We start from the raw sequence: 56,756 nt of genomic DNA, 5'->3' as shown, positions 1-56,756 counted from the left end.
GCCGTTCACCCGGATGCGTCGGGCGCCCTGGTACTCGGCTGCCAGGATGTCCAGTAATCCGCGCTGGCCCGCCTTGGCCACGCCGAAGGCGCCCCAGTAGGCGCGTTGGCAGTCCTGAGTGGAAAAGACAATGGCCGGGTCTGCTGCCTTTTCCAGCAGTGGGAGCGTGGCCTGGGTCAGCAGGAAGGTGGCGTGCAGGTTCACCGTGATGACGCGGGCCCACATTTCCAGATCATACAGCTTCACTGGGGTGAGGGCGCCCACCCAGCCGGCGTTGTGCACCAGGCCGTCGAGTCGCCCGAACTCGTTCCCCAGGTTCTCGGCCAGGTCCTGGTAGTCCTTGGCGGTGGCGCCCTCCAGGTTCATGGGGTAAATGCCCGGCTGCGGGCCGCCCTCGGCCTCGATTTCGTCATACACCTTTTCCAGGGTCTTGATCACCTTGTCCAGCAGCACCACGGTGGCACCATGTTTGGCCAGTGCCAGGGACAGGGCACGACCGATACCCCCGGTGGCGCCGGTGACCAGGATCACCCGGTCCTTGAACAGGTCGGGTGCGGGGGTGTAGTGCAGGAGTTGTTGCGGGATCATTGCGCTTCCGTTGTGGCTGGGGTCTGTTGAAGGATGGCCTGGGCGCATTGTAAACCACTGATCACGGCCCCCTCGAGTGTTGCGGGCAGGCCGGTATCGGTATAGTCACCGGCCAGCCACAGGCCCGGTTGTGGCGTGGCGTTGCCCGGCCGCAGTCGGTCGCAGTCCACGCTGGCGCGAAACGTGGCCTGCTTTTCACGGATCACCCAGCTTTTCTCTGGGAAAGGCCAGTCCGGGAACAGCATGTGCAGTTCTGCCCGCACCTGGGCCGCCAGTTCCTGGTTGTCCATTCGCATGTGCGGCCCCGAAGCCGAGATGACCACGGCCATCAGCCCGGGCTGGCCCGTGATGCGGCGGTCGAAGGTCCATTGGCCAGTGGTGCCCAGCATGCCGAAAAACGGCGTCTGCAGGCGCACCGATTCGGGATACTGCAGGTAAACCGTGCAGATGGGTTCGGTGCCCAGGCCCTCGAGACCCTGGGTCATGTCCGTCAGGTCAGACAGGGGCTTGAGCAGGCGGACGGCGGCAGGGTGCGCTGTGGCCAGGATCACCTGCCGGGCGTCCAGCGTCTGGCCATCACGCAGGGTCAGAGTGAAACCCGTGTTCGTTGCGGCGATGCCACGCACATGCGCGCCCGTGCGGACTGTTCCACCATGTTCCTCGATCCACTGGCGGGCCGGCTCCGGCAGGCAATCCCCCAGGCTCACTCTCGGGATCAGCAGGTCCGCATGACTGCGGTGACCCGAGAACGCGCCGCGCAGCACCGCGCAGAACAGCCGGGCCGAGGCCTCCGTGGGCGGGGTGTTAAGGGTGGCCAGGCAGAGGGGTTCCCAAAGGCCGCGTACCAGGACCTCCGGTTGTCCGTGTTCGTGCAGCAGGCGGCTGACCGAGATGTCCTCGGCTTGCTGCCAGCGCATCAGTCGGGCCAGGCCGGGGAGGGCGCGCAGCCGGTCACGCCCCTGCATGCCACGGGCGCTGAGCAGGCCGGCCAGAAGGTGCAGGGGTGCGGGCAGATAGAAACTGGCCAGGCCGATTCCCGGGGAGCCGGCCTCGCGCATGTTCAGGTCCAGAGGCAGGCGCACAAATGCACGGGACTCTTCCATACCCAGCGTCTTCATCAGCCGGAGGGTGTGCTCGTAGGCTCCCAGCAGCAAATGCTGGCCATTGTCCAGGGGTATGCCGTCCACATCCACGCGACGCGCGCGTCCACCCAGGTGTCGGGCGGCCTCCAGTACCGTGACCTGGTGCCCCGCCTCGGCAAGGCGCACGGCAGCGGAGAGCCCGGCCCAGCCGCCACCGACGATGCAGATGTCGTGCTGCGTCATCCTTTCATGGCCTTGCGGTGAAGACGTTTTTCGCGCCGCGCGGTCCGCCAGGCAATCCAGAGCTTGCGCACGGGCGTGAGCCGGACACGCTGTTCCAGTACCCGGTAACCATCGGCGGCGATCTCGTCCAGCAGGGTGCGGTAGATGGCGGCCATGATGATGCCGCTGCGCTGGGCATGACGGTCGGTCTCGGGCAGGTGCTCGAAGGCGCGCCGGTAATAGTCACGTGCCCGGTCGGCCTGGAAGGCAAACAGGCTGCGCAGCCGCTCCGAGGTCTGGGGGCGTTGCAGGTCCGCGGGCTGAACCCCAAAGCGCTCCAGTTCGTCCAGCGGGATGTAGATGCGGCCGCGGCGGGCATCCTCCAGTACATCACGCAGGATGTTGGTCAGCTGGAAGGCCATGCCCAGATCGTGGGCATAGCGGGCGGTCTTGCGGTCCTCGTAGCCGAAGATCTCGGCAGACATGAGCCCCACCACCGAGGCGACGCGGTAGCAATAAAGTGACAGTTCGGTGAAGGTGGGGTAGGCGTCGAATTCCAGGTCCATCTGCATGCCGTCAATGATCTCCCGGAAGTGCTCCTCCGGGAGGTTGAAGCGTTCAATGCATGGTTGCAGGGCCTGGCACACCGGATGGGTCGGCTGGCCGCCGAAAGTTTCCGATATCTGGCCTCGCCACCAGTCCAGCTTGGCCCGGGCCACGGCCGGATCCGTACATTCGTCCACCACGTCATCCACCTCGCGGCAGAAGGCGTAGAGGGCGGTGATGGCCCGGCGGCGTTCCGGCGGCAGGAACATAAAGCTGTAATAGAAGCTGGATCCGCTAGCGGCGGCCTTTTCCTGGCAATACTGATCGGGAGTCATGGATCTGGTTCGCTTGGGCGGTGAATGCGTAAACTACCATACCTGTCATACGGGCAGGCGCCCGGGCAGCAGTCCGTCCCGGAGGATGACCAGGTAATCCCGGCTGCCCAGGCGTGGACGGGAGAACAGGTCCTCCTGCTGGCGCTTGAGATGCCAGACCACGCGGGCGCCGGCCACGATGATCAAGCGGATCTCCAGCCCCACGCGACCGGGCAGCATCGCCCCCAGGGGCGCGCCGCTGCGCAGTAGTTGATCTGCGCGCTGAAACTGTTTGCTCATGAGCTGTCGGAAGGGGGCGTCCGTGATCCGATCGCGGAAATGGGCTTCGGTGACACCGAAGGCCTGCATTTCCTCCGTCGGGATGTAGATGCGCCCCATTTCGTGATAATCCTGGGCCAGGTCCTGGTAGAAGTTGATGAGTTGCAAGCTGGTGCAGACCGCGTCGGACAAGGCCAGGCGCCTGGGGTCTGCCTGGTCGCTCAGGTGCAGGAGCAGTCGCCCCACCGGGTTGGCAGAGCACCGGCAGTACTGGATCACATCGCCGAAGGTGGCGTAACGGCGGGTGGTCACATCCTGACGAAATGCGGTAAGCAGGTCATGGAACAGCCCCACGGGGAGGTTGAAGCTCCGGATGGCATGGGCCAGGGCGATGAAGGTGGGGTCCTCATCCGGCTCACCCGCGGCGGCGGCATCAAGCTGTTTTGCCAGGTGATCCAATGCCCGCAGGCGGTCTTCGGCAGGGCGCTCACCTTCGTCCGCCAGATCGTCTCCGCGGCGAGCAAAACTGTAGATCGCGGCGACCGGCCTGCGCAGATGGGCTGGAAGCAGGCGCGAGGCCACCGGGAAGTTTTCGTAATGGCCATGGGCCTGACGCAGGCATTCGCGGTAGGCCTGTTCCACATTCTGGCTGACGGCGTGCATGCTCCCACCGGGCATGGTTCAAAGGGTCTGGAGTTTACCATGGCCAATGGCGCGAAGAGATCAATGGGTTTCCTGGACGAAGAGATGAAGCACTGCTGATGTGGTATCACCCGGTATATCTTGACTTGCGGGCCGCGTCGGTCGAGGACATTACGGCCTTGCGGCGCTTGCCGCGCAGCATTGAGGAAGTGGCTTGGGCCTTCCCCGATGCTCCCAGGCCCCTGCATGATGCGGGTTTGAAGGACTGCATCACCCGTTGTACGGAAACCGTCGTCGGGGTCTACCGGGGACGGGTGATTGCCTTTGGTGGTCTGGGCAGGATTCAGCCGGGGGGATACGCTTTCTTGCGCCACCTGATCGTGCACCCCGACTATCGCGGGCGCGGCGTGGGCACCAGGGTGCTGCGTCATCTGACCCAAAGGGCCTTCGAGCATCATCGCTCCCGGGAGATGCATCTTCGGATTTCCTCCCGCAACATACCGGCCACCCTGTTCTTCTACGAGTTGGGCTTTTTGCCTTATGGGATTTTGTCCGGTGAAGCCGACCCTTACGGAGGTGGCTTGATGCGGCTGCGGCTGCGGTGGGGCGACCTGGAGGAGGAATAGGAGAGGGAAGCCCCTGACCCCCGTCAAGTTGGCTGGGATTTGCCAGCGGCGCGGCGGGGGTTGCCTTTGTTTTTTTGCGTCGTTTGGGGGAACATAGCCGGCTTTACGCTGCGGCGCAGGGGCATGCTCGGTACGCACCGCCGGGAGGGTCTGTTAAGATCGCCTCCGCATCGCACCTCAAAACCGGCAGAGGCATGGATTTTTCCGTGCACGGCCGCTACCTAAGGCAGAACAAACAGACTATGGCTTTGACGTTTCCGTTTTCGGCGATTGTCGCGCAGGACGAGATGAAGCTCGCCATCCTTATCTCCGCCATTGATCCGAGTATCGGCGGGGTGCTGGTGTTCGGGGATCGGGGTACCGGCAAATCCACCACGGTACGCGCCCTGGCAGCCCTGTTGCCGCCCATGGAAGCGGTGGTCAACTGTCCCTATGGTTGCGCCCCCGGCAAGCAGGCAGGCCTGTGCAAGGTCTGCGATGGGCCCGAGGCCAAGGATCCACCCAAGACCCGCCAGGTGCCGGTGCCGGTGGTGGACATGCCGCTGGGTGTGACCGAAGACCGTGTTGTGGGTGCCCTGGATCTTGAGCGAGCCCTCACGCAGGGGGAGAAGGCCTTCGAGCCGGGCCTGCTGGCCCGTGCCCACCGGGGCTTTCTGTACATTGATGAGGTCAACCTGCTGGAAGATCATCTGGTGGACCTGCTGCTGGATGTGGCCGCCTCCGGTGAGAACGTGGTGGAGCGTGAGGGCCTGAGTGTGCGCCATCCCGCCAAGTTCGTGCTCATCGGTAGTGGTAACCCGGAAGAGGGCGAACTGCGTCCGCAGTTGCTGGATCGCTTCGGGCTCTCCGTGGAGATCGGCACCCCCGAGGATCTGCCTACCCGAATCGAGGTGGTGCGGCGTCGTGATGCCTTTGAAAAGGATCCGGAGGGCTTCACCAAGCGCTTCGAGAAGGAAGATGCAGAGCTGCGTAAAAGAATCACGGCCGGCCGTGACCTCCTGCCGGAGGTGGTGGTGCCCGATGCCGCCCTGGAGCGGGCTGCCCAGCTTTGCCTGGCCCTGGGTACCGACGGCCTGCGCGGCGAACTCACCCTGATTCGTGCCGCTCGCGGCCTGGCGGCCTTCGAGGGTGACAAGGAAGTGACCGATGAGCATCTCAAGCGCGTGGCACCGCCGGCCCTGCGCCATCGCCTGCGCCGTAACCCGCTGGACGACGCCGGTTCCTCCGTGCGTGTGGGGCGTGCCATTGAGGAGCTGTTCGGCGCATGACCGAAACCATGGCCCCCGAACTCACGCCGTGGGCATTGGCCAGCATCGCCGGCGGCCTGTTTGCCGTGGATCCCTCGGGTTGCGGCGGCGTGGCGGTGCGTGCCCATGCCGGCCCGGTGCGTGACCGCTGGCTGGAACAACTGCGACAGTTGTTGCCCGACAAGGCACCCATGCGGCGCCTGCCCCTGCATATCGCCGATGGTCGCCTGCTGGGCGGGCTGGATCTGGCCGCCACACTCAAGGCGGGAAAACCCATTGCTGAACGAGGTCTGCTCGCTGAATGTGATGGCGGAGTGGCCGTCATGGCCATGGCGGAGCGGCTGACCTCGTCCACGGCCGGCCGGGTGGCGGCAGTGATGGATGCCCACGAGGTGGTCCTGGAACGGGATGGGCTGGGAATGCGCGTGCCCACCCGGTTCGGGGTGGTGGCCCTGGATGAGGGCATGTCCGAGGAAGAGCAGGTGCCCGATGTCCTGATGGACCGGCTGGCCTTCCATATGGACCTGATCCCCATTGCCGTGCGCGACATGGACGAGCCCCTGTGGACCAGCGAAGATGTTGGCCGGGCCCGGGAATTCCTGCCCAATGTGGAGGTGAGCGACAATATTCTGGAGGCCTTGTGTGGCACCGCCCGGGCTCTGGGTATCGCCTCCCTGCGGGTGCCGTTCCTGGCCCTGCGCGCAGCCCGCGCGGCTGCGGCACTGGATGGTCGGGATCAGGTATCGGAAGAGGATGCAGCCCTGGCCGCGCGCCTGGTGCTGGCCCCTCGTGCCACCATGTTGCCCCCTTCCGAGGACGACATGCCCGAGGAGCAGGAGCCGCCACCGCCGGAGGAGCCACCGGAGGAGGAGCAGAACCAGGAGGATCAGGAAGATCAGGACCCGGCAGAACTGGACAAGCCACTGGAAGATCGGGTGCTGGAGGCCGCCAAGGCCTCATTGCCGGCGGGCTTGCTGGCACAGTTGCAAGCCGGGCTGGGCGCCCGCTCCCGCTCTTCTGCCGCCGGCAAGGCCGGTGCACTGCAGCAGGGTAACCGCCGTGGTCGTCCCATCGGCACCCGCCGCGGGGAATTGCGGGCCGGCGCCCGATTGAATGTGATTGAAACCCTGCGTGCCGCTGCCCCCTGGCAGCCGCTGCGGCGGGCACAGGCCCTGGCCGATGGCAGTTCTACCAAGAGCCTGCGGGTGCATGTACGCCGGGATGATTTCCGCATCACCCGTTTCAAGCAGCGCACCGAGACCACCACCATCTTTGCGGTGGACGCTTCGGGTTCTGCCGCGCTGCACCGACTCGCCGAGGCCAAGGGTGCCGTGGAATTGCTGCTGGCGGACTGCTATATCCGTCGTGACCGGGTGGGCCTGATTGCCTTCAGGGGCACGGAGGCTGATCTGCTCCTGCCGCCCACGCGTTCACTGGTGCGTGCCAAGCGCAGCCTGGCGGGCCTGCCTGGCGGCGGAGGCACGCCACTGGCGTCTGCCATCGATGCGGTGCGGGAACTGGCCGAGTCGGTCAAGCGGCGAGGTGAAACCCCCGTGGCTGTGTTCCTGACCGACGGTCGGGCCAATATCGCCCGCGACGGCAGTCAGGGGCGCACCAAGGCGACGGAGGATGCCCTGGGGGCGGCCAAGGAGTTGGCGGCGGAGCAATTCAAGATCATCCTGGTGGATACCTCACCAAGGCCCCAGCGCAGTGCCCAGGAACTGGCCATGGCGATGCAGGCGCAATACCTGCCATTGCCGCACGCCGATGCGGCGACCCTGTCCAGCGCAGTCCAGACGGCCAGCAGTTGATCGCTGTGGGCAAACCATGATCGGAATGACCCGGTGGCCGGACTGGGAACGGGAGGGCAAGGGCTGGCCCAACCACCAGTCCAGTCGCTTCGTGACAGCTGGCGGCGTGCGCTGGCATGTGCAGCGCATGGGCGAGGGACCCTGCGTGCTTTTGATTCACGGCACCGGTGCCGGCACCCATAGTTGGCGGGATGTGATGCCCCTGCTGGCCCGCGATCACACCGTGATCGCCGTGGACCTGCCTGGTCATGCTTTCTCCCGCCCCCTGGATGATGATCCGACCCCCTTCACGTTGCCCGGCATGGCCTGCGCCCTGGGTCGGTTGCTGGAGGCACTGGATGAATGGCCTGCTCTGGTTGTGGGACATTCTGCGGGGGCGGCCGTGGGCGCGCGCCTGTGTATCGACGGCTGGGCCCGGCCGGGCACCCTGGTCAGTCTCAATGGCGTGATGTTGCCTTTTCCAGGGGCCGTGACCTTGATGTTTTCCAACGTTGCACGACTGCTGTCCATGATGCCGATGCTGCCCCAGATGGTGGCCTGGCGTGCCACGGATCGGCGCGCGGTTGAGGATTTGCTACGCAGTACCGGTTCCACGGTGGATCCGCGAGGCACCGAGTTTTACGGACGCCTGATCCGCCACCCGGGACATGTGTCGGGAGTGCTGAAGATGATGAATCACTGGGATCTGCAACCCCTGGCGGAGGACCTGCCGCAATTGCCGGTCGAGCTGGCACAGATTGTCGGTGACCGGGATCGCATGGTACCCCTCTCCGAGGCCTTGCGTGTGCAGACCCGTGTGCTCGGATCGAGCCTGTTGCGGCTGCCAGGGCTGGGACATCTGGCTCATGAGGAGCGACCCTCGCTGCTGGCGCAGCAAGTGGGGCGTCACGGCGTCAGTGACCCGGTCGGGGTGTCTTGATTCGTCTTGTGTAATCGAAGTCAATTACTCGGGGATTTTACGCCTGCATCCTGTCTGGTCAGGGGTGGGGACCCCTGCTAGACTGCCAACCGAGACTTACACTTCATAGGGTTGCCCGTGACCACAGTTGCCGAGCCTGCCACCTCGTCCCCTTCTGTTGATGATGCCCGCCCGCATGCCGTGGTGATTGGCAGCGGTTTTGGAGGTCTGGCGGCAGCCGTCCGGCTCGGTGCCCGCGGCTATCGGGTGACCGTACTTGAAAAGCTGGATGCCCCCGGTGGGCGCGCCTATGTGTTTCGTCAGGACGGTTTCACGTTCGATGCCGGGCCGACCATCGTCACCGCCCCCTTTGTGCTGGAGGAGCTCTGGCAACTCTGCGGTCGGCGCATGGAGGACGACATTGACCTGCGCCCCATGGACCCCTTCTACCAGATCCGTTTTCATGATGGCGAGGTCTTCAACTACTGGGCCGACGTGGAAAAGGTGCGCGAGGAGGTCAAACGCTTCGCTCCCGATGACCTGGAGGGTTACGACGCCTACATGAAGGCCAGCGAGGCCAACTACAAGGTGGGCTTCGAGGATCTGGCTCATGTCCCCTTCAATTCCATGCTGGACATGGTCAAGGTGGTTCCGGACCTGGTGAAGCTGCAGAGTTATCGCAGCGTGTACGGGATGGTGGCCAAATACGTCAAGAATCCCCGGCTCCGCGAGGTGCTGAGCTTCCACCCTCTGCTGGTGGGGGGGAATCCCTTCCGCACCACCTCCGTCTACTGCCTGATCTCCTACCTGGAGCGACGCTACGGCGTGCACTTCGCCATGGGCGGCACGGGCCGCCTGGTGGAAGGGCTGGTGGATCTCATCCGGGGGCAGGGCAACGAAGTGCGCTGCGGCCAGGAGGTGGCCAACATCAATGTGCAGTCCGGGCGGGTGACCGGGGTGCGCATGAAGTCGGGTGAATCCATAGCCGCCGACATCGTCGTCTCCAATGCCGATTCCGCCTTCACCTATCGGAGCCTGGTGCCACCGCCGGCCCGCCAGCGCTGGACCAACAACCGCATTGAGCGGGCCCGTTACTCCATGAGCCTTTTCGTATGGTATTTCGGCACGAAAAAGCGCTATGAAGATGTACCGCATCATTCCATCATCCTCGGACCGCGCTACAAGGAACTCATCGAGGACATCTTCCAGCGCAAGATCCTTGCAGAAGACTTCAGCCTGTATCTTCATCGGCCCACCAAGACCGATCCCTCCCTGGCGCCGGAGGGATGCGACACCTTCTATGTCCTCTCTCCGGTCCCGCACATGCAAAGCGGTGTGGACTGGGCCGAAAAGGCCGAGCCCTATCGGCGCAAGATCTCCGAATTCCTCTCTTCCAGCATACTGCCCGATCTGGAGCAGCAGGTGATCAGTTCCCACATGATCACCCCCCAGTACTTCCAGGACGACCTGAACTCCTTCCACGGAGCCGCCTTCGGTCTGGAGCCGATCATGCTGCAAAGTGCAGGATTCCGGCCCCACAACAAGAGCGAGGACGTGAAGGGGCTCTACCTGGTGGGCGCGGGAACACATCCCGGCGCCGGTTTGCCGGGTGTGATCTCCTCGGCGCGAGTACTGGATAGCGTGGTTCCGGATGCAGCCCAAGCGAAAGGTGCCCGATGATGCAAGCAACCCCCAAGACCAAGCGGCCCACCCGGGCTGCAGACATGGCGGCCTGCCGATCCCTGTTGTGTGATGGCTCCCGGTCCTTCTATGCGGCCTCCCTGTTCCTGCCCCGACAGATCCGCGAGCCTGCCACGGCCATGTATGCCTTCTGCCGGCTCGCTGATGATGCCATTGATCTGGACGATGGCCGAGGGGATGGCCTGGAGCGCATGCAGGATCGCCTGGATCGCATCTACGAGGGAAAGCCCCGCGATTTCTCCGCGGATCGGGCCTTTGCCCGGGTGGTACAGCGTTTCTCCATCCCCAAGGCGCTCCCCCAGGCCCTGCTGGAAGGCTTTGAGTGGGATACGGGCGGGCGTACCTACCCCGACCTGGCGTCGCTGGAAGCCTATGGGGCCCGGGTGGCGGGCACGGTGGGCGCCATGATGACCCTGGTCATGGGAGTACGCTCCCCCGATGCCCTGGCACGGGCCTGCGACATGGGCGTGGCCATGCAATTGACCAACATCGCCCGCGACGTGGGCGAGGACGCCCGGAATGGTCGCATCTACTTGCCGCTGAACTGGATGGAGGAACACGGCATTGATGTCGAGGCCTTCCTGGCCGATCCGAAATTCACCCCGGAAATAGGGCAGGTGGTCCAGCGTCTGCTGGAGGCGGCTGACAGGCTGTATGAGCGTGGCGCTGTGGGCGTTCAGACCCTGCCGCCCTCATGCCGGCCGGGGATTCAGGCGGCGATGGCGCTGTATTCCGAGATCGGCCGGGAAGTGGAACGCAATGGCCTGGACTCCATCAATCAGCGCGCTGTGGTGTCGCCATCCCGGAAGATCTGGGCCTTGACCCAAATGTTCCGTCGCTTCAGCGACAAACAACTGACGGTGATGAACCGTATCCTCGTGGAAGAGCCGCTGGAGGCCAATCGTTTTCTGGTGGACGCGGTGCGCGAGCATCCCTTTGGTCGCGAGAGTATCCGTCCCACGGCCATGGCCATGGGACGGGTGGAGCACCGCCTGATGTGGCTGCACAACCTGTTCCACCGTCTGGAGGAGCGGGATCGTTCCATGCGCATGGCACGCAAGACCAGCGCGCTGGCCCGCAATCGGGATCGCGGGGACGTGGCCCTGGGCTAGCCCCGGGCCCGGCGGGGCATCCTGAAGGGCAGCATCAGCTGCACCACCGGACTCTCGAAGCGATTCAGCGAGAGGCTCTCGTGGAAAGCCACGGCCTTCTCCCCGTGGATGCGGGCATCCACCAGGGAGCGCGCGTAGAACGGGGTGTCTTCCAGGGTGTGCCGGATGGTTGCGCTGCCGGCGTCGGCGCGGGTGGCCCTGGGGGCGCGCCAGATGCGTGCCGTGGGGAGGCCGTGCGCTGGCGGTGCTTCCACCTCCCGCGCCTTTCCGTCTGCATCGAAGCGCAGTGAAAGCAGGCTGTGACCACCGTCCCGGCGGTCCGCCTCGTAGAGCACCACGGTCTCCTGATCTTCCATCACGGCCCGTGACCAGTCCCAGTAGCGGAAACCTTTCTCCACGGGCTCCTCACCCCGGTTGCTGTCCAGGTAGCCGCGTCCCTCCCATTGCAGGCCGGGTTGCTCCAGATCCACTTCCACCCGCGCCGAGGGCGCGATAGGGCGCCACTGGTGCAGGCCCTTGCCGTCCAGGGCGAAGCTGTATCCGGTGAGGCAGTGGGGTGTCAGACGCACCTGTCCTCGCAGTCTGGAGGGGATGGGTGCGGTGGTCTCATCGATGGTCACGGTGAGTGCCTTGCCATCCCAGGACATGGCGCTGGGGCCGATGATCAGGTTGTGGCTGTCCCGCGCCAGATCGCCCCGGCCCCGTTCCGTCATGGCCCAGCGCTTCACGTCACCGTACAGGGCGACATTGATGGCGCAGTGGTGATTCGGATCGGGATTGCCGCGGCGGCGGGCCCAGGCGTAGTAGGGGGAGAAGACACTGCCCACGAAGCCGATCAGGGTGATCCCGTAGCGGCCGTCATCGCTCAGGGCGTCCAGGTACCACCACAGATAACCTCCGGGGGTTACCGTCTCCGTGAAGTCAGGTCCTGACGCAGGGCCGATGCTGCCAGACGTCCCGAGAGGCTCGCCATCGGCACGCCCGCGCCCGGATGCACGCTCCCCCCGGTCAGGTACAGCCCCGGTATCCGGCTGCGGGCCCCCGGACGATTGAACGTAGCCCTCCATCCATGCGTGGCCTGGCCGTAGAGGCCCCCGCCCGTTCCCGGAAACAATCCCTCGAACTGGGTCGGCGTGGTGACCACGGGTTGGTCCGGACCCGTTTTCACCTGCAATCCACAGCGTTCCAGCACCCGGAAGGCATTGTCCTGACATTGAGCGATCTCCTGTTCATCGAAGGTATGGCGGTCGCCGATGGGCGGGGCATTGATCAGGCACAGCATGCGTTCGGGACCGGATACCCCGTTGCCGTCCCGATCGCCACGGTCCTGAGCGCAGATGTACACCGTGGGTTCAGCCGGCACTCGCCCTTGCTTGAAGATATGGTCAAATTCGGCTGGGTAATCCCGGCAGAAAAACACATTATGGCGTAGCAGAGGGAATCCGTCAGTGGGTGCCACCAGGTTCCAGGTCATGGCCGACAGGGAGCGCCCTTCGCGGGCCACCGGCGCCACGGCACGACAGGCCTCCGTGCCCAAAAGGCCCTGGCTCAGGGCCGAGATGTCCGTGTTGGAGATGACCGCATCGGCGTTAAGGGTGTCGCCGTCGCTCAGACGCACCCCGGTCACTCGGCCGCCGCGGGTTTCGATGGACTCCACACGGGTGCGATAGCGCACCGTGGCACCACGTTCCTGGGCGAGGGAGGCGAGGGCCTCGGGAATGCGGGCCATGCCACCTTCCACCATCCACACTCCTTCCTGCTCCACATGGGCCACCAGCATCAGGGTGGCCGGCGCCAGGAAGGGGGATGAGCCGCAGTAAGTGGAATAGCGCCCGAACAGTTGCCGTAGCCGCGGGTCCTGGAAATGCCGGCCCAGGGCGCTCCATAGGGTGTCGTAGGGCGAAATCCGCATGAGTCCGCCCAGGCCCCGGATACCGGCGCGCCCCACCAGGCTCAGTGGTGTGGGACGGGTATCGCGGATGAAGGGGCCTTCCAGGGCCTGGTAGGTGCGTCGTGCCCGCTCGCAAAACTCCTGAAATCGCCTGGCTTCAGCGGCGCCTGCGAAGCGGCCCACCGCATCCACCGAGGCATCATGATCCGCGTGCAGGTCAAAGCGCTCATCCTCGCTCCAGGCGTGGCGAGCCAGGATTGACATGGGTTGCAGATTCAGATGATCGGTCAGGGAAGTGTCAACCGAATCGAACAGTTCCTCGAACACCCAGCGCATGGTGAACACGGTGGGTCCCGCATCGATTCGGGCGTCGCCGACACCCACTTCCCGGATTTTGCCGCCGGGGCGGGCGGCCTGCTCGAGAACCGTCACATTCATGCCGGCGTGAGCCAGTTCCAGGGCGGCGGAGAGGCCTGCGATGCCCGCCCCAATGATGGCGATATTGGGTGTGCCCATGTGATTCCTTGTCGTTCGGCCAACGCCTTTGACTCGGCCCTGGCTTGTGTCTATGCTGAGCGAAACGTACCAATGACAACCTAACCTTACACTACGGGGCGGAGGCATACCATGGAAGCCACGACGCGAATCGAGCAGGCACTTGAACAGGCTCTGGCTGATGGCGAGTCGCCGGCCGGGCCGCCCTTATTGCTTGAAGCGATTCGCTACGCAGTCTTCCCGGGCGGTGCCCGGATCCGCCCCCAATTGGTGCTGGCCGTTGCCCAGGCCTGCGGTGATGATGCCCCGGAAGTCACCGATGCCGCCCTGGCCTCCATCGAACTGATGCACTGTGCCTCTCTGGTCCACGATGATCTGCCCTGTTTCGACAGCGCCGACATGCGTCGCGGCAAGCCCTCGGTTCACGCTGCTTATGGTGAGCGTCTGGCGGTGCTGGGTGGAGACGCCCTGATTGTCCTGGCCATGGAAGTGCTGGCCCGGGGTACGGCCAAGTCACCGGAACGGCTTGCACCCCTGCTGCTGACGGTGGGGCAGGGCGTGAGCGTGCCCTCGGGCATCATCGCCGGTCAGGCCTGGGAGTGCGAGCCCAAGGTGGATCTGGCCGAGTACCAGCGTGCCAAGACAGGCGCCCTGTTTGCGGCGGCCACCATGGTAGGGGCTGCGGCGGCGGGTCATGACCCCGCGCCCTGGCGTGCCCTGGGCGAGAAACTCGGAGAAGCCTTCCAGGTGGCGGATGATCTGCGCGACGCGGTGTCCAATCCCGAGGAACTGGGCAAGCCGGTGGGTCAAGACGAGGCCCTGGATCGGCCGAATGCGGTTCGCCAACTGGGCGTCAAGGGCGCGACCGAACGCCTCAAGCGTTTGCTGGAAGAAGCCATGGGTTCCATCCCGACCTGCCCGGGTGAGGCCGAGTTGCGTGTGCTCCTCATGAAGCAGGCCGCCAAGTTCCTGCCCAAAGAGCTGGCCCAGCAGGCCGCCTGAACCCAGGCAACTCTCCCATGACAAGATACTGGAAGCGGATGGCGACAGGTTCGTCATCCGGAGCCCTGTGGCGCGGCGGCTTCCTGTCGCTGCGTAATCGCATCCTCTCCAACCCTGCCTTCCAGCGCTGGGCGGCTGCATTCCCTCTCACCCGGCCCATTGCCCGTCGGCGTGCCCGCCACTTGTTCGATGTGGTCGCGGGCTTCGTCTATTCGCAGGTGCTCTACACCTGCGTGCGGCTTAAACTGCTGGAACATCTGCATGCTCAGGGCCCGCAAACCGTACCGGAGTTGGCCCGGTATCTGGATCTGCCTGAGGAAAACTGCCTGCTGCTGCTCAAGGCGGCGGCTTCGCTCAAGCTGACCGAATATTACGGTCGTGGCTGTTACGGGCTGGGCGCGCAGGGGGCCGCCATGATGGCCAATCCCGGTATCGCTGCCATGGTGGATCACCACGCCATGCTCTACGAAGACCTGGTGGATCCGGTAGGCCTGCTGCGCGGGCATTACCCGCAGACCCGTCTTGGGGGTTACTGGGCCTACGCGGGAGATGGTCCGCCAACGACGCTGGCGGGTGAGCAGATCACGCCCTACACCCGACTCATGTCGATCTCTCAGCAATTGGTGGCGGAGGAGATCCTTGATGCCTTCAATCCCAAGGGCTACAAGCGGCTGATGGATCTGGGGGGTGGCAATGCCACGTTTCTGTCTGCGGTAGCCCGGCGCGCCCCGGACATCGAGCTTGTGCTCTACGACCTGCCGGCGGTGGCGGAGCAGGCTCGGGCAAATTTCCAGGCTCAGGGGTTGGCCCATCGAGCCACTGCCATGGGCGGAGACTTCTTCCAGGATGAGTTGCCCAGGGGCGCGGATCTCATCTCCCTGGTGCGTGTCGTTCATGATCACAATGACGACCATATTCTGGGCCTGCTTCGCGCCGTCCGCGAAGCCTTGCCTGAGGACGGTGCCTTGCTGTTGGCAGAACCCATGTCCGGCACCCGGGGTGCCGAACCCATAGGCGACGCCTATTTTGGCATTTACCTCTTCGCCATGGGGCGCGGGCGGCCCAGAACCCCTGTCGAAATCGAAATTTTGCTAAGAGAATCAGGGTTTAGCCGGGTGCGCTTGCTGAATACCAGAAACCCCTTATTGACCCGTGTCATGTTGGCCCAGCCGTGACCTCGGGTGCGTGTTAGTTTGGGTTGACAACCTCTAGGGTCACGCTAGACTTACACGCATATCTCGTAGGGGCAAGAACGCCCCGGGTCAAATTGCCATGAAAGCGACAGCCGTCGTCATCGAAAAGCCTGAGCATCTTGTGATCAGTGAGCTGGACCTGTCCGTTCCAGGCGATGCTGACGTGGTCGTTGATATTACCTTCAGTGGTATCAGTACCGGCACGGAGCGCCTGCTGTGGACCGGACGCATGCCCAGCTTTCCCGGCATGGGCTATCCCCTGGTGCCCGGTTACGAATCGGTGGGGCGCATCGCTGCTGCCGGTCCTGAGTCGGGTCGGCAGGTGGGTGAAGAGGTCTTTGTGCCGGGCGCAGCCTGTTATGGCGAGGTTCGCGGTCTTTTCGGCGGTGCCGCCTCCCGCGTGGTGGTGCCGGGCGCAAAGGTGGTGCCGCTGCCGGATGATCTGGGTGAGGAAGGTGTCCTCCTGGCGCTGGCGGCCACGGCCTATCACGCAATCTTTCAGGGTAAGCCGGTGGATGGGCTGGATAAGGCGGCTCTGCCTGAGTTGATCGTTGGTCACGGTGTGCTGGGTCGCTTGCTGGCCCGCGTCGTCGTGGCGGCCGGTGGGCAGCCGGTGGTCTGGGAGCTGGATACCGAACGGGCCCTCGGTGCCGAGGGCTACACGGTGGTCCACCCGGATAAGGATGAGCGCCGGGATTATCGCTGTATCGTGGATGTCAGTGGTGATTCAAAGATCCTGGATACCCTGGTCGCTCGCTTGGCGCGCGGTGGGGAAGTCATCCTGGCTGGCTTCTACAGCCAGCCGCTGAGTTTCGAGTTCCCCCCTGCCTTCATGCGCGAGGCCAGGATCCGATGTGCGGCTGAGTGGCATGCATCGGATCTGATTGAGGTCAAGAAGCTCATTGAGTCGGGTGGGTTATCCTTGAAAGGCTTGATTACCCATCGGTATCAGGCGGCCCAGGCAAATGAGGCTTACCGCATCGCCTTTGGTGACCCCCAGTGTCTGAAGATGATCCTCGACTGGAGGAGTGGCCAGTGAAGAAGGCAGACGGCCAATCCTCCGTATCACTTGAAAGCCTCCGTGGCCAGCTCCGTTCCGGGGCCGGCATGGACTCCAGTCAGCCTGAAGGGGACGTTAGCGTGCAGAGCTCTTCCGCCAAAGAAACCCAGATTATCGCCATCTACGGTAAGGGCGGGATTGGCAAGAGCTTCACCCTCTCCAATCTTTCCTACATGATGGCGCAGCAGGGCAAGCGCGTGCTGCTCATCGGTTGCGACCCCAAGAGCGATACCACTTCGCTGCTGTTCGGCGGGCGTGCCTGCCCGACCATCATTGATACCGCGGCCCGCAAGAAACAGGCGGGCGAGCAGGTGGAGATCGGTGACGTCTGCTTCAAGCGGGGTGGCGTGTTTGCGATGGAACTGGGCGGGCCCGAAGTAGGGCGCGGCTGCGGGGGGCGTGGCATTATCCACGGCTTCGAGATCCTCGAGAAGCTGGGTTTCCATGAGTGGGGTTTCGACTACGTTCTTCTGGACTTCCTGGGTGATGTGGTCTGTGGCGGCTTTGGCCTGCCCATTGCCCGTGACCTGTGTCAGAAGGTCATCGTGGTCGGCTCCAATGACCTGCAGTCCCTGTATGTGGTGAATAACGTCTGCTCTGCAGTGGAATACTTCCGCCGTTTGGGTGGCAACGTGGGGGTTGCAGGCATCGTGATCAACAAGGATGACGGTACCGGCGAGGCTCAGGCCTTCGCCAAGGCAGCCGACATCCCGATTCTCGCGGCAATCCCAGCCAATGAAGACATCCGCCGCAAGAGCGCCAACTACCAGATCGTGGCCCATCCCGATGGGGAATGGGGTCCGCTGTTCGCCGAACTGGCCACGCAGGTGGCCGAAGCGCCACCCAGGCAGCCTCATCCGCTGAGCCAGGACGAGCTTCTGGGTCTGTTCACCAGCGAAGAGGTTGGTCGTGATGTGGTGCTCGAACCGGCCACCCAGGAAGACATGCATGGTGGCACCATCGTCAAGAAGCCATCCCTCGAGGTGATCTATGACGATGTCTGAAGGACATCGCGGTCACCCGGGCGACGCCAGTCTCGTTGAGACCGCCTCCGGCGCGGGAGAGGGTGTATCTGCTTCCGGTGTTTACAACGCCTCGGCGAGAACATCGGTTGAAACCGTCCCCGTGACTGTAGAGACCGCGCAAAGTGCCCAAGGTTCACACTCGGGTAAGTCGGCCAAGGGCCCTCATGATCAGCCTCAGAGCATGTGCCCGGCGTTCGGATCCCTGCGTGTGGGTCTGCGCATGCGTCGCACCGCCACAGTGCTTTCCGGCTCCGCGTGTTGTGTCTATGGGCTGAGCTTTACGTCGCATTTCTATGGTGCGCGTCGCACCGTCAATTACGTCCCCTTCGACTCCGAAACCCTGGTCACCGGCAAGCTGTTCGAGGATATCCGCGAGGCCGTGCACCAGTTGGCCGACCCCGCAGTAAACGATGCTGTGGTGATCATCAATCTGTGTGTGCCCTCAGCTTCCGGTGTGCCGCTCCGGCTGCTGCCCAAGGAGATCAATGGAGTTCGCATCATCGGACTGGATGTTCCGGGCTTTGGGGTCGGCACCCATGCCGAGGCGAAGGATCTTTTGGCGGGCACCATGTTGCGCTATGCCCGGGGCGAGGCAGAGCAAGGCCCGGTGCAGGCTCCGCGCGAGGGCCGCAAGGATAAACCCACCGTGACGCTGCTGGGTGAAATGTTCCCGGCCGATCCCATGGGTTTGGGCGCCATGCTCGAGCCTTTGGGTCTGGCGACCGGGCCGGTGGTGCCGACCCGCGAGTGGCGCGAGCTCTATGCAGCTCTCGATTGCGCTGTGGGCGCTGCCATTCACCCGTTTTATACCGAGTCCGTTCGCGAACTGAATGCTGCGGGCCGTGAGGTGGTTGGCTCTGCCCCGGTGGGGTACGACGGGACAGCGGCATGGCTGGACGCCATTGGTCAGGCCTGCGGTGTGAAGCAGGCCGCGGTGGACGCGGCCAAGAACCGCTTCCTGCCAGCGATCAAGGGTGCCTTGAGCAGTGCACCCATCAAGGGCCGGATCACGGTTTCCGGTTACGAGGGTTCGGAACTCCTCGTGGCCCGTCTGCTGATCGAAAGCGGTGCGGATGTCCCTTATGTGGGCACGGCCTGCCCCAAAACGCCTTGGTCCGCATCGGATCGGGAGTGGCTGGAGGCCAAGGGTGTACGTGTTCAGTATCGCGCCACTCTGGAGCAGGATATTGCCGCCATTGAGGAATTTGGTCCGGATCTGGCTATCGGTACAACACCGGTGGTGCAGCACGCCAAGGAGCGCGCCATTCCTGCCCTGTACTTCACCAACCTGATTTCAGCTCGTCCCTTGATGGGACCTGCCGGGGCCGGCTCCCTGGCCCAGGTGATCAATTCAGCGCTGGGCAACCAGGCGCGTTTCGATCGGATGAAGGGCTTCTTCGGTGATGTGGGCAAGGGTGCCAATGCAGGTGTCTGGGATCACGTACCCCAGGATGAGTCTGAATACCGTGACCGTTTGGCCAGGCAGCGCAAGGCCTCCAGAAAAGGGGGGGCAGTCTGATGCTGGTACAGGATCTGGATCGCGCGGGTGGTTACTGGGGCGCAGTCTATGTGTTCAGTGCCATCAAGGGCCTGCAGGTCATCATTGATGGTCCCGTAGGCTGCGAGAACCTGCCCGTCACCTCGGTGCTTCATTACACCGATGCCCTGCCGCCCCATGAGTTGCCCATTGCGGTGACCGGTCTGGGCGAAGAAGAGCTGGGTCAGAGCGGAACTGAAGAGGCCATGAAGCGGGCCCACAGCACGCTTGATCCCGAGTTGCCGGCAGTGGTGGTGACAGGATCGATTGCAGAGATGATTGGTGGGGGTGTCACGCCGGAAGGAACGAACATCCAGCGTTTCCTGCCTCGCACCATCGATGAAGATCAGTGGCAGTGCTCCGACCGTGCCTTGAACTGGCTCTGGACCCAGTACGGATTGAAAAAGGTCCCTGAGTTGAAGGCGCGCAAGGCGGGCGAAAAGCCCAAGGTCAATATCATCGGCCCCAGCTATGGCAACTTCAACATGCCATCGGATCTGGCTGAGATTCGTCGCCTGATCGAAGGGATTGGCGCCGAGGTGAACATGGTGTTCCCCCTGGGTAGCCACCTGGCAGAAGTGCCGCGGCTTGCGGACGCCGAAGTGAATGTCTGTCTGTACCGGGAATTCGGGCGCCAGCTTTGCGAGACCCTGGAGCGTCCCTATCTGCAGGCACCCGTGGGCCTGCACAGCACCACAAAGTTTCTGCACAAGCTGGGCGAGTTGCTGGATCTGGACCCGGAGCCATTCATCGAGAAGGAAAAGCACACCACCATCAAGCCTGTGTGGGATCTGTGGCGGTCGGTGACGCAGGACTTCTTCGGTACGGCCAGCTTCGGCATCGTGGCAACTGAAACCTACGCCCGGGGGATACGGCATTTCCTGGAAGACGAGATGGGCATGCCCTGTCACTTCTCCTTCTCGCGTAGCGCGGGTGTCAAGCCGGATAACGCGGCCGTGCGCAAGGCGGTGCACGAAAAGACCCCCCTGGTGTTATTCGGAAGCTACAACGAACGCATGTACTTGTCGGAGATCGGTGGTCGGGCCATGTACATCCCGGTCTCTTTCCCGGGCGCCATCGTGCGGCGTCACACGGGGACCCCGTTCATGGGCTACGCCGGTGCCACCTACCTCGTGCAGGAGGTGTGCAACTCATTGTTTGATGCCTTGTTCCACATTCTGCCTCTTGGGACGGATCTGGATCGAGTGGATGCCACGCCCACGCGGATGCACCGTGAACTCTCCTGGGATGACGACGCGAAGGCGGCGCTGGACAAGCTGGTGGATTCCTATCCTGTGCTCACCCGTATTTCTGCGGCCAAGAGATTGCGGGATGCCATTGAAGGCGCCGCCCGCAAGGCAGGAGAGGAGCGTGTGACGTTGGAACGAGTCACGCAGAGCGCGGCTGGTGTGTCGGCTGGGAGCGTGGCATGAACGCGGTTTTTCTTGATTGTTGCCGAGTGGGCTGTGTCAAGGGCCTGGCGGCGGCGATCATGACCTCCCAGCGGGGAGGTTATGGGTCGATCGTGGTGGGGGCTGCAGAGATGGAGGAACCTCCGTTCTCGGATGGCTTCGACCAGATTCGGGGATTTACCTGTTCTGGATCACGATCGTTGAACCTGTCGTAGTGTAAGGTTTACTGCGACGTAAGTGATCGCGTTGAGTCAACGCGGTATTTGCCAATTAGGCTCATTTGGAGGGTATTTAAATGGTTGATGAAACGAAAGGTTCGCTCTCGGGGCTGAATGAAGAGGAGGCCATGGAGTTTCATGGCGTCTTCATGACCAGCATGATGGGCTTCCTGGCGGTTGCCGCTGTGGCCCACGTTCTGGCCTGGATGTGGCGTCCCTGGGGTGTGGCTTGGTAAGACGCTTCGCCTGAAAGGCGAATCGAGTCTTAAGCCGTACCTTTAGCGAAGCATTAAAAGCAGTTTCTTTCCAATATAGGAGATTTCAATATGTGGCGTGTTTGGCTGCTGTTCGATCCGCGCAGAGCGCTGGTTGCCCTGTTTGCGTTCCTGGCCGTGCTGGCTCTTCTGATCCACTTCATCCTGTTGAGCACCGAGCGCTTCAACTGGATGCACAGCGCCTCTCTGGTCGATACGACCGAGCAGGTTGCGGTGCAGGCTCAGACAGGCAAGTCAACCCTGGGCTGAAGACGTCTGATGCCCACGCTCCCGGGCGGGATAATGGCTGTGAAATATTCATCCCGCCCGGTATCTGGGCCAATACGTTGACCAGAGTGTTGAGAGTATAGGGCAGCGGCCGGAATCTCCGGCCGGTGCCTTCTGACCGGAGGTTCTAGGAATGTCCATGCTGAGCTTTGAGAAGAGATACCGCGTACGCGGGGGGACGTTGATTGGGGGCAATCTATTTGACTTCTGGGTAGGCCCATTCTACGTTGGTTTTTTTGGGGTGCTAACGGCCATCTTCGCAGCGCTGGGAACGCTGCTGATCGTCTGGGGCGCGGCGATGGGCCCAACCTGGAATATCTGGCAGATTAGTATCGCCCCACCTGACTTGAGTTATGGCCTGGGTATGGCTCCTCTTGCTGAGGGCGGCCTGTGGCAATTCATTACCATCTGCGCCATCGGTGCATTTGTCTCCTGGGCACTTCGCCAGGTAGAAATCTGTAACAAACTGGGCATGGGCTACCATGTGCCGATCGCGTTCGGTGTTGCGATCTTTGCCTATGTCGCGTTGGTGGTCATCCGCCCGGTTCTGCTGGGTGCCTGGGGTCATGGTTTCCCCTACGGGATCATGAGCCACCTGGACTGGGTGTCCAACGTCGGTTACCAGTTCCTGCACTTCCACTATAACCCGGCACACATGCTGGCCATCACCTTCTTCTTCACCACGGCCCTGGCCTTGTCGCTGCATGGCGGCTTGATCCTGTCCGTGACCAACCCGAAGAAGGGCGAGGCCGTCAAGACTCCCGAATACGAAGATACCTTCTTCCGTGACACCGTCGGCTACTCCATTGGCGCCCTTGGTGTGCATCGTCTGGGTCTCTTCCTGGCCTTGAATGCCGCTTTCTGGAGCGCCGTGTGCATCATTCTGAGTGGTCCCTTCTGGACCCGCAGCTGGCCGGAATGGTGGAACTGGTGGCTTAACCTTCCGATCTGGGCTTAATGTAAGGGGACCACAATGGCCGAATATCAAAATATATTCAATCGAGTGCAGGTCCAGGCGGAGCCTGAGGCCGGCGTCCCGCTGGAAAATGAACGGGAGCGAATCGGCAAGCCGATGCTGATGCATCTAGCCGGCCGGTTCGGAAACGCCCAAATTGGCCCCATCTATCTGGGTTATACGGGCCTGTTCTCGATCCTCTTTGGTTTGATCGCAATCCTGATCATTGGTTTCAACTTTTGGGCCCAGGTGAACTGGGATCCCGCGCAGTTTGTACGTCAACTGTTCTATCTGGGTCTGGAGCCGCCGCAGGCGGAGTATGGTCTGGGCATTGCGCCGCTGGCTGAAGGTGGCTGGTGGCAGATGGCAGGATTCTTCCTCACGGCTTCGATCCTGCTGTGGTGGGTACGTGTCTATCGTCGGGCACGGGCGCTGAACCTGGGCACGCATGTGGCCTGGGCGTTCGCGGCGGCGATCTTCCTGTATCTGTCCCTGGGCTTCTTCCGTCCGCTGTTGATGGGTGACTGGTCCGAAGCGGTTCCGTTCGGCATCTTCCCTCACCTGGACTGGACGACGGCCTTCTCCCTGAAGTACGGCAACCTGTACTACAACCCGTTCCACATGCTATCCATTGCCTTCCTGTATGGCTCGGCGCTGCTGTTTGCCATGCATGGTGCAACGGTTCTGGCAGTGGGCCGGTACGGCGGTGAGCGCGAAATCGAGCAAATCACTGACCGCGGTACAGCTTCCGATCGTGCCGCTCTGTTCTGGCGCTGGACCATGGGCTTCAATGCCACCATGGAATCCATCCACCGCTGGGCCTGGTGGTTCGCCGTCCTGACCGTGATTACCGGCGGTATCGGCATTCTGCTCACGGGCACGGTGGTTGATAACTGGTACATGTGGGCGATTGATCACGGCGTCGCACCGTCGTATCCGAACATCTATCCGCCCGTCGAAGATCCGGCCATGCTTCAAGGGATGTCGCAATGAATACCATTACGCGCAAAACTGTGACAGTGGCGGCACTGACAGGTGCTGCACTCCTGGTGACTGGCTGTGAACTGCCAGTTGGAATCGAAACCGATCAGAAGGGTTATCGCGGACTGGGTATGGAGCAGGTGACCAAGCGTCATCTGGAAGCCAGAAAGCGGGTTGACCTGGTGATCCCTGAGGCCGAAAGACCGGCCAGCAGTGCCGGCCCGAAGGCCGGAGATATCTACTCCAGTGTGGAAGTGCTGGGCGATCTCAGCATTGCGGAGTTCAACCGCCTGATGAACGCGATCACCGCCTGGGTGTCGCCGGAACAGGGTTGTAACTACTGCCACGTGCCGGGTGACTTCGCGGATGAGAACATCTACACCAAGATTGTCTCCCGCAACATGCTCGAGATGACCAAGACCATCAACACCGAGTGGGATGCTCACGTGGGTGAAACGGGTGTGACGTGCTACACCTGCCACATGGGTCAGCCCGTGCCTGCGGAGATCTGGTTCGAGGACCCGGGTCCGAGACAGGCCGCTGGTGTGGCCGCGAGCCGGATGGGCCAGAACCTGGCTGGTCCGAATGTGGCTTCCACATCGCTGCCCAACGACGTGTTCAGTGCGTTCCTGGCGGATGATCCCAAGGATCTGCGTGTGACCCCGCGTACCACGCTGCCCATGGGTGACAATCCCCATAACCTGATGGACGCCGAGTGGGGTTTTGGTCTGATGATCCACATGTCCAAGGCGCTGGGTGCCAACTGCACGACCTGCCACAACACGAACAACTTCCCGGACTGGCAAACCAGCCCGCCGGAGCGTGTGACGGCATGGCACGGCCTCGAGATGGTTCGGGCGCTGAACGTGGACTATCTGGATCCGCTGCAGCCGGTGTATCCGGACACCCAGTTGGGCCCCCTGGGTGATGCACCCAAGACCAACTGCGCCACCTGCCACAACGGCCTGCAACTGCCTCTGGATGGGGCCAACATGTTGGCAGACTACCCCGAACTCAACCGCGTGCAGCGGCGTGAGGGCTGGGCACCTACAGAAGCCGATGCCGAGTTGAGCGAGACCCAAGTGGATCCCGACATCTCTGCGGATGACTTCGATGATGACGCAGCCGAGGAAGCGGCTGGTATCTAAGGTTGGAACGGGCTCAGGCCTGCTGAAAACCTGAAGCAGTATCACAGGGGACCCGCAAGGGTCCCTTGTGCGTTTTGGACAGCCCGGTTCGTGTTCAACTCAGGTGGTGGACCTGGGTGGGTGAATGAAGGGATTTTCCGGATGCAGTGCTTCCTGGGTTTGTGTATCGTTCAACAGATAAAATCTCCACTTCTCAAGCCTTCCAGGCGGCCATACGATCGTGATACCCGAGCGGTTCAGTAAATCCATACCCTTCTCCTCAAGCGAAAACCTCGGCACCTGGCACTGGTTGCTGGGCGCCGCTGCGGTCGTGGTCATCCTCGCCGGGCTCAGGGAGGTGAGCCACATACTCACGCCTTTCCTGCTAGCGGCATTCCTGGCCATCATCTCAGCACCGCCGCTCACCTGGATGGAACGCCGCGGAGTACCTGGTGCCCTGGCTGTGCTCATTCTCTTTCTTTGTGTGGGATTCACGTTCTTCCTGCTGTTTCTGGCCTTGAGGGGGGCGGCTGAAAACATGGCCAGTCAGGCGCCGCTTTACCAGGAGCGCCTGGAGCAGTGGTTGGTGGATCTGCGGGAGGCTTTCGAGGCGAGGGGCTTGCCGGTGGAGGCGTTACCGGAGGAGGTCTCCTTACCGGGAGCGGCTACCTTGACCAGTGCGGCTCGAGGGATTGCGGGGGGCTTGGGGGCGTTCACCGCGAGTACTTTCCTGGTCCTGCTGGCTTACATGTTTCTGTTGCTGGAGGAACGTACGCTGGCTGCCAAACTCAATGCGGCGTTCCCGGGGCGCCCTCGGGCCCGCGTTCGCATGCGCCGTTTCCTGCGGTCTGTGTATCGCTACCTGCTGATCAAGAGTGCGGCCAGCTTCACGACGGGCATCGTCATCTGGGCGGGCCTCGCCTTGATTGGGGTCGACTTCGCCGTGCTCTGGGGCATTCTGGCCGGCTTGCTGAATTTCATCCCCAATGTGGGGTCCATCATCGCGGCGGCGCCCGCGCTTTTGATCGCGTTGCTGGGGATGGGTATCCCCGAGGCGCTGATGGTGCTTGGCCTCTATGTAGCCGTGAACGTCACCATTGGCAGTGTTCTGGAGCCGCGTTTCATGGGGCGCACGCTGGGGTTGTCGCCGGTGATCGTGCTGGTGTCATTGCTGGTGTGGGGTTGGGTGTTCGGCCCGGTGGGGATGATATTGTCCATTCCGCTGACCATGATCGCCAAGTTGGCCTTGGAGGCGCAGCGGGATACCCGGTGGATTGGCATCATGATGAGTGACCGGGTGAGACGCGGTGACTGACGGGCGTCCCCATAACGGGTCTGGCGAGTAAAGCTCATAATTGGATGAATCAATATGGAGATCTCCGTGGGTATTGTTCCTGTGATCCTTTCCGGTGGCGCCGGTACGCGGCTGTGGCCCATGTCGCGCCAGCACTACCCCAAGCAGTTCTTACCCCTGACGGGTCAGGGTCAGACCATGCTTCAGGCGACACTGGAGCGACTGCCCAAGGACACTGCTCTGGTAGCCCCCGTTGTCGTGTGCAACGAAGCGCACCGCTTCCTGGTGGCCGAGCAATTGCGGCAGACGGGTGTGGATCCATGCCAGATCATCCTGGAGCCGGTGGGCCGCAATACCGCCCCTGCGGTGGCATTGGCGGCACTGGAGCAGACGGCGTCCGGGGGCGATCCGGTCATGGTGGTGATGCCTGCGGACCATCTGGTTGCCGATGTGGAGGCCTTTCAAAAGGCCCTGGATGAGGCCGTATCCCTGGCCGAGGACGGTGATCTGGTGACCTTTGGCGTGGTGCCCACCGAGCCCCATACAGGTTACGGGTATATCCTTGCGGATCACGTCAAGGATCGCTCTGGCGCGCCGGTGAAGGCGTTCGTGGAAAAACCTGATCGGTCCACTGCCGAGGACTATCTGGCCTCCGGAGATTATTACTGGAACAGTGGCATGTTCGTGTTTCGCGCCTCGGCGTATCTGGAGGAGCTTGAGCAGCATGCACCGGATATCCTGGAGGCCTGTCGTCGTGCCATGGAGGGCACGCAGGCAGATCTGGACTTTTTGCGGGTGGACCGGGAGGCCTTCGCCGCCTGTCGTTCCGAGTCCATCGACTATGCGGTGATGGAGAAAACACGCCGTGCGGTCATGGTACCCCTGGATGCCGGCTGGAGCGATGTGGGCTCCTGGGAGTCGCTATGGTCGGTGGGCAAGCAGAACGGGGATGGCAACGTGGCTGTGGGCGATGTGATGACGGTGGGTGCCCGCAATTGCTATGTGCACGGCAGTCATCGCCTGGTGGCGGCCGTGGGTGTGGAGGATCTGATCGTGGTGGAGACCTCCGATGCGGTGCTCGTGATGCACAAGGACCGCAGTCAGGATGTGAAAGAGGTGGTGGCCCGCCTGAAGGCCGATGGTCGACAGGAATCGGAGAATCACCGCTGTGTGGCACGTCCCTGGGGAACCTACGAACAGATCGACATGGCCTCGCGTTTTCAGGTGAAGCGGATCACGGTGAAGCCGGGTGAGACCTTGTCACTGCAAATGCATTATCACCGGGCCGAACACTGGGTGGTGGTGAGGGGCACTGCACGCATCACCCGGGGCGAAGAGCAGTTCGTGCTCACGGAGAATCAGTCCACCTTCATCCCGTTGGGGGTGACGCATCGGCTGGAGAACCCGGGCAAGATCCCCCTGGAACTCATCGAGGTGCAGTCGGGGAGTTACCTGGGGGAGGATGATATTGTCCGGTTTGAGGATACCTACGGGCGGGCATGATTTGAGGTGAGGGCCGGCCTCAGGCCGCGGCATCCTGCTTGATCTGCAGCCGCCCCAGCAACTGGTTTACGCTCTCGACGCGCTGATCCAGACTCTCCATTTCGGCGGTGAAGCGCAACGTATCCTGGCCATCAAGACGGAAGCTTTCGGGCTGGGATTGCACCAGCTGGATCACGCTCATCGGGTCCACCGATGGGTTGGTGTGGAAGATCAGCCTGCCACCCTTGGGCCCGACTTCCAGTTTGCGCGCCCCCAGGGGCTGCAATCGCAGCTTCAGCCGCGTGGCCTCCACCAGGTTCTTGGCCTGCGCCGGCAGCAGTCCGAAACGGTCCACCATCTCCACTTCCATCTCCCTGAGTTGGTCCGTGTCCTGGCAGGCAGACAGGCGCTTGTAGAGGATCAGGCGCGTGTGGATGTCGGGTACATAGTCATCGGGTAGCAGTGCCGGCAGACCCAGGTCCACCTCCGTGGTATCGGATGTGGTGTGATCCAGGTCGGGGACCTTGCCTTCCTTGAGGGCCTTGACAGCCCGGTCCAGCAGTTCATTGTAAAGGGTGAAGCCGATCTCCTGGATTTGTCCACTCTGCTCGTCCCCCAGCAATTCGCCGGCACCCCGGATCTCCAGATCGTGGCTGGCCAGGGTGAAGCCGACCCCCAGGTCCTCCAGGGACTCGATGGCCTCCAGTCGTTTGACGGCATCCTTGGTCATGCCCGACGGATGCGGGGTGATCAGATAGGCATAGGCGCGATGGTGGCTACGTCCCACTCGCCCCCGCAACTGGTGCAGCTGGGACAGGCCCATCTTGTCGGCCCGGTTGATGATGATGGTATTGGCGGTGGGCACGTCGATGCCGGTTTCGATGATGGTGGTGCACACCAGAACGTTGTAGCGCCGGTGATAGAAATCCAGCATCACCTGTTCCAGTTCCCGCTCACGCATCTGGCCATGGGCAATGCCAATGGTGGCTGACGGGACCTGTTCCTGAAGCTCCCTTGCAGCCTTTTCGATGGTCTGAACCTCGTTGTGCAGGTAGTACACCTGCCCACCCCGGCGAATCTCTCGCAGACAGGCCTCCTGGATCAGGGCACTGTTCCACTGGCTGACGAAGGTCTTGATGGTCAGACGCTCCTCCGGCGGCGTGGCGATGATCGACAGATCACGCAGGCCCGACAGGGCCATGTTCAGGGTCCGGGGAATGGGCGTGGCGGTGAGGGTGAGCATGTCCACCTCGGCTCGCAGGGACTTCAAACGCTCCTTGTGGCGGACCCCGAAGCGCTGTTCTTCATCAATGATCACCAGCCCCAGGTTCTTGAAGCGCAGGTTGCCCTGGATCAGCTTGTGAGTGCCGATGACGATGTCCACCCGACCATCTTCAAGGCCCTTCATCACTTCCTGGTGCTGTTTCTGGGAACCGAAGCGGGACAGGGATTCGATGCGTACAGGCCAATCGGCGAAGCGGTCGCGGAAGTTCTGGTCATGCTGCTGGGCCAGCAGGGTGGTGGGCACGAGCACCGCCACCTGCTTGCCGCCCTGGATGGCCACAAAGGCCGCCCGCATGGCCACTTCGGTCTTGCCGAAGCCCACATCCCCGCAGACCACCCGGTCCATGGGACGCTCGGAGGCCATGTCGTCAAGCACGGCGTCGATGGCACTGAGCTGGTCCGGGGTTTCCTCGAACGGGAAGGCGGCGGCAAATGCAGTATATTCCGCGCCTCTTGCCTGGTAGGCATGGCCCTGGCGCGCCGCCCGGCGGGCATAGATGTCCAGGAGCTCTGCGGCCACGTCGCGGGCCTTTTCGGCTGCCTTGCGCCGGGCCTTCGACCAGGTTTCGGTTCCCAGCTTGTGCAGCGGGGCGTGTTCGGGGTCGGCCCCGGTGTAACGGCTCACCAGATGCAGCGAGGCCACCGGCACATAGAGTTTGTCGCCGCCCGCGTATTCCAGGGTGAGAAATTCCGTTTCCTGACCACCGGCGGTGATCTTCTGCAGGCCAAGGTAACGCCCCACGCCATGATCCTCATGGACCACGGGGGCGCCTGCGTGCAGGTCGGTGAGGTTGCGAACCACCGCGTCTGCATCCCGGGTGGGTTTGCGCCGACGACGTTCCTGGCGGGCCTTCTCCCCGAACAGCTCGGATTCGGTAAGTACCGCAATCCCCTCGCCGGGCAGGCAAAGGCCTGATTGCAAGGGGCCGATGGTGATGGCCGGTGAGGCATCTGACGCCAGAAATTCGGCCCAGGATTCCACGTGGTGCGGAATGATGCCGAAGGGTCGCAGGGTATCCAGCAGTACCTCTCGACGCCCGGGGGATTCCGCCATGAGCAGCACCCGGCCCGGGAAATCCTTGAAAAAGTCGTTGAGTGCCCTGGCAGGCTCGGCCTGGCGAGTCTGCAGGCGCAGGTCGCCGTGGGCATGGGCGTTGGCGTTGTGGGTGCTGGCCGGGCCGTTGTCCTCCAAGGGCTCGCTGGTCAGTTCCAGCGTGGGCCAGTCGCGCGTGCCGTTCGCTACGTCCTCAACACCGAGGAAGAGGCTATCGGGGGGGAGCAGGGGGCGTTCGCGGTCGTGACGGCGCTGTTCGTAACGATGGGCCACTTGATCGGCAAAGGCCTGTGCGGCAGCCAGGGTATCCCCGACGTGAACCGCCAGGGTATTGTCGGGCAGGTAGTCGAACAGGGTTTCCATCTGCTTGAAGAACAGCGGTAGATAGTACTCGATGCCCGCCGGAGCAGAACCCTGGCTCACCTCCCGATAGATGTGGCTGGCCTGGGGGTCTCCCTCGATCACGGTGCGGTAATGCTGGCGGAAGGCCTTGATGCCGGCCTCATTGAGAGGGAACTCATGGGCGGGCAGCAGGCGCACTTCCTGGATGGTTTCACGTGAGCGCTGGGTTTCCGGATCAAAGGTGCGGATGGTCTCGATCTCGTCGTCCAGCAGATCGATGCGATAGGGGGCGTCGCTGCCCATGGGGTAAACATCCATCAGGGCACCACGCACGGCGTATTCCCCGTGCTCCATCACCTGACTCACATGCTGATAGCCGGCCTGCTCGAAACCTTCCCTGAGTTTGTCCCGGTCGATTCGCTCACCCTGTTGCAGCATCAGACACTCCGATTGCAGCCAGGCTCGAGGGGGCAGGCGCTGCATGAGCGTGGTGACGGGAATGATCAGGGCGCCCCGTCTCAGGGCGGGCAGGTGGTAGAGCGTTTCCAGTCGCCGGGAGACGATGTCCTCGTGGGGAGAAAACACGTCGTAAGGCAGGGTTTCCCAATCGGGCAGGGACAGGGTCGGAAGATCCTCGCCGGCCAGGAAGAAATTCATCTCCTGTTCAAGACGCTCGGCAGTCTGCGTGTCTGGCGTGATGAGCAGAGAAACGCCACGGTGTCGACGAGCGGCTTCCGCGACGGCGAGCCACAGGGCGGAACCAGAAAGACCTCCCCACCGGGCCAAGTGGCCGGCGGTGGGGAGTTCAAGTGCTTCAAGCGGGTTGGACTTGCTGTTTTGTGGCATTCGGTATGCGTGTGGCCGGGGTGTGTTTCACTAGGCCGCCGATTATACCGTGCCCTTTTTATTTACGCGCCCGATCCCCGTAATCAGCGGATCGGGGTCCCCCGGTCAGCCTGAAGGCGAATCAGGCTTCTTTGTCGGGATCGGTGTTCATACCCAACAGGTTATAAGCCGGGCACCAACCAATGGTGGCGGTGGCCAGAGGGATCAGTCCCAGCCAGCCCCAAGGGGTTTGCGGGCCGACAAAAACCAGGGCCAGCAGCACCAGGCCCACGACGACACGAATCATGCGGTCGTTGGAACCCATGTTCTTCATTTCTTCAAAATTCATCTTTAAAACCTCCTCGGTTTGGTACAGCAACCCCTCACTCTACCGGGAAATGGGGGCCGTGTCGTTGATAAGATTGGAATCATCGCCCGAAATTCCGTCCGGGATCGGCTCAGTCATCCCGGTAGCGTTTGAGCAGGTCCTCATAGGCATCGATGCGTCGATCCCGGAGGAAGGGCCAGATACGCCGCACAGCCTCGCCCCGGGCCAGATCCACATCCACCAGCAGGCAGGCCTCCTCATCGGTGGAGGCCTGGTCCAGAAATTCCCCCTGCGGGCCGCAGACGAAACTGCTGCCCCAGAACCGGCTCCCGGCGCCGACGCCGGAGGGATCGGCCTCGAAACCCACCCGGTTGCAGGCGGCCACAGGCACACCATTGGCCACCGCATGGGCCCGCTGCACGGTGATCCATGCCTCCCGTTGGCGCGCCTGTTCCTCGGCGTTGTCGTCCGGATCCCAGCCAATGGCTGTGGGATAGATCAACAACTCGGCGCCTGCCAGTGCCATGAGCCGAGCGGCTTCCGGGAACCACTGATCCCAGCAGACCAGCACCCCCAGCCGGCCCACGGAGGTGTCCACGGGATGAAAGCCCAGGTCGCCAGGGGTGAAGTAGAACTTCTCGTAATACCCCGGATCATCTGGGATGTGCATCTTGCGGTAGCGTCCGACCAGGCGGCCATCGCTGTCGAGCACCACGGCGGTGTTGTGATAGAGACCGGCAGCACGACGCTCGAACAGCGAGCCGACGATCACCACGCCCAGTTCCGCCGCCAGTTCCGAGAGGGTCTGCGTGGTGGGGCCGGGGATGGGTTCGGCCAGATCGAAGATTCCGGTGTCCTCCGTCTGGCAGAAATAGGGGCCCGTATGCAATTCCTGCAGGATGACCAATCGGGCCCCCTGCTCGGCTGCCCGGCGGATGCCCGCCAGGCTCTTGTCCAGGTTGGCCTGGATGTCATCGGTATTGGATTGTTGAATGAGTGCAATACGCATGATGTGGGGTCTGCGGGTTTCAGGAGAGATCAGAGCCGGCGTCGGAAGCTGCGCACGGCCAGGTAAAAGTGAAAACAGGCCAGCAACATCAGGCCCAGACTGACGAGGAAGATCCCGCCATACGCCCCGAACAGCATCAGAATCCCCAGGGTCATCAGGCAGGCGCCGGTGGCGCCCTGGATGATGAGGCTGTTGATGGGGCCGGCGTTCCAGGTGGACATGGTCAGGAACCACCAGCCCATGGGGATGCCTGGCGCAGAAAACAGCAGTACGAGTTGCCGGGGCACGCCCCCCAGGTAGCCCACGCCGATGTAGATGCCCAGCCCGGCCACCATCAGCAGGCCCACACCCACGGCAGCAATCCGGTAGGTGGGCTGACGGGAACGCAGCCAGGGACGTCTGGCTGGCCGTGGATAATCGCTGGAAGATGGTTTCTTGACGGGTGGCATTGGATTCCTGCCGGGACAGGCTTCTGATCCCGGTCCAAGGGGGGCTTGGGGATGGGTGTCGGGTGTCAGCGCAGGATCAGCAGCGGTATGCGGCATGTCTTGAGCATTCGCGTGGTCGTGCTGCCCACGAAGAATTGTCGGACCTTGGAATGTCCGAACGCGCCCATGACCAATAACTGGATGTCATGCTCCTCCAGGTAGCTGATCACGGACGCTTCCACCGGGCCAGGGCGCAACGCTGCCTGCATGGAAAAGCCCTTGCGCTCAAGCATGCTCTGCGCTGCGTGGAGCATGGCGCGGTTGTCGCCGGTATCCTTGCCCACCATGAGCAGGTGCCCGGACAGTCCGCTGAGCAGACGGCTTTGCGCCACACGGGCCACCACTTTGTTGGCAGTTTCACTGCCATCGTAGGCAATCAGGAAGCGCTCCGTGGGGGCGTAGTGTTCTGGGGCGATCAGTAGCTTGGGACCCAGGGTACGGATGATGGTCTCCAGGTGGCCACCCACATGCCGCATGTCCTCCCCGGAGTCATTTCCCCTGCGCCCCACCACCACCAGGCGGGCCTCGCCCTGCAGTTCCCTGAGCACCTGCGCGATGTCACCCTGGCGCAGCAGGTTGCCGGGCTCCAGGACACCCTGGCGCATCAGGCGGTCCGCGGCATCATTCAAAATGGCCTGCCCCTGTTTATGCAGCAGTTGTCGTCTTGTCTGTTCTGTCTGCTCCAACTCACCGTGGAGTGCCTCGCGGTGTCCCAGGGTCAACTCCTCGCGGACCTGTTGGGTTGTGGCGGTCTCCGGCGGTGTGCTCACATGTAGCAGCATGACAGGGAGGTCCATGCGTCGGCTCGCCCAGGCCGCGTAATCACAGACGGACGGAGAAGCACGGGATCCGTCGACACAGGCAATGACGTTGTTCATCTGGGATCACCTCCAGCACATCGGTCGGCGGCGGGCGGGACAGGTGCCTGCCGCCGTGATATCCATTTGGACTGATCCGATGGAATATGGTGCCCGGAGCCGGACTCGAACCGGCACGGCCTGGGGCCGAGGGATTTTAAATCCCTTGCGTCTACCAATTTCGCCACCCGGGCGGGATGATTGCGGGCGCTGTGCCATGTTCTACTGGTGCGCCGGCAGGTGGCAGTATAACGGCCCCGCCAGAGCGGTCAAAGCAATGGGCTTAAGCCGGGGCCTCCGATGCCGCTATCCTGAAGTGAGTGTCCTTCATGACTGATCAAGGAAAAACAAGATGAGTGCCAAATCCGAGAGCTTGATGAGGCTGGTGGCCCTGACCCGCGGCAGCGAGGAGGTGGGTCCGCTGCTGGCGGATTATGTGCAGCGAAAGTACCACGTCAAGGATATATCCTCCTTCATCTCCGGCGATGTGGAGGGCGTTGACGACAAGGAAGCCCTGTATGAGCAGTGGGCGCAGTGGATCGAGAATGGTGAGCTGGATCGATTCGTCATTGATGAGCCTCCCGAGGGCAACGACGATGCCGATGACAGCCAGCCCTTTCAGGACCCTGAAGAAGCCCTGCTGGACATGGTGGGTTCCGAGCCCGAGCGCCGCTCGGCACCCACCCCGCTGCACCCCGGGATGATCCCTGAAGCGGCACCCGAGCCCGAGCCGGAGCCGACGCCTGATCCAGAGCCTGTCCCGGAGCCAGAACCGACGCCCAACCCGGAACCGACCCCGGAGCCAGAGCCGACCATGACACAGCAGGACCCACAGGAGGAGGCCCATATGGCCGCAGAGCCGGAGAACACACCGCCATCCGAGAGCCTCGCCGAGGCTCGAGCACCCACCGGAAGCCTGGACGCAATGGTGGCATCCATGATCAGCGATCGTCTGGAGGCGTTGCCGCCGCCGGAGTCGCCCATCTCGGAGGAGCGCATCCGGGAAATCGTCCGCGAGGAGGTGCGCTCAATGCTGCGCAACATGCTGTCGTAGGCGGTGTCTGGCCATGAGAAAGGCCTTGCGTGGCGCAGGCTTCAGCGATGGAAGCAATACCGGTTGCGTCCTGCCTGCTTGGCCTGATACATGGCGTGGTCGGCTTGTCGCAGTAGACCATCCGGTTCCACGGGCGTTGACTGGGGGTAGAAGCTCACGCCGATGCTTACCGAAATGGATGCTTCGCCATGGAGGTTTGAATCGCACAGGCCCTTGCAGGCCCCGAGGATGCGTTCCAGCACGGGCTGGGCATCCGCCGGGGTTTTCAGGTCCAGCAGGATACCGGCGAACTCGTCCCCGCCGATACGCGCCAGGGTGTCTTGCTGGCGCAGGCAGGCGTTGAACCGCGTCCCTGCCTGTACCAGCAGGGCGTCCCCGGCGGAATGGCCGAGTAGGTCGTTGACCTGCTTGAAGCCGTCCAGGTCCAGATAGATCACTGCCAGCAGACCGTCTGAGCGATCGGTCATGGCCATGGCCTGGTGCAGGCGGTCCTGAAACACCGCCCGGTTGGGAAGTCCCGTGAGCAGGTCGTGACTGGCATTGTGCTCCAGTTGGGCCTGCAGGGCCTTGCGTTCAGTGATGTCCGAAAAAACGACCACGAAGTGCCGGGTCTGCCCGGAAGTGTCCGGAACCGCACGGATGGTGGTCTGGGCTGCGAACAGGGAGCCATCCTTGCGGCGGTTCCAGAGTTCGCCTTCCCATTGGCCGGTGGCGAGCAGCATTTCCCAAAGCTGGGTAAAGAACGGCTGATCATGCTGATCCGACCTGAGCAGTCCTGGGTTCTGGCCGACAGCTTCCCCGGCGGTGTATCCGGTGAGCAGGGTGAAGGCCGGGTTGGTTTCCAGGATGATGCCATCGGCATCAGTCACGAAAATGGCATCCCCCGCGGCCCTGAAGACAGTGTCACTCAGCACCAGGCGGCCCTGTTGGCGTGTCTGCTCGATAGCCAGGCGGGTCAGGTTTGAGAAGGCTTGTACGGTCTGGATCTCATGTTCATCGGGGCTGCCGGGATCATCCCGGTAGGTGGCGAAGGTAGCGATGACCTGGCCCTGGGAGTCCAGGATCGGCTCGGACCAGCAAGCCCCAATCCCTGCTTCCCGCACGGCATTGGCCAGTGTTTCCCAAAAGGGGTGGGTGGTCACATCATCAATGATCACTCGTTGCAGGGTGGCTGCGGCCGTGCCGCAGGACCCGACCCCCTCGGCGATGGCCAGTCCATCGCAGGTGATGTTGTATTCCATGGGTAGGCTGGGTGCGGCGCCCAGCAGCAGGAGCTGGTTTTCCTCGTCCACCAGCTGAATGGCTGCCCGCCGGTTGGACAGCAGTCTCTCGATACCCTCGGCGATGGTGCGCAGGATATCGCGCAGGGGGGCATGCTCCAGCACTTGCTCAAGTACCTGACTGTGCACCCGGTTGGTGAGCTCCGCCTCCTTTCGACGGGTCACATCCAGACAATGGCCGATATACCCCAGGAAGGCGCCATCCGCCCCGTAGCGAGGCTGGCCATCGTCCTGAATCCAGCGGAACTCACCGCTGTGGTGACGCAGTCGATAGTCCATGCTGAAGGGTTGTCGCCGCTCGAAGGCTTCGGTGTAGATCGCGATACAGTCATCCAGATCCGCCGGGTGGACCCCCTCGGTCCAGCCTGCGCCCCGTTCCTGATCCATGGTGCGACCCGTAAATGCCAGCCAGACGCGGTTGAACCAGTCACACTGCATATCCAGGCCAGAGGTCCAGATCAGCGCCTGGCCGGCGTCGGCCAGGGCACGAAACCGCTCCTCATCCCCTCGGGGAGGCTCCGGGGATGACGTCTTGGCATCGTTTTGAGGGGGGAGCGATTCGGTCATGGCGCCTGCCGGTATTCGAGATTCTGGGGCGTGATCAGGACGCGCCAGTGGACGCTCAAGGGGTGAGGGCAAGAATGTAGCATGTTAACGAGATTTCGCCCTCGTGGCGGCGTAAACTGCGACGAGAGGGCGGTAAACCGGATAGGTGCGCGGCGTCACGGCGTCCCCCTGTCAGGGGGAGGCTTGAATATTTTTGGCAACGACCCTGGGAGGTCGATCTATGTGGTTGCGGGTGGGTTGTACCCTTGAGATGGACTTTCAGGTGGAGAGTCCCATGTTGTTGCTCATGCGACCGCGTAGCGATGCACACCAGTGGGTGGCCCAGGACCGCTACACTGTGTCGCCCGGCATGCCGATCATCGAATATACCGATATGTACGGCAATCTTTGGCAACGTTTGACGGCGCCGCCCGGGCACTTCCAGGTGCAGGTGCAGTCAGATGTGCGCGTGCCCCCCAGACTGGATCGGGTGCCGGGAGCGCCCTTTGTGCTGGTGCAGGACTTGCCGGATCACACGCTCATGTATCTGACGCCCAGCCGCTATTGCGACTCCGATCGCCTGGGGCAGCAGGCTGCGCAAATCGTGCGTGGCAAGATTCCCGGTTACGACCAGGTGGAGGCCATTGCCCGCTGGACTCATGAGCACATGACGTATCTCACCGACTCCGATCCCACTCCCATCTCGGCCCAGGAGGCCATCGACCGGGGCAACGGGGTATGCCGCGACTTCGCCCACATCGGGGTCGCCCTATGTCGAAGCCTGAGTATCCCGGCGCGCTATGTGGTGGGCTATCGGTACCGGTTGGTGCCCATGGACCTGCATGCCTGGTTCGAGGCGTACGTGGGTGGCCAGTGGTTCACCTTCGACCCCACCCAGTCCGAGTCTGAGGCGGGGCGGGTGCGGCTGGGCTACGGTCGGGATGCCTCGGATGTGCCTGTGTTCAACCAGTTTGGTCCACTGGTGATTCCCTCGCGCATGGATGTGTCTGTTGAAGAGATTGATGGCCTGATCCCTTGAGCTGCCCCTTGATTTGAAGGGAGCAGATCGGTTCACTCCAAGGGTTCTACCTGCTGCAGGCGCAGACTGCGCCCTTCCTCGGGGGCGTAATGGAAACGGCCGGTTACCTTGACGGTTTCCCCCAGGTGGGGGGCAATCAAGTCGTCGGGTTCCACGGCCACACGGCGCAGTTGCTCATCCTCGATCCAGTAGTGCGAGGGTTCCTCCAGATGGCGCACCACCCCCTGGGTGGTGATCAACTGGCCGTCATGACTGGCGGGTTGGGAGGCCAGCACCATCAGCGGCACTTCCGAGGCGGTTTCCTCGCCGCCGCAGGCGGACAGCATCACCCAGGTGGCGGCGGCGGCGATCATTGTCAGGGTACGGGCAAATTTCATCAGAACTCCTTTGCATGGGGAATGCCGTGGTACGGCATCGGGTCAGGCACGGGTGTTTCGCTGCAGCCAACGATCCAGTTGATTGGCAAAGGCCTGCCGGTCGCTCTGGCTGAGGGCTGGAGGGCCGCCGGTATCGACGCCGCTTGCCCGCAGGGTGTCCATGAAGTCCCTCATTTGCAAGCGTTGGCGGATGGTGTCCTGGGTGTATGACTCACCGCGCGGGTTGAGCGCCTGGCCCTGTTTGTCCAGTACCTGTGAGGCCAGGGGGATGTCGGCGGTGATGACCAGATCTCCCGGTGACACCAGACGAACGATTTCATCATCGGCCACGTCATAGCCGGCACCCACCTGCATCGTCTTGATGAAGGGTGAACGCGGCACCTGGATGAACTGGTTGGCCACCAGTGTGACAGGGATCCGTGTGCGCTGTGCCGCACGAAACAGGATCTCCTTGATCACCACGGGGCAGGCATCCGCGTCCACCCAGATGCGGGGGCCGGGGTCATGTGAGGTGGGTTTGGCAGAAGTCATTGCCCCAGTATAACCACATGAATCACTTCTCTGCCCCCGGTCAGGCCGCGAGGGCCCTAACGGGTGTTCACGGCATCCATCGGTTCCAGCAGCTCTCCCTGGTCGTTCACCAGGTTCGCGGGCCGATAGGGGGACTGCTCCGGGGGTAGTTGCGCGCTCTGCTGGATGCGATCCAGGGTGGCCTGGTGGACCATGGCGTTCCGTGCCATGCCCAGACCAGCCCGATGCCGGGCCTGAGCACCGATGAGGCGTGGGCGGTTGTCGTCGATCCATGGCCAGTAGGCGGTGAGCTTGTATTGGAGATTCAGGGAATCATGGGCCGGGGCAAAGGGGTTGGGAGACAGCCATTCATCCATCACATCATCCTCCATGTGCAGCCCCAGCGCCTGGGCTTCGCGCAACATCCACAGGAAAGGCACATCGGCCAGGGCCTTGTTGTCGTAGCCGCCGCCCACATCGGAATGAACGCCAGGGAACCAGGCCTGCACCACTTGCTGTTCCACTGTGCTGCCATCAAATCGCCGTGCCTGGGGCGGGGTTCCATCCGGCATCGTCCAGAGGGTGGGCTTGAAAGGGCCACGTTGCTCGTCGATGGCCAGGGCGTGAAATGCGTTCTCCACCAGGGGGCCCAGCGTGGTGTCATGGAAGTTGACCCGTCGTCCCCCCTGGGCAAACGAGGCCAGCGTAGGGATAGGTACACCCAGGGCACCGACCGTGTCGAAAACCCCCAGCATGCGCACGCTCAGGGTCTCTTCCGGATGACGCGTGATGCGCTGGAGTCGACGGTGTTGGCGGCTTTGCAGCCTTCGTTCGGGGGGTGCCCGGTAGTAATCCATGGCCAGATCCGTGTCGTCCCGATGTTGCCTGCAGAAGAGGCCGGATGTGCCGATCATCCCGCAAAGAGACCGCGCCGTGTAGGCACCTCGCGAAAAACCGAAACAGAAGATCTCATCACCGGGTTCGTAATGCTCCACCAACCAGTTGTAGGCCCGTTGCAGGTTTTCATTGAGTCCGAAACCAAAGGCCCCACCGCGAAAACGGGTCCATCGCGAGGAGCCCACGCCGGGTACGTATTCCTTGAGTTGATAGGCATCGTTGGCGGGCGCCTCGGAAATCATCCTGAACAGGCGGAAGATATGGGTCTCGTTTTCTTCCTTGGCCCAGGTGCCGTCGCAACAGACCACAAGGCGTTTTCTTGTCATCTTGGTTCATCCCCACGCAGTCGGCCCGAGCGGCCCTACCATGAGCGTAGCAGGGGATTCACGAACGGTGAGGTCTTGCACGGGCCGAATGCCGTCGGCACCCGCAGGGGCGCCGACGGAGGCGAGCACAGGGTGAGCGGGAGCGCAGGCCCTAAAGCGGGACTTCGGAGCGGCTTGCCCTGGCCTGGCATGCCTGGACGGCCTTGACCAGTTCGTCGTCCTCGGCAGGGGCATGCCCCCAGCCATCCACATGGATCAATTGCTCCAGCGGTAACCGGGGACGCCAGCCGGCGGCTTCCAGTTCGGGCTTGTCATGGAAGTGGCTGACCCGGCCAATGCATAAATAGGCCACGGGGACGATCTCATCGGGCAGATTCAGTACCTGTCGGATGTCTTCGGGCCGGAAGATGCTCACCCAGCCCACGCCCAGCCCCTCGCTGCGTGCCGCCAGCCACAGGTTCTGCACGGCGCAGACCACGCTGTACAGGTCCATCCGATGGTCGTGGGTGCGACCGATCACCACCGGGCCGGCGCGGTCCCGGTCGCAGGTGATGCACAGATTGATGGGCGCATCCAGGATGCCTTCCAGGCGCAGGCTGCGATACGTCTCCTGCTTTTCGCCTTCGAACATCCCTGCTGCCTCCTCATTGGCGCGGGTGAAGGCCTGATGGGCCCGATGCTTGATCTTTGGGTCCTTGACGACCACAAAGCTCCAGGGCTGCATGTAGCCCACCGAGGGTGCAAAATGGGCCGCGGTCAGGATGCGGGCCAGCATGTCATCGGGCACCGGGTCGGGCAGGAATTGCCCCCGCACGTCCCTCCGGCAGAGCATGTTGCGATAGATGGCCTTGCGTTCGGCCTCGTTGAAGCGGTGTTGATCAGGTGTTGAATCACCAGCCTGCATGTTGTTCCCCTTGTTCAAGCAGGTGGGACGGCAGCCCGGCCTTGCTGCCGTGCAAAGAAACTGTCGGGCCGGTCTTCTGACTCGGGTTCGTCCCGCGCGGACGCCTTCCCGCCCATGGCAGTGGCTCGATGTCTGCGCGATCCCCCTCACAGCGCTGGGCGCGTTGCGGACTCGGTGATCCTTGATCGATCACCCCACCGCATTCCCGATTCTCCCGTGGACGAACGGGCACCCGACAGCGGGTTGATGAATTTTCGGGCACAGTATAGCGGATCGTTCGTCCGGTATACTGTGGTGATGGATGCCCCCACCTACGCCGTCACCGCTGACCCCTTGCTGAAACTGACGGGTTTGCAATCCGATCATGTAGGGCCGGTCGATCTGGAACTGGCGCCTGGGGCGTTGCTGCTCATTGCCGGGCCCTCCGGCGCGGGCAAGTCGCTGCTACTTCGGGCCATTGCCGATCTGGACCCCCATCGTGGTCAGGTGTGGTTGGCCGGCCAGCCGCGGGCCACCATCCCTCCGGCCTTATGGCGGCGTCAGGTAGGGTATCTGCCGGCAGATCCCGTGTGGTGGGCGGACACCGTGGATGAGCATCTCACGGGGGTGCAGGACGACTGGCTGCAGCAGTTGGGATTCACCCCGGAGGTGCGCCAATGGGAGGTGGAACGTCTCTCCAGCGGCGAGCGTCAGCGCCTGGCGCTGGCAAGGATGCTGGGCAACGGCCCGCGGGTGCTGCTCCTGGATGAGGCCACGGCCAATCTGGATCCTGAAAACACCCTGCGCATGGAAGCGCTGGTCATGGGGTATGTGAGGGAACGGGAAGCCGGGGCCATCTGGGTCAGCCATGATCACGAGCAGCGCGACAGGCTGGGTGGCCGTTTGCTGATGATGGATCAGGGGCGGCTGGCCGACCCGGCAATGGCATCGAGGTCCTGAGCATGGATGTGATCTACCTTTCTCCCTGGGATCTGAGTATTGCCGCTCTGCTGGTGATTGCCCTGGCGGTCCTGACGAGCCGCGTGGGCATGGGGCTTTCCCGAAGCCTGCTGGTGGCGGCGGCACGCACGGTGATCCAGTTGCTGCTCATTGGTCTGGTACTCACCACCCTGTTCGAACACGCAGCCCTGTACTGGGTGGCCCTCATGGCGCTGATCATGCTGCTGGTGGCGGGCCGCGAGGTCATGGCCCGCCAGGCCCGGCGGTTTCGGGGCTGGTGGGGATACGGCATTGGCACGCTGGCCATGTTCACCTCGGCCTTCACGGCCACCATCCTGGCCCTCACGGTCATCATCAGCCCGGCCCCCTGGTGGGAGCCCCAGTACGCCATCCCGTTGCTGGGCATGCTGCTGGGCAACACCATGACGGGCATCGCCCTGGGGCTGGACCGTCTCACCACCACGGCCTGGCAACAGCGGCGCACCATCGAGGGGCGCCTGATCCTGGGGCAGACCTGGTCGGAATCCATTCAGGATATCCGCCGCGATGCGGCCCGCAGTGGCCTCATGCCCATCATCAACGCCATGGCCGCCGCCGGTATTGTCAGTCTGCCAGGCATGATGACCGGCCAGATCCTTGCCGGCACACCGCCCATGGAGGCGGTGAAATATCAGATTCTGGTCATGTTTCTGATCACCGCCGGCACGGGCTTTGGCACCCTGGGCGCGATCTGGCTGGGGGCCCGGCGCCTGTTTGATGAGCGCGAGCGGCTGCGACTGGATCGGCTGGCCTGACAGAAGCGATGCCTCTTCGGGGGGCGGCGATTCAAGGGGTCTGACCCATCGCCGTGCCGCGTTCATTCAATAACCACGAGAACAGCCAGGCGACACTCACTCCCACGATGGCGAAGAGCATGAAGGTGGTCACATGGCCTTGGGTGTCCACCAGCCAGCCGGCCAATGGGGAGCCGGCCACCTGGCCCAGGGACGTGGCCAGCAGCGGCATGACCGGACCGAGGGCCGGCGCCTGGTCCATGATCTGGATGCTCCGGACCAGGTAGAAACCGGTAAGGATCATGTATCCGACGCCAAACAGGGCTGCGGATGTCAGGGCCAGCGCGAAACTTCCGGGATTCAGGGCCAGCAACCCGATGGCGGCTGCCATCACGGTGAGTCCGCCAGCATGGCTGAGCGCTGGCCCGAAGCGAGAAATGAGATCACCGGCGGTGAATCCCGCCATTCCACCCAGCCCCACCGCCAGCCACATCCAGGCGGTCTGGCTGGACACCAGTCCGCCAGAAGTGATCACTGCGTCGGGGGCAAATACCCAGTAGGCCGCGCTGACCAACCCCATGGCGAAGGCCATGCCACTCAACCGGCCGATCGCAAGCCACTGCATCCAGTGTATGGGCGGGGTGGTGGTGTGATCGCTCGACCGGGAAGCGGGACGTGCATCCCGGGGCAGATAGACCAGGGCCGCCAGGACGCCCACAGCGGCCAGAGCCGCAAAGCCCACGTAGGCGCTACGCCAGGCCTCTGCCCAGATCAATACGGCGGGCATGGCAAGGGCGATGCCCAGGCTGGTGCCCGCGTTGATGGTGGCATTGACCCTGCCGCGAAGGTGGGAGGGCACCACGCGGTGAACCGCTTGCGCCATGACCGGCGAGGACAGCCCGGTGCTGATACCGCAGATCAGCACACCTGCAGCCAGAAATAGCGCTGAAGGTGCCTGGGAAATGGTCAGCAGCCCCAGCGTGGCGAGCCCGGCGGCCGTGACCGCCCCGCGACGGACCCCGAGTCGGCGCGTTATCCAGGGGGCCACGACGATGGCGAAGGCAAAGCTTAAAAAGGGCAGGGAGCCGATCACGCCCGCCATGGTGGGTGTGATGGTCAGTTCCTGACGCATTTCGGGCAAAAAGAGCCCGAACACGAAGCGAGCCAGGCCGTAGGTGATGGCAATGATGCCGCCGCCCAGTGTGGCCATGCCGAGGGGAGATAAGGGTTTCATTCAGTTTTGCCTTGGGCCACCGAGAGCAGGGTGTCCGTCAGTGCTTGCGTATCCGCCAGGGCCGTTTGTGTGCCCTGCAGGGCCACGGCCGTGTTACTGCCTTCCAGCACCATGAAAAGCTGTCGCGCCAGGCCGTCCTGGTGATCCAGCCCGTCGCGGGCCAGGCTGGCCTCGAGGCGCGCCAGCAGGTCGGCCTTGGCGGCAACTGCCAGCGCATGAATCTCGGTGCTGTGCTCGGCGAACTCGCCCATCGCCTTGACCATGATGCAGCCATGCGGACTGTGGTCTTCCAGCCAACGACCATGGGCATCCACCAGGGCCCGGGTCACCTGGCCCGGCACCGCGGAGGCCGTTGCCGTATCGAGGCTGGCCATGAAGCGTTCATGACGCGTCGCCAGCACGGCGGCCACCAGGGCCTCTTTGGAGGCAAAGTGGTTGTAGAGCGTCATGCGCACGACCCCGGCGGCCGCGACGATGCGGTCGATCCCCGTGGCATGAAAGCCCTCCTCATAGAAGAGTTGCTCGGCCGTGGCGAGCAGTTGGTCGCGTTTGGAGGCTGGCATGGGCTGTCCGTATATAGATGGATCGGTCTATATAAAGATGAGGCCTCCATCCCACGGTTGTCAAGCGCTCTTTATTTCTTATGACCATTTTTGGATTGTGTTTTTAGAACCTTATAGAACATGATGCGGTCCGAATAACTGATCAAGGCGTCATCAATCATCCGCATTTTTCAGCAGGAGGGCAGGGCCATGCTTTGGGTAGCTGTTTGCGTATCGCTCGTGACGATCCTGGTGGGCGTGTGGTCGGCCTCCCTGTCAGCCCGGTCGGCGGATATGACTGCCGCCGCCGTATCGAGAAATGACTTTTGGGTGCGTGTGCTGGGCGTGTCGCTCACGCTCTTCATCGCAGAGCGCATGTTTCGCGTGGAGCAGGCGGGTTTGATCCTGGGCTTCGTGGTCTGGTGGGTCGCTCTGAACCCTATTGTCGCCTTCATCTCCATCTTCGCGGTCATGGGTTTGAGGCAGATGGTGATCGCGATTGTCGAGCCGGAAGACCCGGATGCCGGTTCGGCCTGATGGCCGATACCTCACTTTCTGCCCGGTTATTCGAATGACGGGCGGATCTCCCGCATACTCAAGTGCACGGTTCAGAAACTCCCCAATCCATTGCCTCACCGGCGTTTCTCGAGGACGACCGACCCCATGGCCACCGTCAAAAGTACCTGCTACGAGTGTGATGCCAACTGCGCCATCGACGTGACCCTCGATCCCGGTGGCGAGCCCGTGAAGATCGAGGGCCCCGACTGCCCCCGGTGTTATGTGCAGCTGGATCGGCGCAACCATCCGGATCGACTGATCCATCCGCTGCGGCGGGTGGGGCCCCGAGGTGGGGGCGAGTTCGAACGCATCTCCTGGGATGAGGCGCTGGACACCATTGCCGAGCGCCTGAGTGCCACGCGCGCGCAACATGGCGCCGAGACGGTGGCCTTTTTCGCAGGCTACACCAAGGAGGCCCGCCCCCAACTGCAGCGCCTGGCCCACGCCTTCGGATCGCCCAACTACATGACCGAGAGCGGTTGCTGCTTTTCCTCCACCAAGGTGGCGGAGGAGGTGACCTTTGGCACCAAGATCAAGACATCCTCCACGGTGGCCTCAGAGGCCACTCGCTGCCTGCTGGTGTGGTCCACCAACCCGCGCGGGTCAATTCCGCCCTTTCATCAGCATGCCCTGGCCCGCGCCAAACCCGGACGGCCCATGATCGTGGTGGATCCGCGCGTCACGCCCCTGGCGGAGCAGGCCGAGGTTCACTTGCAGATCCGGCCCGGTACCGACGGGGCCCTGGCACTGGGCATGCACCACCTCATCTTCGCGCATGGCTGGCAAGACCAGGCCTTCCTGGACGAATGGGGCAACGGTGTGGAGGCGTTTCGGGATTACGTGGCGGCATTCACGCCGGAGCGGGTGGCGGCCATCTGTGGCATTGCGGTGGCTGATCTGGAGCGTGCAGCCCGGTTGTATGCCACCCATTCGCCGGCGCAGATCATGCTCTCACCCACGTCCACGGTGCAGCACAGTAACGGCTTCCAGAATCACCGGGCCGTCATCCTGCTGGCCGCCGTCACGGCCAATATCGACCGCGAGGGCGGTAATCGCTTCTTCAATGACAAGGTCACTCCCAAGCCCATCGATCTGTTCGATCACTGCCTCAAGAACCTGCCACCGCGCATCGGCGATGAGACCTTCCCGGTGTGGACCCGCCATTGGCCGGCGGCGCAAAGCATGCTCTTGCCCGATGCCATTCTGGAAGGGCGGCCTCAACCGATTCGTGCGCTATTGGCCATGGGCATCAACACGGTGATGTGGCCACACTCGCAGCGCATGGAGCAGGCGCTGGGGGCGCTGGACTTTTTCGCCGCATCCGATTTCTTCCACAACCCCGCCACGCGCATGGCAGACATTGTCCTGCCCGCCGCCACCAATCTGGAACGCACGGCCTTGATCGCCTATCCGGGGTGCAATTTCCGTGGCGAACTGCGCTACCGGCGCGCCGCCGTCAAACCCCGTGGTGAGGCGCGCCCGGATGCGGAGGTCTTCCTGGATCTGGGGGTGCGCCTGGGGATGGCGGATCAGTTCTGGAACGGCGATCTGGAAGCCTGCTGGGCCGAAGCCGCCGAGGGGATTCCGGAAAACATCCGTGAACAGGTGTACAACGACCCGGATGGAGTGACCGTGTTTGCGGGAGTGCTGGATGAACTGGTGGAACATGGCTTCCTGGAGGGGGATCGCCAGTATCGCCTGAAAGGATTCAAGACCCGGAGCGGTAAGGTGGAATTCGATGCCGGAGAGCTGCGCGATGCCGGGCACGACGGCCTGCCCGTGTGGTGCGAGCCCGCGGAAAGTCCTGTTTCCACACCCGAACTGGCCCGGGATTACCCGCTGGTGCTCACCAGTGGTGCCCGTCACAAGCATGCCACCCACTCCCAGCATCAGTATCTGGAACGCATGCGTCGGGCAGTGCCCGATCCTCTGGTGGAACTGCATCCTCATGATGCTGCCGCCCGCGGTATCGGTGATGGGGACGCGGTCGAAGTGGCCTCGCCGCGCGGGCGGGTCCGGTTTGTGGCGCGCGTGACCGACCGTATCAAGCCCGGTGTGGCGCACTGCGCCCACGGCTGGAATCACGCCAACGTCAACGAACTCACCGACGACCGAAGGCTGGATCCCATCAGCGGCTTCCCGGCATTCAAGTCGCTGCTGTGCCAGGTGACGCGGACGCATGAGGACTCCGGGGATCAGCTGGCGGAGGTGGGTTAAAACATGCCCTTTGTTGGCGTGCTACCGGAACGCAGGTACCTGTTCCAGCCTGAACCTCGGCGAGAGGTGGCCGTTTCGGATGCGGCTGCCTGGCGACTGAACCCGCGTTACCGCGATGTCTACGACAAGTTGCGGCTGGCCCTGGACGCAGGTTTGAGCGCCGCCCCCTGCGGCGTGACGCCCATGGATCTGGGTATCGCGCCGGGGGATGAAGTCTTCGTCAAGCCCATTACCAATCTGTCTGGCATGGGGCTGGATGCCCGGGCGATGCGGGCGGGTGATGTGCCTGCGGAGCCCGGAAGCTTCTGGTGTGAGCGCTTGACCGGATTGCACACCAGCACCGACTGTCTGGTTCAGGAGGGTGTGGTGCGCTGGTTCGCCCACACCCGGGCCTCGGCCGAAAAAGATGCCGCGCGGCCCATTTACTGGGAAATCGGCGCTTCCCTGCCGGAACTGGAGCCCTGGATTCATGACTGGGTGGGGCGTCATCTGTCCGGTTACAACGGCCTGTGCAATATCGAACTGATCGGTGGGCGGCCCATCGAGGTCCACCTCAGGGGGTCCAATGGTTTTTTTGACTTCTACGGCCCGGATTTTCTGCCGGCCTGGGTGGCGCTGGCTGATGGGGCGCCATTCACCCCGCCATCGGCCCCCGAGGGCGGCTTCGTGATCTCCGTGTTTGGCAGTGCTGATTTAAGCAAGGCCAGCCTGAAGGCCGCTGACGCCGCCGGGGTGCGGGTGCAGCCGGATAACGCCACGCCTGGTCGGGCCGCCATCCTGCGCTGTCACGATCTTGAAGCGGGCGCTCAGGTGTACGAGCGGTTGTCAGGGGGCACGCTGGAACGGGATGGTGGAGACTGAGTGCCGGGTTGGCGGGGTATCCCGGTCCTTGGCTTGTCACGTCAACCTTGCATCACGGAATTCCTGGGAGATGACCAGTCGGTTGCGGCCTGATTCCTTGGCTTGAAGCAGGGCCTGATCCGCCGCGTTGAGCAGGGCCCGCGCCCGTTGCTCGGGGGGTTTTCCCTTCAGCAGTCTTGGCGGCAGACGGGCGGCGCCGATGGAGACAGTCACGTGGATTTCACCCTCTTGATCCATGGGCACGGGGGTGGCTTCCACCTGATGGCGCATCCGTTCGGCCACGGCATGTATTTCAGCGGGCTCCAGAGCCGGTAGCAGAATGACGAACTCCTCTCCGCCATAGCGGGCCAGCAAATCGAACCTGCGCAGGTGGTGCGCAAGGCGCTGTGCCACGGCGGTGATGACATGGTCTCCGGTGGCATGCCCGTGATCGTCGTTGACCCGCTTGAAATGGTCGATATCCACGAACAGGCAGGCCAGGGCATGGCCCTCCCGTTCCATGCGCAGGATCTCGTCCTGCAGTCGCTGGTCGAAGAAACGGCGATTGCGCATGCCCGTGAGAGGATCCGTCACACCGATTTCCCGTAGCCGCCACGCGGAAAGGGTGTTCTGCAGGCACACCGATACCACCGCCGCCAGTCGCTTGAGCAGGTAGGTATCCTGGTCGGTGCTGTAACGTTCAGCCCGGCAGCTGCCCAGCACCAGCAGACCGATGGGGTCCGTGCCCCGCCTGAGTGGCAGCAGGGCCCGACTGCTCAGTTTTTTCATGCCGCAAAAATCCAGGACGTGGGGATCGTCATCCCCCGGTGAGCCCAGGGTGGGTTCCCGCAGGGGGCGCAGTGGGGCAGGGTCTGCGATCAGTCGCAGCGGCCAGTGCTCGGGCAGACTGTGACTTTCCAGTGCCGTTTGCAGGTCATTCTGGTCGTCGCAGAGCACCAGGGCCACCTGGTCCAGGTCGAAACCGGTCTTGAGATCTTCCAGGAGAATCCCCAGGACCGCCGGGAACTCATGCGCTTCCAGCAGTCGCAGTTCGAGAGCGGCGAGACGGTTGAGCTTTTGTTCGGTTTCTCGAGCCGCGTCGATCAGGGACTCCAACCGCGTCCGCAGCCACTGTTTCTCCGTTGCCAGGTGTCTTTCCATGTTCAGGTATGCCTTTTGTTGGGACTCGCGAGGGAGTACTGCGCAACTGTTCGATAGACTAACCGAGCCGGCGGCCAGTGCACAGCCTCTCTGTCATATGCCACCTCCTGTGCCGGGAGGTGGTATTGCGGTGGGCTTGTGAGATTGTGATAGTGCTTTTATGATGTAGCTTGATCAGGTTGGATAATGCCTCTCGTTTTATTTTTAACTTTTTATAAAACAAAGATTTAATCGTTTATTGTCCACTAAACATTTATCGCCCGAAGTGCTGAATGAGCGCCGCCTGGAAGCCGTGCGGCTGCGCCTGGATGGCCACACCGTTGCCCAAACCGCCGCCCGGGCCGGGCTTTCTGCACCCACCGTGTCCGCAGCCTGGAAGGCCTTCCGGGAAGGGGGGTGGACGGCGGTGCCTGTGCGCCCACGGGGGCGCAAGACGGGGCAGGGGGGCACACTCGATGTCGCCGCTCAACAGGTGCTGTGCGCGAGGCTCACCATGACCCCCGATTCCGGCGAGCCGGCCTGGAGCAGTCGTGGGCTCGCCGATGCCTTGAGCGAGGTGGGGCACCCGGTCTCGGCTCGCGCCATCGACCACTGGCTGGAGGCCCGTGACCTCAAGCCCGAGCCACTGGCACTGACAGCCCTGGCGCGGCAACGCAGCAGCGCTGGCCGTTGGTATCGCCAGCAAGTACAGCCGGTGCTGGAGGCGGTGCGCAAGGCCGGCGGCGGCGTCTGGCAGGGGGGCGTGAGGGTGACCGGGACGCGGTCTGAGCCGGCCTCCGTTTGGCCCCGTTATCAGCTCTATCTGCACGGCAAGCGGGGGGTGCTTCACACCCGTTGCCTGTGGGCGCCGCCGGCGGCGGGTGAGTACATGGCGCTCTTCCAGCGCTTGCACGACTTGCTGCCTGACAGGCCGACAGCGCTGGTGTTCCAAGGCGCGTATTTCCAGGCCAGCCCCGAAATTCGCCGGTGGCTGGAGGCACATCCGGATTTCTATCTGATCAATGTCCCCCCCGGTCACGGGACCGGATCGACCTTTTGAGACAGGCCAATGCCATGACAGCACTCACCCATCTACAAAAGCTGGAAGCCGAGAGCATCCATATCATGCGCGAGGTGGTCGCCGAGACCGAGAACCCCGTGATGCTCTACTCGGTGGGCAAGGACAGCGCAGTGATGCTGCACCTGGCACGCAAGGCCTTTGCCCCGGCACCGCCCCCCTTTCCGCTGCTGCACGTGGACACGCGCTGGAAGTTTCGCGCCATGTACACGTTTCGGGACAACATGGCCCGGGAGATGGGCATGGACCTGCTGGTGCACATCAACCCGGAAGGGGTGGAGAAGGATATCAACCCCTTCACCCATGGCTCGGCCATCCACACCGATGTGATGAAGACCGAGGGCCTCAAGCAGGCCCTGAACCAGTATGGCTTCGATGCGGCCTTTGGTGGGGCGCGCCGGGATGAGGAAAAGTCCCGCGCCAAGGAGCGGGTGTTCTCCTTCCGCACTGCCCAGCACCGCTGGGACCCGAAGAACCAGCGCCCGGAGCTCTGGAAACTCTACAACACCCGCAAGCACAAGGGGGAGTCGATCCGCGTGTTTCCCCTCTCCAACTGGACCGAACTGGATATCTGGCAGTACATCTACCTCCAGGACATTCCCATCGTGCCGCTTTACTACGCCGCCGAGCGCCCGGTGGTGGAGCGCGACGGCGCGCTGATCATGGTGGATGATGATCGCATGCCGCTTAAACCCGGCGAGGTGCCGATGATGCGCAAGGTGCGGTTCCGTACCCTGGGCTGCTACCCGCTCACGGGGGCCATTGAATCGCAGGCCGACACCCTGCCGGCCATCATCCAGGAAATGCTTCTCACCAGGACATCTGAACGCCAGGGCCGCGTCATCGACCACGACAGCGCCGCCTCGATGGAAAAGAAAAAGCAGGAGGGGTACTTCTGATGGCACACGCATCCGACATGATCGCCGGCGATATCGAAGGCTATCTGAAGGCCCACGAGCACAAGGGGCTGCTGCGCTTCATCACCTGCGGCAGCGTGGACGACGGCAAGAGCACCTTGATCGGGCGACTGCTGTTCGAATCCAAGCTGTTGTTCGAGGATCAGCTGGCCGCCATCAAGGCGGACTCCAAGAAGTATGGCACCCAGGGGGAAGAGATGGACTTTGCCCTGCTGGTGGATGGCCTGGCCGCCGAGCGGGAGCAGGGCATCACCATCGATGTGGCCTACCGCTTCTTTTCCACCGACAAGCGCAAGTTCATCGTTGCCGATACGCCCGGGCATGAGCAGTACACCCGCAACATGGTGACCGGGGCTTCCACTGCCGATGCCGCCATCCTGATGGTGGATGCCCGCCATGGCATCCTCACCCAGACCCGCCGCCACAGCTTCCTGATGGCGCTGATTGGTATTCGGCACCTGGTGGTGGCCATCAACAAGATGGACCTGGTGGACTACTCGAAGGCACGCTTTGACGAGATCGTGGACGAATACCGCGCCTTCGCCAAGCAACTGGGTCTGGAGGACATGACCTTCATCCCTCTATCGGCGCTCAAGGGCGATAACGTGATCGAGCATGGTCATCACATGCCCTGGTATCACGGGCCCACCCTGATGGGCTATCTGGAAACCGTGGAGGTGGACGAGGAACGCCTGCAGCACACCCCCTTGCGCATGCCGGTGCAGTGGGTGAACCGACCGAATCTGGATTTTCGGGGGTTCACCGGGATGATTTCCAGCGGCAGCGTGAAACCGGGGGATGCCATCCGTGTGCAACCCTCCGGCAAGACCAGCCGCATCAAGCGGATCTACACCTACGAGGGTGACCTGGAGCAGGCCATTGCCGGGCAGTCGGTGACGTTGCTGCTGGAGGACGAGATCGATATCTCCCGCGGTGACGTGATCTCCGGTGTGGACGCGCCGGCCGAGACGGCCGATCAATTCGAGACCACCCTGGTGTGGATGCACGATCAGCCCTTGCTGCCGGGGCGACCCTATTTGCTGAAGCTGGGTACGCAGACGGTGTCGGCGACGGTGAGCCAGGTGAAGTATCAGGTGAACGTCAACACGCTGGAGCATACCGCGGCCAAGCAGCTTGATTTGAACGGTATTGGGGTGTGTACCCTGAGCCTGAGCAGGCCGGTGGCCTTCGACCCCTACAAGGAGAACGCTGACACTGGTGGCTATATCCTGATCGACCGGATGACCAACAACACCGTGGGCGCTGGCATGCTGCATTTTGCCCTGCGCCGCAGCCAGAACATTCACATGCAGCATGTGGATATCGACAAGCAGGCTCGGGGGATCGCCAAGGGGCAGAAGCCGGCCGTGTTGTGGTTTACCGGCCTTTCAGGCGCGGGCAAGTCGACCATCGCCAACCTGGTGGAGAAGAAGCTGCATGCTGCCGGCCAGCATACTTACCTGCTGGATGGCGACAACGTTCGCCATGGGCTGAATCGGGACCTGGGCTTTACCGATGCCGACCGAGTGGAGAACATCCGTCGGGTGGCGGAAGTGGCCAGGCTGATGGCGGATGCCGGTCTGATCGTGCTGACGGCCTTCATTTCGCCATTTCGCAGTGAGCGCCAGATGGCGCGGGATCTGATGGAGGAGGGTGAGTTCATCGAGATCTTCGTGGATACGCCGCTGGATGTGGCCGAGGAGCGGGACCCGAAAGGGCTTTACAAGAAAGCCCGTCGCGGTGAGCTCAAGAATTTCACCGGCATCGACTCTGCCTATGAGGTCCCGGAGAGCCCGGAATTGCATCTTCGGGCGGCAGAGCTGAGTACCGAGGAGGCCGCCGATGCTGTCATTGCGCTACTGCGTGAGCGAGAGTTGATTGCCTGTGACTAGTTCAACCTATGAAACGGTAAGAATCGGCGTTGTTTCCGTCAGCGACCGGGCCTCCAGCGGTGTATACGAGGATAAGGGGATTCCTGCCCTGCAGGACTGGCTGGGACGTGCATTGCACAACCCCTTGATCTGGGAGACGCGTCTGATTCCCGACGATGAGAAGATCATCAGCGAAACCCTGATGGAGCTGGTCGACGAGGCCGAGTGCCATCTGGTGCTGACCACCGGAGGCACCGGTCCAGCGCCGCGCGATGTCACGCCGGAGGCCACTCTGGCGATAGCCGACCGGGTCATGCCGGGTTTTGGTGAGCAGATGCGCCAGATCAGCCTGACCTTCGTCCCCACCGCCATTCTCTCGCGCCAGGTGGGGGTCGTCAGGGGCAGCGCCTTGATCATCAATCTCCCGGGGCAGCCCAAGGCCATTGCCGAAACCCTGGCAGGTCTTCCCGATGCCTCACCGCCCGTGTATGGCATTTTTGCTGCCGTGCCCTACTGCATCGATCTGATCGGTGGCCCTTATCTGGAAGCCGACCCCAAGGTGTGCAAGGCATTCCGGCCGGCCGGTCGACGTCCTCCTCCTAGCGATGGTCATCGGGGGGCATGAATCCAACGGACCTCTGTTGGAGGGGAAGGTGATCCGCGACGGTCAGGGGGGGCTTGTTCTCGCTTTCACAGGGGTTCCCTGGACATTCCGCGTACGACAGCTATAAACCAAGTAAGGGAGTGGGGATTGTCCTTTCTCCACACACAAAGGAGGTCAATCGAACCAAATCGAAACGACATGTCAGTCTCATGAGGAGTACCCCCATGCACGGTGAATATCTCAGAGGCCATTGCCCTCAAAAGGGCGTATTCGGCCAAGCCGGCCGTTTCGGCCGGATGTTTCCGCATCTGCGCTCCCTCAAGGAGTCGCATCTTCCTCAACCTGCGCAACCGCATGCCCTGGGGGCCGCTGATGGCCCCATGAAAGATGACCTTGGGGAGGAGGGCGACAATCCCGGTATACCGGCCGGTTTCACTTTTTTCGGTCAGTTTGTCGACCACGACATTACCTTCGACCCCACCTCCAGCCTGGAATCCCAGAACGATCCCCAGGCATTGCGAAACTTCCGCACCCCCATGCTGGAACTGGACTCCCTGTATGGCGCAGGCCCGGCGGCCCAGCCCTACCTTTATGATGGCGTGGGCCGGTTCCTGACCTCGGCAGAGGGCGATCATGACCTCCTCAGAAATCATCGTGGCACCGCCGTCATCGGTGACCCACGAAACGACGAGAATCTGATTGTCTCGCAACTGCACCTGGCCTTTGCCAGGTTCCATAACCATGTGTTCGACGAGGAGGCAGGCCGGGATTTCGAGGAGGCCCAGCGACTCGTGCGGTGGCACTATCAGTGGATCGTCCTGCACGACTACCTGCCGCGTATCTGTGGTCAGGCGCGGGTGGACGACATCCTGGATAACGGACGACGCTACTACTGGTTTGCCGAAGAGCCTTACATGCCCGTGGAGTTCAGCGTGGCCGCCTTTCGTTTCGGACACAGTCAGGTGCGGGCCGGCTACCGCATCAATGCCACCGCGGGCGGCGCGCGACTGTTCCCGGCCGAGGCGGATGCACCCAGGGATGGAGGGCTCAGCGATCTCCGCGGCGGGGTGCCCGTGGCCAGGGAGCACACCGTGGATTGGTCGGGTTTTCTGGGGGAAGGCGAGGGTGTGCAGCCCAGTCGCCTGATCAACACCCGGCTCAATGAGTCGTTGCTGTTTCTGCCGGACTCGGTGGTACCCGCGGGCGTTCCGGATGAAGCACGCTCGCTGGCCACCCGTAATCTCAAACGGGGCGCCGCCTTCTCCCTGCCGTCCGGTCAGTCAGTGGCGGCTTGCATGGGGGCCGATGTGCTGAACCAGGAGGAACTCTGGGGCCAGGTACCCGGCCTGCCGACACCCCTGCCGGTACCCGCTCCCTTGTGGTACTACATCCTGCGCGAAGCCGAGGTGCGCGAGGCTGGCCAGCACCTGGGCGAGGTGGGCGGTCAGATCGTGGCTGAGGTGCTGATTGGTCTTCTGGAAGGTGACCGGGCGAGTTTCGTGAATCATGCCCCCCACTGGAGGCCCACCTTGCCCTCCAAAGAGGAAGGCCACTTCACGCTGGAAGATCTGGTCAACATTGCCCAGCACAGTCACCAATCCCAGGCCGCCGCCTGATCGGCAAGTGCGAGCGCCTGTAGACCTCAACGACACCATGGGCATGGAAGCCCCTGGTGACACCCCATACCCCGGTTGCCCTGCCGGACTGTTCGCCGCGTGTGGGAGTTCAACCTGGCCACCTGCAAGGGCAGTTTCGGACCGATCGTCCATGCCGTGATGCTGCTCAACCGGCATCGGTCCTATGGGGTGCGTCCCCTGCCTACCCCTGAAAGCCCTCGTCCGAGGGGCCTCAAACAGACTTTCTATCGTCTTTCGTGCGAGTAATCCAGTCGAAATTGATGTATCTCAGGGGTAGTATCGCGTCCTTGTCTAGAATTCCGACACTCTATCAGCACTTTTGCGGCTATCTTCTTTTCACGGCAGCTTTGGTGGTCGATCGGCAGTCGTGCGCGCTGGCTGGGGACGTCAGCGCCAAGCGAACGGGCGTCATGGTCACCCGCGTTGAGACCGTTTGGCAATGTGCGTCGTTGTCCCCGGTGATGGGGGCCATGGCCTGGGAGGGGTTCAGTGTTTTTCCAACGATTCCGATTGACGCCCAAGCTACTGATACTACTCGGCATCCCCATGTTGCTGGCGCTTCTTGTGGTGGCGCTTATCGTGATTGCTCAGGTGAACCATCGCGTGGTGGGGTTGATGCACGACGCCGCTCAGAATCGGGCCAGCGCGGGCTCAGATAACGTGGGTTGGTGGTTGGAATCACACATGGGGGTGGTGCGCACGCTGGCGCAGACCTGAGGTGGACCCCAAAATTCGGACCAGGGGTTAAGCTCTGATCATTCCGACAGGAGAATCTGATCATGAGCAGGAAACGCAAGCAATACAGTGCCGACTTCAAGGCCAAGGTGGCCCTTGAGGCCCTCAAAGGGGAGCAGACCACCTCGGAGCTGGCAGCCCGCTTCGAGATCCATCCGACCATGGTGAGTCAGTGGCGGCGTGAGTTGCTGGACAAGGCGACGGGGATCTTCGAGGGCAAGGGCGGCGGCAAAGCGGCCCAGAAGACCCAGGAGGAGATCGACACCCTGTACCGTGAGATCGGCAAGCTGACGGTGGAACGGGATTTTTTATCGCGCAGGCTCGGTCGTTGAGCCGGGCCCAGCGACAGGCCTTGGTGGAGCCACGGGCGGTTGATGTCAGCGTGCGGCGACAGTGTCAGTTGCTCGACATCAGTCGTTCCTCGGTCTACTACCGGCCCAAGCCAGCCCAGGATAGCGACTTGGAGTTGATGCGCCTGATTGACGAGGAATACCTGCGAAGGCCGTTCTATGGTTCACGGCGGATGAGGGCCTATCTCAACCGCTTGGGCCACCCGGTAAACCGCAAGCGAGTCCAGCGGCTGATGCGCCAGATGGGCCTGCACGCAGTGTATCCGAGGCCGCGCACCAGTCGACCGGGGGAGGGCCACCGGATCTATCCCTACCTGTTGCGGGATCTGGTGATCGATCGTCCCAATCAGGTCTGGGCGACCGATGTGACGTTCATCCCGATGGCCCGGGGGTTCATGTACCTGGTGGCCATCATGGACTGGCACAGTCGTCGTGTGCTCTCCTGGCGTGTGTCGAACACCCTGGACACCGACTTCTGCATTGATGCCCTTGAGGAGGCTCTGACACGCCATGGGCGGCCCGAGATCTTCAACACGGACCAGGGCTGCCAGTTCACCAGCAAGGCGTTCACCCAGGTGCTCGAAGACCATAAAATCCAGATCAGCATGGACGGCAAGGGCTGTTACCAGGACAACATCTTCGTGGAGCGGCTCTGGCGCAGCGTGAAGTACGAGTGCGTCTACCTGAAGGCCTTTGAAAATGGAGCCCACTTACGCCAGGACCTGAAGCAGTACTTCGCCTGGTACAACGCAGAGCGGCCCCACCAAGGGCTGGACGATGCAACACCGGATGAGGTCTACTTCAACCAACCTCTGACTCGGGCGGCCTGACGCCTGAGAGATACAACCCGGTTAGAGCTTAAACCCCCTGTCAGGTGGTCCAGCAGATGGGGTCCACTTCACTGGCGTCTCTGGGGACC

General features: G+C 62.8%; 52 protein-coding genes, 1 tRNA gene and 1 riboswitch (1 of these 54 cut by a window edge). Of the genes, 33 read left to right on the top strand and 20 right to left on the bottom strand.

Going from position 1 to position 56,756, the window contains the following annotated elements:
• The 4 genes in view from ECTHA_RS0107400 to hpnC are tightly spaced (at most 45 nt apart) and all read right to left on the bottom strand, a layout consistent with a single transcriptional unit that may run on beyond the window.
• Window positions 1–588 carry the 5' portion of an SDR family NAD(P)-dependent oxidoreductase gene (locus tag ECTHA_RS0107400; protein WP_025281965.1) on the bottom strand. The gene continues 159 nt to the left of window position 1, outside the view, so the window shows 588 of its 747 coding nt (coding positions 1–588); it begins with the start codon at window positions 586–588; its stop codon lies beyond the left edge, outside the window.
• Window positions 585–1,913: a hydroxysqualene dehydroxylase HpnE gene (hpnE, locus tag ECTHA_RS0107395; protein ID WP_025281964.1), complete on the bottom strand. Its 1,329-nt coding sequence runs from the start codon at window positions 1,911–1,913 to the stop codon at window positions 585–587. The genes ECTHA_RS0107400 and hpnE overlap by 4 nt, the downstream gene beginning before the upstream one ends.
• A complete protein-coding gene (gene hpnD, locus ECTHA_RS0107390) occupies window positions 1,910–2,773 on the bottom strand; it encodes a presqualene diphosphate synthase HpnD (protein WP_025281963.1) in 864 nt (287 codons plus the stop codon). Before hpnD ends, hpnE begins: the two co-directional genes overlap by 4 nt.
• A gap of 45 nt (window positions 2,774–2,818) precedes the next feature.
• Complete coding sequence (gene hpnC / locus ECTHA_RS0107385; RefSeq protein ID WP_025281962.1) at window positions 2,819–3,694, bottom strand: squalene synthase HpnC; 876 nt, start codon at window positions 3,692–3,694, stop codon at window positions 2,819–2,821.
• A 158-nt stretch (window positions 3,695–3,852) separates the two neighbouring features.
• Between hpnC and ECTHA_RS0107380 the strand changes: the two genes are divergently transcribed.
• From ECTHA_RS0107380 to ECTHA_RS17495, 6 genes are all read left to right on the top strand, one after another.
• Window positions 3,853–4,299: a GNAT family N-acetyltransferase gene (locus ECTHA_RS0107380; RefSeq protein WP_158407556.1), complete on the top strand. Its 447-nt coding sequence runs from the start codon at window positions 3,853–3,855 to the stop codon at window positions 4,297–4,299.
• Between the two features lie 242 nt (window positions 4,300–4,541).
• Window positions 4,542–5,567, top strand: coding sequence for a magnesium chelatase ATPase subunit I (gene bchI, locus ECTHA_RS0107375; protein WP_025281960.1), 1,026 nt, complete (start codon window positions 4,542–4,544; stop codon window positions 5,565–5,567).
• Entirely contained in the window at window positions 5,564–7,357 is a 1,794-nt protein-coding gene (locus ECTHA_RS0107370) for a magnesium chelatase subunit D (protein WP_025281959.1), read from the top strand. Before bchI ends, ECTHA_RS0107370 begins: the two co-directional genes overlap by 4 nt.
• A gap of 16 nt (window positions 7,358–7,373) precedes the next feature.
• Window positions 7,374–8,276 carry an alpha/beta fold hydrolase BchO gene (gene bchO / locus ECTHA_RS0107365; protein ID WP_026623622.1) on the top strand — a complete coding sequence of 301 codons (903 nt, stop codon included), beginning with the start codon at window positions 7,374–7,376 and terminating at the stop codon, window positions 8,274–8,276.
• 117 nt (window positions 8,277–8,393) lie between these two features.
• Window positions 8,394–9,935: a phytoene desaturase gene (locus ECTHA_RS0107360; protein WP_029762519.1), complete on the top strand. Its 1,542-nt coding sequence runs from the start codon at window positions 8,394–8,396 to the stop codon at window positions 9,933–9,935.
• Window positions 9,932–11,068 (top strand): phytoene/squalene synthase family protein, encoded by a 1,137-nt coding sequence (locus tag ECTHA_RS17495; RefSeq protein ID WP_025281956.1) that lies wholly within the window; start codon window positions 9,932–9,934, stop codon window positions 11,066–11,068. Before ECTHA_RS0107360 ends, ECTHA_RS17495 begins: the two co-directional genes overlap by 4 nt.
• Here the strand turns inward: ECTHA_RS17495 and ECTHA_RS0107350 are convergent.
• Window positions 11,065–11,895 (bottom strand): carotenoid 1,2-hydratase, encoded by an 831-nt coding sequence (locus ECTHA_RS0107350; RefSeq protein ID WP_238984744.1) that lies wholly within the window; start codon window positions 11,893–11,895, stop codon window positions 11,065–11,067. The genes ECTHA_RS17495 and ECTHA_RS0107350 overlap by 4 nt on opposite strands.
• Window positions 11,896–11,972: 77 nt before the next feature.
• On the bottom strand, window positions 11,973–13,475 hold the full coding sequence (gene crtD, locus ECTHA_RS0107345; protein WP_025281954.1) for a 1-hydroxycarotenoid 3,4-desaturase CrtD: 1,503 nt from the start codon (window positions 13,473–13,475) through the stop codon (window positions 11,973–11,975).
• A gap of 111 nt (window positions 13,476–13,586) precedes the next feature.
• Here crtD and ECTHA_RS0107340 point away from each other — a divergent pair, with 111 nt between their 5' ends.
• The 13 genes from ECTHA_RS0107340 to ECTHA_RS0107280 all read left to right on the top strand — a co-directional run bounded on the left by ECTHA_RS0107340 (window position 13,587) and on the right by ECTHA_RS0107280 (window position 27,303).
• Window positions 13,587–14,456: a polyprenyl synthetase family protein gene (locus ECTHA_RS0107340; protein WP_025281953.1), complete on the top strand. Its 870-nt coding sequence runs from the start codon at window positions 13,587–13,589 to the stop codon at window positions 14,454–14,456.
• 17 nt (window positions 14,457–14,473) lie between these two features.
• Window positions 14,474–15,631, top strand: a complete 1,158-nt coding sequence (locus tag ECTHA_RS0107335; RefSeq protein WP_128571913.1) for a methyltransferase — start codon at window positions 14,474–14,476, stop codon at window positions 15,629–15,631.
• 97 nt (window positions 15,632–15,728) lie between these two features.
• Window positions 15,729–16,688, top strand: coding sequence for a chlorophyll synthesis pathway protein BchC (bchC, locus tag ECTHA_RS0107330; RefSeq protein ID WP_025281951.1), 960 nt, complete (start codon window positions 15,729–15,731; stop codon window positions 16,686–16,688).
• 68 nt (window positions 16,689–16,756) lie between these two features.
• Window positions 16,757–17,713: a chlorophyllide a reductase iron protein subunit X gene (locus ECTHA_RS0107325; protein WP_051582623.1), complete on the top strand. Its 957-nt coding sequence runs from the start codon at window positions 16,757–16,759 to the stop codon at window positions 17,711–17,713.
• A gap of 121 nt (window positions 17,714–17,834) precedes the next feature.
• The gene (gene bchY, locus ECTHA_RS17490) at window positions 17,835–19,253 is read left to right on the top strand and encodes a chlorophyllide a reductase subunit Y (RefSeq protein WP_051582614.1); all 1,419 of its coding nucleotides are present in this window, start codon (window positions 17,835–17,837) and stop codon (window positions 19,251–19,253) included.
• Window positions 19,253–20,704: a chlorophyllide a reductase subunit Z gene (bchZ, locus tag ECTHA_RS0107315; protein WP_025281948.1), complete on the top strand. Its 1,452-nt coding sequence runs from the start codon at window positions 19,253–19,255 to the stop codon at window positions 20,702–20,704. Before bchY ends, bchZ begins: the two co-directional genes overlap by 1 nt.
• Before the next feature lie 274 nt (window positions 20,705–20,978).
• Window positions 20,979–21,137, top strand: a complete 159-nt coding sequence (gene pufB, locus ECTHA_RS0107310) for a light-harvesting antenna LH1, beta subunit (RefSeq protein WP_025281025.1) — start codon at window positions 20,979–20,981, stop codon at window positions 21,135–21,137.
• 90 nt (window positions 21,138–21,227) lie between these two features.
• Complete coding sequence (gene pufA, locus ECTHA_RS0107305) at window positions 21,228–21,425, top strand: light-harvesting antenna LH1, alpha subunit (protein WP_025281947.1); 198 nt, start codon at window positions 21,228–21,230, stop codon at window positions 21,423–21,425.
• 151 nt (window positions 21,426–21,576) lie between these two features.
• Window positions 21,577–22,401 (top strand): photosynthetic reaction center subunit L, encoded by an 825-nt coding sequence (gene pufL, locus ECTHA_RS0107300; RefSeq protein ID WP_025281946.1) that lies wholly within the window; start codon window positions 21,577–21,579, stop codon window positions 22,399–22,401.
• Between the two features lie 15 nt (window positions 22,402–22,416).
• Window positions 22,417–23,391 (top strand): photosynthetic reaction center subunit M, encoded by a 975-nt coding sequence (gene pufM / locus ECTHA_RS0107295; RefSeq protein ID WP_025281945.1) that lies wholly within the window; start codon window positions 22,417–22,419, stop codon window positions 23,389–23,391.
• Window positions 23,388–24,527, top strand: a complete 1,140-nt coding sequence (gene pufC, locus ECTHA_RS17485; protein WP_025281944.1) for a photosynthetic reaction center cytochrome PufC — start codon at window positions 23,388–23,390, stop codon at window positions 24,525–24,527. The genes pufM and pufC overlap by 4 nt, the downstream gene beginning before the upstream one ends.
• A gap of 220 nt (window positions 24,528–24,747) precedes the next feature.
• A complete protein-coding gene (locus ECTHA_RS0107285; RefSeq protein ID WP_025281943.1) occupies window positions 24,748–25,821 on the top strand; it encodes an AI-2E family transporter in 1,074 nt (357 codons plus the stop codon).
• Window positions 25,822–25,875: 54 nt separating this feature from the next.
• On the top strand, window positions 25,876–27,303 hold the full coding sequence (locus ECTHA_RS0107280) for a mannose-1-phosphate guanylyltransferase/mannose-6-phosphate isomerase (protein ID WP_029762514.1): 1,428 nt from the start codon (window positions 25,876–25,878) through the stop codon (window positions 27,301–27,303).
• Between the two features lie 19 nt (window positions 27,304–27,322).
• Here the strand turns inward: ECTHA_RS0107280 and mfd are convergent, their stop codons facing one another.
• The 6 genes from mfd to ECTHA_RS0107250 form a co-directional block, all read right to left on the bottom strand.
• Window positions 27,323–30,808: a transcription-repair coupling factor gene (mfd, locus tag ECTHA_RS0107275; protein ID WP_025281941.1), complete on the bottom strand. Its 3,486-nt coding sequence runs from the start codon at window positions 30,806–30,808 to the stop codon at window positions 27,323–27,325.
• A gap of 121 nt (window positions 30,809–30,929) precedes the next feature.
• Window positions 30,930–31,136, bottom strand: a complete 207-nt coding sequence (locus ECTHA_RS0107270; RefSeq protein WP_026623619.1) for a YgaP family membrane protein — start codon at window positions 31,134–31,136, stop codon at window positions 30,930–30,932.
• A gap of 109 nt (window positions 31,137–31,245) precedes the next feature.
• Window positions 31,246–32,124: a carbon-nitrogen hydrolase gene (locus ECTHA_RS0107265; protein ID WP_025281939.1), complete on the bottom strand. Its 879-nt coding sequence runs from the start codon at window positions 32,122–32,124 to the stop codon at window positions 31,246–31,248.
• 29 nt (window positions 32,125–32,153) lie between these two features.
• On the bottom strand, window positions 32,154–32,573 hold the full coding sequence (locus ECTHA_RS0107260; protein ID WP_025281938.1) for a hypothetical protein: 420 nt from the start codon (window positions 32,571–32,573) through the stop codon (window positions 32,154–32,156).
• A 65-nt stretch (window positions 32,574–32,638) separates the two neighbouring features.
• Window positions 32,639–33,490 carry a universal stress protein gene (locus ECTHA_RS0107255; RefSeq protein WP_025281937.1) on the bottom strand — a complete coding sequence of 284 codons (852 nt, stop codon included), beginning with the start codon at window positions 33,488–33,490 and terminating at the stop codon, window positions 32,639–32,641.
• Between the two features lie 87 nt (window positions 33,491–33,577).
• Window positions 33,578–33,663, bottom strand: a tRNA-Leu gene (locus tag ECTHA_RS0107250).
• Window positions 33,664–33,821: 158 nt separating this feature from the next.
• Here ECTHA_RS0107250 and ECTHA_RS20155 point away from each other — a divergent pair.
• Window positions 33,822–34,523: a hypothetical protein gene (locus ECTHA_RS20155; RefSeq protein ID WP_025281936.1), complete on the top strand. Its 702-nt coding sequence runs from the start codon at window positions 33,822–33,824 to the stop codon at window positions 34,521–34,523.
• 41 nt (window positions 34,524–34,564) lie between these two features.
• Here the strand turns inward: ECTHA_RS20155 and ECTHA_RS17475 are convergent, their stop codons facing one another.
• A complete protein-coding gene (locus ECTHA_RS17475; RefSeq protein ID WP_025281935.1) occupies window positions 34,565–36,370 on the bottom strand; it encodes a sensor domain-containing protein in 1,806 nt (601 codons plus the stop codon).
• Window positions 36,371–36,590: 220 nt separating this feature from the next.
• On the opposite strand from ECTHA_RS17475, the gene ECTHA_RS0107235 reads away from it, so the two are divergent.
• On the top strand, window positions 36,591–37,388 hold the full coding sequence (locus ECTHA_RS0107235; RefSeq protein ID WP_025281934.1) for a transglutaminase domain-containing protein: 798 nt from the start codon (window positions 36,591–36,593) through the stop codon (window positions 37,386–37,388).
• A gap of 32 nt (window positions 37,389–37,420) precedes the next feature.
• Here ECTHA_RS0107235 and ECTHA_RS0107230 read toward each other — a convergent pair whose 3' ends face one another.
• From ECTHA_RS0107230 to bluB, 4 genes are all read right to left on the bottom strand, one after another.
• Complete coding sequence (locus tag ECTHA_RS0107230) at window positions 37,421–37,765, bottom strand: hypothetical protein (RefSeq protein ID WP_025281933.1); 345 nt, start codon at window positions 37,763–37,765, stop codon at window positions 37,421–37,423.
• A gap of 42 nt (window positions 37,766–37,807) precedes the next feature.
• The gene (locus ECTHA_RS0107225) at window positions 37,808–38,296 is read right to left on the bottom strand and encodes a YaiI/YqxD family protein (RefSeq protein WP_025281932.1); all 489 of its coding nucleotides are present in this window, start codon (window positions 38,294–38,296) and stop codon (window positions 37,808–37,810) included.
• Window positions 38,297–38,352: 56 nt separating this feature from the next.
• Window positions 38,353–39,498 carry a DUF2235 domain-containing protein gene (locus tag ECTHA_RS17470; protein WP_025281931.1) on the bottom strand — a complete coding sequence of 382 codons (1,146 nt, stop codon included), beginning with the start codon at window positions 39,496–39,498 and terminating at the stop codon, window positions 38,353–38,355.
• Between the two features lie 151 nt (window positions 39,499–39,649).
• Complete coding sequence (bluB, locus tag ECTHA_RS0107215; RefSeq protein ID WP_025281930.1) at window positions 39,650–40,402, bottom strand: 5,6-dimethylbenzimidazole synthase; 753 nt, start codon at window positions 40,400–40,402, stop codon at window positions 39,650–39,652.
• 49 nt (window positions 40,403–40,451) lie between these two features.
• A riboswitch (cobalamin riboswitch) is annotated at window positions 40,452–40,653 on the bottom strand.
• A 46-nt stretch (window positions 40,654–40,699) separates the two neighbouring features.
• On the opposite strand from bluB, the gene ECTHA_RS0107210 reads away from it, so the two are divergent.
• Both ECTHA_RS0107210 and ECTHA_RS0107205 read left to right on the top strand, forming a co-directional pair.
• Window positions 40,700–41,341, top strand: coding sequence for an ABC transporter ATP-binding protein (locus tag ECTHA_RS0107210; RefSeq protein WP_025281929.1), 642 nt, complete (start codon window positions 40,700–40,702; stop codon window positions 41,339–41,341).
• A gap of 2 nt (window positions 41,342–41,343) precedes the next feature.
• Window positions 41,344–42,135: an ABC transporter permease gene (locus ECTHA_RS0107205; RefSeq protein WP_025281928.1), complete on the top strand. Its 792-nt coding sequence runs from the start codon at window positions 41,344–41,346 to the stop codon at window positions 42,133–42,135.
• Window positions 42,136–42,166: 31 nt separating this feature from the next.
• Here ECTHA_RS0107205 and ECTHA_RS17465 read toward each other — a convergent pair whose 3' ends face one another.
• Together ECTHA_RS17465 and ECTHA_RS0107195 are read right to left on the bottom strand one after the other, a co-directional pair.
• Window positions 42,167–43,348, bottom strand: a complete 1,182-nt coding sequence (locus tag ECTHA_RS17465) for an MFS transporter (RefSeq protein WP_084306810.1) — start codon at window positions 43,346–43,348, stop codon at window positions 42,167–42,169.
• Window positions 43,345–43,911 (bottom strand): TetR/AcrR family transcriptional regulator, encoded by a 567-nt coding sequence (locus ECTHA_RS0107195; RefSeq protein WP_025281927.1) that lies wholly within the window; start codon window positions 43,909–43,911, stop codon window positions 43,345–43,347. The genes ECTHA_RS17465 and ECTHA_RS0107195 overlap by 4 nt, the downstream gene beginning before the upstream one ends.
• Before the next feature lie 189 nt (window positions 43,912–44,100).
• On the opposite strand from ECTHA_RS0107195, the gene ECTHA_RS0107190 reads away from it, so the two are divergent.
• From ECTHA_RS0107190 to ECTHA_RS0107180, 3 genes are all read left to right on the top strand, one after another.
• Window positions 44,101–44,427, top strand: coding sequence for a hypothetical protein (locus ECTHA_RS0107190; RefSeq protein WP_025281926.1), 327 nt, complete (start codon window positions 44,101–44,103; stop codon window positions 44,425–44,427).
• 126 nt (window positions 44,428–44,553) lie between these two features.
• Window positions 44,554–46,665, top strand: coding sequence for a molybdopterin-containing oxidoreductase family protein (locus tag ECTHA_RS17460; RefSeq protein WP_025281925.1), 2,112 nt, complete (start codon window positions 44,554–44,556; stop codon window positions 46,663–46,665).
• 3 nt (window positions 46,666–46,668) lie between these two features.
• A complete protein-coding gene (locus ECTHA_RS0107180; protein ID WP_025281924.1) occupies window positions 46,669–47,526 on the top strand; it encodes a hypothetical protein in 858 nt (285 codons plus the stop codon).
• Window positions 47,527–47,562: 36 nt separating this feature from the next.
• On the opposite strand, the gene ECTHA_RS17455 is transcribed toward ECTHA_RS0107180, so the two are convergent.
• Window positions 47,563–48,666, bottom strand: a complete 1,104-nt coding sequence (locus tag ECTHA_RS17455; protein WP_025281923.1) for a sensor domain-containing diguanylate cyclase — start codon at window positions 48,664–48,666, stop codon at window positions 47,563–47,565.
• A 238-nt stretch (window positions 48,667–48,904) separates the two neighbouring features.
• Here ECTHA_RS17455 and ECTHA_RS0107170 point away from each other — a divergent pair, with 238 nt between their 5' ends.
• From ECTHA_RS0107170 to ECTHA_RS0107135, 7 genes are all read left to right on the top strand, one after another.
• Window positions 48,905–49,705, top strand: a complete 801-nt coding sequence (locus ECTHA_RS0107170; RefSeq protein ID WP_158407555.1) for a helix-turn-helix domain-containing protein — start codon at window positions 48,905–48,907, stop codon at window positions 49,703–49,705.
• A gap of 14 nt (window positions 49,706–49,719) precedes the next feature.
• Window positions 49,720–50,622, top strand: a complete 903-nt coding sequence (cysD, locus tag ECTHA_RS0107165) for a sulfate adenylyltransferase subunit CysD (RefSeq protein ID WP_025281921.1) — start codon at window positions 49,720–49,722, stop codon at window positions 50,620–50,622.
• Window positions 50,622–52,532 carry a sulfate adenylyltransferase subunit CysN gene (cysN, locus tag ECTHA_RS0107160; RefSeq protein WP_025281920.1) on the top strand — a complete coding sequence of 637 codons (1,911 nt, stop codon included), beginning with the start codon at window positions 50,622–50,624 and terminating at the stop codon, window positions 52,530–52,532. Before cysD ends, cysN begins: the two co-directional genes overlap by 1 nt.
• Window positions 52,525–53,136 carry a molybdopterin adenylyltransferase gene (gene mog / locus ECTHA_RS0107155; protein ID WP_025281919.1) on the top strand — a complete coding sequence of 204 codons (612 nt, stop codon included), beginning with the start codon at window positions 52,525–52,527 and terminating at the stop codon, window positions 53,134–53,136. The genes cysN and mog overlap by 8 nt, the downstream gene beginning before the upstream one ends.
• 359 nt (window positions 53,137–53,495) lie before the next feature.
• On the top strand, window positions 53,496–54,731 hold the full coding sequence (locus ECTHA_RS0107150) for a peroxidase family protein (protein WP_203225268.1): 1,236 nt from the start codon (window positions 53,496–53,498) through the stop codon (window positions 54,729–54,731).
• A gap of 510 nt (window positions 54,732–55,241) precedes the next feature.
• On the top strand, window positions 55,242–55,469 hold the full coding sequence (locus tag ECTHA_RS0107145) for a hypothetical protein (RefSeq protein ID WP_026623616.1): 228 nt from the start codon (window positions 55,242–55,244) through the stop codon (window positions 55,467–55,469).
• A gap of 62 nt (window positions 55,470–55,531) precedes the next feature.
• Window positions 55,532–56,667 (top strand): IS3 family transposase gene (locus ECTHA_RS0107135; protein WP_420834486.1). Its coding sequence is split into 2 segments (ribosomal slippage): window positions 55,532–55,808 and window positions 55,808–56,667, totalling 1,137 coding nucleotides; the frame shifts between segments, so codons are not numbered across the junction.
• Window positions 56,668–56,756 lie beyond the last annotated feature (89 nt).

This window comes from Ectothiorhodospira haloalkaliphila ATCC 51935, assembly GCF_000633935.1.
GTDB classification, from domain to species: domain Bacteria; phylum Pseudomonadota; class Gammaproteobacteria; order Ectothiorhodospirales; family Ectothiorhodospiraceae; genus Ectothiorhodospira; species Ectothiorhodospira haloalkaliphila.
This window is presented reverse-complemented; position numbering and strand designations above follow the sequence as displayed.

Excerpts from the sequence above, each read along its gene's own strand:
- bchZ (WP_025281948.1), top strand. The coding sequence starts at position 19,253 with ATGCTGGTACAGGATCTGGATCGCGCGGGTGGTTACTGGGGCGCAGTC.
- bchO (WP_026623622.1), top strand. The coding sequence starts at position 7,374 with ATGATCGGAATGACCCGGTGGCCGGACTGGGAACGGGAGGGCAAGGGC.
- ECTHA_RS17495 (WP_025281956.1), top strand. The coding sequence starts at position 9,932 with ATGATGCAAGCAACCCCCAAGACCAAGCGGCCCACCCGGGCTGCAGAC.
- ECTHA_RS0107205 (WP_025281928.1), top strand. The coding sequence starts at position 41,344 with ATGGATGTGATCTACCTTTCTCCCTGGGATCTGAGTATTGCCGCTCTG.
- pufA (WP_025281947.1), top strand. The coding sequence starts at position 21,228 with ATGTGGCGTGTTTGGCTGCTGTTCGATCCGCGCAGAGCGCTGGTTGCC.
- cysD (WP_025281921.1), top strand. The coding sequence starts at position 49,720 with ATGACAGCACTCACCCATCTACAAAAGCTGGAAGCCGAGAGCATCCAT.
- ECTHA_RS0107235 (WP_025281934.1), top strand. The coding sequence starts at position 36,591 with ATGTGGTTGCGGGTGGGTTGTACCCTTGAGATGGACTTTCAGGTGGAG.
- pufM (WP_025281945.1), top strand. The coding sequence starts at position 22,417 with ATGGCCGAATATCAAAATATATTCAATCGAGTGCAGGTCCAGGCGGAG.
- ECTHA_RS0107370 (WP_025281959.1), top strand. The coding sequence starts at position 5,564 with ATGACCGAAACCATGGCCCCCGAACTCACGCCGTGGGCATTGGCCAGC.
- pufB (WP_025281025.1), top strand. The coding sequence starts at position 20,979 with ATGGTTGATGAAACGAAAGGTTCGCTCTCGGGGCTGAATGAAGAGGAG.
- bchC (WP_025281951.1), top strand. The coding sequence starts at position 15,729 with ATGAAAGCGACAGCCGTCGTCATCGAAAAGCCTGAGCATCTTGTGATC.
- hpnD (WP_025281963.1), bottom strand. The coding sequence starts at position 2,773 with ATGACTCCCGATCAGTATTGCCAGGAAAAGGCCGCCGCTAGCGGATCC.
- ECTHA_RS17455 (WP_025281923.1), bottom strand. The coding sequence starts at position 48,666 with ATGGAAAGACACCTGGCAACGGAGAAACAGTGGCTGCGGACGCGGTTG.
- ECTHA_RS0107225 (WP_025281932.1), bottom strand. The coding sequence starts at position 38,296 with ATGACTTCTGCCAAACCCACCTCACATGACCCCGGCCCCCGCATCTGG.
- ECTHA_RS0107210 (WP_025281929.1), top strand. The coding sequence starts at position 40,700 with ATGGATGCCCCCACCTACGCCGTCACCGCTGACCCCTTGCTGAAACTG.
- crtD (WP_025281954.1), bottom strand. The coding sequence starts at position 13,475 with ATGGGCACACCCAATATCGCCATCATTGGGGCGGGCATCGCAGGCCTC.
- pufL (WP_025281946.1), top strand. The coding sequence starts at position 21,577 with ATGTCCATGCTGAGCTTTGAGAAGAGATACCGCGTACGCGGGGGGACG.
- ECTHA_RS17465 (WP_084306810.1), bottom strand. The coding sequence starts at position 43,348 with ATGAAACCCTTATCTCCCCTCGGCATGGCCACACTGGGCGGCGGCATC.
- ECTHA_RS0107255 (WP_025281937.1), bottom strand. The coding sequence starts at position 33,490 with ATGAACAACGTCATTGCCTGTGTCGACGGATCCCGTGCTTCTCCGTCC.
- pufC (WP_025281944.1), top strand. The coding sequence starts at position 23,388 with ATGAATACCATTACGCGCAAAACTGTGACAGTGGCGGCACTGACAGGT.
- ECTHA_RS0107180 (WP_025281924.1), top strand. The coding sequence starts at position 46,669 with ATGCCCTTTGTTGGCGTGCTACCGGAACGCAGGTACCTGTTCCAGCCT.
- ECTHA_RS0107325 (WP_051582623.1), top strand. The coding sequence starts at position 16,757 with ATGGACTCCAGTCAGCCTGAAGGGGACGTTAGCGTGCAGAGCTCTTCC.
- ECTHA_RS17470 (WP_025281931.1), bottom strand. The coding sequence starts at position 39,498 with ATGACAAGAAAACGCCTTGTGGTCTGTTGCGACGGCACCTGGGCCAAG.
- ECTHA_RS0107190 (WP_025281926.1), top strand. The coding sequence starts at position 44,101 with ATGCTTTGGGTAGCTGTTTGCGTATCGCTCGTGACGATCCTGGTGGGC.
- ECTHA_RS17475 (WP_025281935.1), bottom strand. The coding sequence starts at position 36,370 with ATGACCGAATCGCTCCCCCCTCAAAACGATGCCAAGACGTCATCCCCG.
- ECTHA_RS0107260 (WP_025281938.1), bottom strand. The coding sequence starts at position 32,573 with ATGCCACCCGTCAAGAAACCATCTTCCAGCGATTATCCACGGCCAGCC.
- cysN (WP_025281920.1), top strand. The coding sequence starts at position 50,622 with ATGGCACACGCATCCGACATGATCGCCGGCGATATCGAAGGCTATCTG.
- mfd (WP_025281941.1), bottom strand. The coding sequence starts at position 30,808 with ATGCCACAAAACAGCAAGTCCAACCCGCTTGAAGCACTTGAACTCCCC.
- bchI (WP_025281960.1), top strand. The coding sequence starts at position 4,542 with ATGGCTTTGACGTTTCCGTTTTCGGCGATTGTCGCGCAGGACGAGATG.
- ECTHA_RS20155 (WP_025281936.1), top strand. The coding sequence starts at position 33,822 with ATGAGTGCCAAATCCGAGAGCTTGATGAGGCTGGTGGCCCTGACCCGC.
- ECTHA_RS0107340 (WP_025281953.1), top strand. The coding sequence starts at position 13,587 with ATGGAAGCCACGACGCGAATCGAGCAGGCACTTGAACAGGCTCTGGCT.
- ECTHA_RS0107195 (WP_025281927.1), bottom strand. The coding sequence starts at position 43,911 with ATGCCAGCCTCCAAACGCGACCAACTGCTCGCCACGGCCGAGCAACTC.
- hpnC (WP_025281962.1), bottom strand. The coding sequence starts at position 3,694 with ATGCACGCCGTCAGCCAGAATGTGGAACAGGCCTACCGCGAATGCCTG.
- ECTHA_RS0107280 (WP_029762514.1), top strand. The coding sequence starts at position 25,876 with ATGGAGATCTCCGTGGGTATTGTTCCTGTGATCCTTTCCGGTGGCGCC.
- ECTHA_RS17460 (WP_025281925.1), top strand. The coding sequence starts at position 44,554 with ATGGCCACCGTCAAAAGTACCTGCTACGAGTGTGATGCCAACTGCGCC.
- ECTHA_RS0107150 (WP_203225268.1), top strand. The coding sequence starts at position 53,496 with ATGAAAGATGACCTTGGGGAGGAGGGCGACAATCCCGGTATACCGGCC.
- ECTHA_RS0107265 (WP_025281939.1), bottom strand. The coding sequence starts at position 32,124 with ATGCGTATTGCACTCATTCAACAATCCAATACCGATGACATCCAGGCC.
- bluB (WP_025281930.1), bottom strand. The coding sequence starts at position 40,402 with ATGCAGGCTGGTGATTCAACACCTGATCAACACCGCTTCAACGAGGCC.
- ECTHA_RS0107335 (WP_128571913.1), top strand. The coding sequence starts at position 14,474 with ATGACAAGATACTGGAAGCGGATGGCGACAGGTTCGTCATCCGGAGCC.
- ECTHA_RS0107230 (WP_025281933.1), bottom strand. The coding sequence starts at position 37,765 with ATGAAATTTGCCCGTACCCTGACAATGATCGCCGCCGCCGCCACCTGG.
- ECTHA_RS0107270 (WP_026623619.1), bottom strand. The coding sequence starts at position 31,136 with ATGAATTTTGAAGAAATGAAGAACATGGGTTCCAACGACCGCATGATT.
- hpnE (WP_025281964.1), bottom strand. The coding sequence starts at position 1,913 with ATGACGCAGCACGACATCTGCATCGTCGGTGGCGGCTGGGCCGGGCTC.